Origin of the sequence: Chryseobacterium sp. GP-SGM7 (assembly GCF_049166575.1) — a bacterium.
Lineage (GTDB): Bacteria > Bacteroidota > Bacteroidia > Flavobacteriales > Weeksellaceae > Chryseobacterium.
In genome coordinates this window covers 576,715-634,385 of the sequence record NZ_JBMHFF010000001.1, presented here as the reverse complement: position 1 = coordinate 634,385, position 57,671 = coordinate 576,715, and the positions used below count along the sequence as shown (strand labels likewise).

Annotated in this window: 39 protein-coding genes (2 of these 39 only partly in view); 21 read left to right on the top strand and 18 right to left on the bottom strand. The window is 34.7% G+C overall.

Annotation, left to right across the window (positions count from 1 at the left end; translation table 11 throughout):
• A protein-coding gene (locus tag ACOOWA_RS02885; protein WP_421373095.1) for a peptide chain release factor 3 crosses the window boundary here: on the top strand, nucleotides 1-1,552 show its 3' portion. Its footprint begins 44 nt before the window's first position; the window shows 1,552 of its 1,596 coding nt (coding positions 45-1,596); its start codon lies off the left edge, out of view; its stop codon occupies nucleotides 1,550-1,552.
• A 99-nt stretch (nucleotides 1,553-1,651) separates the two neighbouring features.
• Here ACOOWA_RS02885 and ACOOWA_RS02880 read toward each other — a convergent pair whose 3' ends face one another.
• Nucleotides 1,652-3,430 carry an AMP-dependent synthetase/ligase gene (locus ACOOWA_RS02880; RefSeq protein WP_421373094.1) on the bottom strand — a complete coding sequence of 593 codons (1,779 nt, stop codon included), beginning with the start codon at nucleotides 3,428-3,430 and terminating at the stop codon, nucleotides 1,652-1,654.
• Between the two features lie 240 nt (nucleotides 3,431-3,670).
• Between ACOOWA_RS02880 and ACOOWA_RS02875 the strand changes: the two genes are divergently transcribed.
• Both ACOOWA_RS02875 and ACOOWA_RS02870 read left to right on the top strand, forming a co-directional pair.
• The gene (locus ACOOWA_RS02875; protein WP_421373093.1) at nucleotides 3,671-4,810 is read left to right on the top strand and encodes an acyl-CoA dehydrogenase family protein; all 1,140 of its coding nucleotides are present in this window, start codon (nucleotides 3,671-3,673) and stop codon (nucleotides 4,808-4,810) included.
• A gap of 24 nt (nucleotides 4,811-4,834) precedes the next feature.
• Nucleotides 4,835-5,200, top strand: a complete 366-nt coding sequence (locus ACOOWA_RS02870; protein WP_421373092.1) for a hypothetical protein — start codon at nucleotides 4,835-4,837, stop codon at nucleotides 5,198-5,200.
• Between the two features lie 140 nt (nucleotides 5,201-5,340).
• Here ACOOWA_RS02870 and ACOOWA_RS02865 read toward each other — a convergent pair whose 3' ends face one another.
• Nucleotides 5,341-6,267 (bottom strand): DUF4349 domain-containing protein, encoded by a 927-nt coding sequence (locus ACOOWA_RS02865; protein ID WP_421373091.1) that lies wholly within the window; start codon nucleotides 6,265-6,267, stop codon nucleotides 5,341-5,343.
• A 403-nt stretch (nucleotides 6,268-6,670) separates the two neighbouring features.
• On the opposite strand from ACOOWA_RS02865, the gene ACOOWA_RS02860 reads away from it, so the two are divergent.
• Nucleotides 6,671-9,010, top strand: coding sequence for a reprolysin-like metallopeptidase (locus ACOOWA_RS02860; protein ID WP_421373090.1), 2,340 nt, complete (start codon nucleotides 6,671-6,673; stop codon nucleotides 9,008-9,010).
• 437 nt (nucleotides 9,011-9,447) lie between these two features.
• Here the strand turns inward: ACOOWA_RS02860 and ACOOWA_RS02855 are convergent, their stop codons facing one another.
• Nucleotides 9,448-10,224, bottom strand: coding sequence for a zinc ribbon domain-containing protein (locus ACOOWA_RS02855; RefSeq protein ID WP_421373089.1), 777 nt, complete (start codon nucleotides 10,222-10,224; stop codon nucleotides 9,448-9,450).
• A 2-nt stretch (nucleotides 10,225-10,226) separates the two neighbouring features.
• Complete coding sequence (locus ACOOWA_RS02850; protein ID WP_421373088.1) at nucleotides 10,227-11,324, bottom strand: Nif3-like dinuclear metal center hexameric protein; 1,098 nt, start codon at nucleotides 11,322-11,324, stop codon at nucleotides 10,227-10,229.
• Nucleotides 11,325-11,380: 56 nt separating this feature from the next.
• On the opposite strand from ACOOWA_RS02850, the gene ACOOWA_RS02845 reads away from it, so the two are divergent.
• Nucleotides 11,381-12,208, top strand: coding sequence for an ion transporter (locus ACOOWA_RS02845; RefSeq protein WP_421373087.1), 828 nt, complete (start codon nucleotides 11,381-11,383; stop codon nucleotides 12,206-12,208).
• Between the two features lie 43 nt (nucleotides 12,209-12,251).
• Entirely contained in the window at nucleotides 12,252-12,410 is a 159-nt protein-coding gene (locus tag ACOOWA_RS02840; protein WP_421373086.1) for a hypothetical protein, read from the top strand.
• A gap of 278 nt (nucleotides 12,411-12,688) precedes the next feature.
• On the opposite strand, the gene ACOOWA_RS02835 is transcribed toward ACOOWA_RS02840, so the two are convergent.
• The 3 genes from ACOOWA_RS02835 to dnaE form a co-directional block, all read right to left on the bottom strand.
• On the bottom strand, nucleotides 12,689-15,355 hold the full coding sequence (locus ACOOWA_RS02835; protein WP_421373085.1) for a fibronectin type III domain-containing protein: 2,667 nt from the start codon (nucleotides 15,353-15,355) through the stop codon (nucleotides 12,689-12,691).
• 296 nt (nucleotides 15,356-15,651) lie between these two features.
• Nucleotides 15,652-20,817: a T9SS type A sorting domain-containing protein gene (locus tag ACOOWA_RS02830; RefSeq protein WP_421373084.1), complete on the bottom strand. Its 5,166-nt coding sequence runs from the start codon at nucleotides 20,815-20,817 to the stop codon at nucleotides 15,652-15,654.
• A gap of 275 nt (nucleotides 20,818-21,092) precedes the next feature.
• The gene (gene dnaE / locus ACOOWA_RS02825) at nucleotides 21,093-25,763 is read right to left on the bottom strand and encodes a DNA polymerase III subunit alpha (protein WP_421373083.1); all 4,671 of its coding nucleotides are present in this window, start codon (nucleotides 25,761-25,763) and stop codon (nucleotides 21,093-21,095) included.
• A gap of 247 nt (nucleotides 25,764-26,010) precedes the next feature.
• Between dnaE and ACOOWA_RS02820 the strand changes: the two genes are divergently transcribed.
• The 3 genes from ACOOWA_RS02820 to ACOOWA_RS02810 all read left to right on the top strand — a co-directional run bounded on the left by ACOOWA_RS02820 (nucleotide 26,011) and on the right by ACOOWA_RS02810 (nucleotide 31,397).
• A complete protein-coding gene (locus ACOOWA_RS02820; protein WP_421373082.1) occupies nucleotides 26,011-28,125 on the top strand; it encodes a S8 family peptidase in 2,115 nt (704 codons plus the stop codon).
• Between the two features lie 75 nt (nucleotides 28,126-28,200).
• Nucleotides 28,201-30,273, top strand: coding sequence for an alpha-ketoacid dehydrogenase subunit alpha/beta (locus ACOOWA_RS02815; protein ID WP_421373080.1), 2,073 nt, complete (start codon nucleotides 28,201-28,203; stop codon nucleotides 30,271-30,273).
• Between the two features lie 92 nt (nucleotides 30,274-30,365).
• Nucleotides 30,366-31,397, top strand: coding sequence for a bestrophin family protein (locus ACOOWA_RS02810; RefSeq protein WP_421373079.1), 1,032 nt, complete (start codon nucleotides 30,366-30,368; stop codon nucleotides 31,395-31,397).
• A gap of 48 nt (nucleotides 31,398-31,445) precedes the next feature.
• Here ACOOWA_RS02810 and ACOOWA_RS02805 read toward each other — a convergent pair whose 3' ends face one another.
• Nucleotides 31,446-31,904, bottom strand: coding sequence for an Lrp/AsnC family transcriptional regulator (locus ACOOWA_RS02805; RefSeq protein ID WP_421373078.1), 459 nt, complete (start codon nucleotides 31,902-31,904; stop codon nucleotides 31,446-31,448).
• Nucleotides 31,905-32,049: 145 nt separating this feature from the next.
• Here ACOOWA_RS02805 and ACOOWA_RS02800 point away from each other — a divergent pair, with 145 nt between their 5' ends.
• A complete protein-coding gene (locus tag ACOOWA_RS02800) occupies nucleotides 32,050-33,279 on the top strand; it encodes an aminotransferase class I/II-fold pyridoxal phosphate-dependent enzyme (RefSeq protein WP_421373077.1) in 1,230 nt (409 codons plus the stop codon).
• A 217-nt stretch (nucleotides 33,280-33,496) separates the two neighbouring features.
• On the opposite strand, the gene ACOOWA_RS02795 is transcribed toward ACOOWA_RS02800, so the two are convergent.
• Nucleotides 33,497-34,501 carry a glycosyltransferase gene (locus ACOOWA_RS02795; RefSeq protein ID WP_421373076.1) on the bottom strand — a complete coding sequence of 335 codons (1,005 nt, stop codon included), beginning with the start codon at nucleotides 34,499-34,501 and terminating at the stop codon, nucleotides 33,497-33,499.
• A gap of 297 nt (nucleotides 34,502-34,798) precedes the next feature.
• Here ACOOWA_RS02795 and ACOOWA_RS02790 point away from each other — a divergent pair, with 297 nt between their 5' ends.
• Nucleotides 34,799-35,134 (top strand): DUF1622 domain-containing protein, encoded by a 336-nt coding sequence (locus ACOOWA_RS02790; RefSeq protein ID WP_421373074.1) that lies wholly within the window; start codon nucleotides 34,799-34,801, stop codon nucleotides 35,132-35,134.
• Nucleotides 35,135-35,571: 437 nt separating this feature from the next.
• On the opposite strand, the gene ACOOWA_RS02785 is transcribed toward ACOOWA_RS02790, so the two are convergent.
• Nucleotides 35,572-36,741, bottom strand: coding sequence for a THUMP domain-containing class I SAM-dependent RNA methyltransferase (locus ACOOWA_RS02785; RefSeq protein ID WP_421373073.1), 1,170 nt, complete (start codon nucleotides 36,739-36,741; stop codon nucleotides 35,572-35,574).
• Between the two features lie 122 nt (nucleotides 36,742-36,863).
• Here ACOOWA_RS02785 and ACOOWA_RS02780 point away from each other — a divergent pair, with 122 nt between their 5' ends.
• Together ACOOWA_RS02780 and ACOOWA_RS02775 are read left to right on the top strand one after the other, a co-directional pair.
• The gene (locus tag ACOOWA_RS02780; protein ID WP_421373072.1) at nucleotides 36,864-37,589 is read left to right on the top strand and encodes a class I SAM-dependent methyltransferase; all 726 of its coding nucleotides are present in this window, start codon (nucleotides 36,864-36,866) and stop codon (nucleotides 37,587-37,589) included.
• Entirely contained in the window at nucleotides 37,589-38,305 is a 717-nt protein-coding gene (locus ACOOWA_RS02775; RefSeq protein ID WP_421373071.1) for a ZIP family metal transporter, read from the top strand. The genes ACOOWA_RS02780 and ACOOWA_RS02775 overlap by 1 nt, the downstream gene beginning before the upstream one ends.
• 188 nt (nucleotides 38,306-38,493) lie before the next feature.
• Here ACOOWA_RS02775 and ACOOWA_RS02770 read toward each other — a convergent pair whose 3' ends face one another.
• Nucleotides 38,494-39,921: an OmpP1/FadL family transporter gene (locus ACOOWA_RS02770; RefSeq protein ID WP_421373070.1), complete on the bottom strand. Its 1,428-nt coding sequence runs from the start codon at nucleotides 39,919-39,921 to the stop codon at nucleotides 38,494-38,496.
• 28 nt (nucleotides 39,922-39,949) lie between these two features.
• Nucleotides 39,950-41,032: a prolyl-tRNA synthetase gene (locus ACOOWA_RS02765; RefSeq protein ID WP_421373069.1), complete on the bottom strand. Its 1,083-nt coding sequence runs from the start codon at nucleotides 41,030-41,032 to the stop codon at nucleotides 39,950-39,952.
• A gap of 146 nt (nucleotides 41,033-41,178) precedes the next feature.
• On the opposite strand from ACOOWA_RS02765, the gene proS reads away from it, so the two are divergent.
• From proS to ACOOWA_RS02735, 6 genes are all read left to right on the top strand, one after another.
• Nucleotides 41,179-42,654 carry a proline--tRNA ligase gene (gene proS, locus ACOOWA_RS02760; protein WP_421373068.1) on the top strand — a complete coding sequence of 492 codons (1,476 nt, stop codon included), beginning with the start codon at nucleotides 41,179-41,181 and terminating at the stop codon, nucleotides 42,652-42,654.
• 125 nt (nucleotides 42,655-42,779) lie between these two features.
• Entirely contained in the window at nucleotides 42,780-44,078 is a 1,299-nt protein-coding gene (locus ACOOWA_RS02755) for a DUF937 domain-containing protein (protein ID WP_421373067.1), read from the top strand.
• Nucleotides 44,079-44,202: 124 nt separating this feature from the next.
• Nucleotides 44,203-45,525: an Nramp family divalent metal transporter gene (locus tag ACOOWA_RS02750; protein WP_421373066.1), complete on the top strand. Its 1,323-nt coding sequence runs from the start codon at nucleotides 44,203-44,205 to the stop codon at nucleotides 45,523-45,525.
• Nucleotides 45,526-45,989: 464 nt separating this feature from the next.
• Complete coding sequence (locus ACOOWA_RS02745; RefSeq protein WP_421373064.1) at nucleotides 45,990-46,526, top strand: nucleotide exchange factor GrpE; 537 nt, start codon at nucleotides 45,990-45,992, stop codon at nucleotides 46,524-46,526.
• Between the two features lie 77 nt (nucleotides 46,527-46,603).
• Complete coding sequence (gene dnaJ / locus ACOOWA_RS02740) at nucleotides 46,604-47,722, top strand: molecular chaperone DnaJ (protein ID WP_421373062.1); 1,119 nt, start codon at nucleotides 46,604-46,606, stop codon at nucleotides 47,720-47,722.
• A gap of 104 nt (nucleotides 47,723-47,826) precedes the next feature.
• Nucleotides 47,827-48,177 carry a prevent-host-death protein gene (locus tag ACOOWA_RS02735; RefSeq protein WP_421373061.1) on the top strand — a complete coding sequence of 117 codons (351 nt, stop codon included), beginning with the start codon at nucleotides 47,827-47,829 and terminating at the stop codon, nucleotides 48,175-48,177.
• Between the two features lie 226 nt (nucleotides 48,178-48,403).
• Here ACOOWA_RS02735 and ACOOWA_RS02730 read toward each other — a convergent pair whose 3' ends face one another.
• Both ACOOWA_RS02730 and ACOOWA_RS02725 read right to left on the bottom strand, forming a co-directional pair.
• Nucleotides 48,404-49,324 carry an acyltransferase family protein gene (locus ACOOWA_RS02730; RefSeq protein WP_421373060.1) on the bottom strand — a complete coding sequence of 307 codons (921 nt, stop codon included), beginning with the start codon at nucleotides 49,322-49,324 and terminating at the stop codon, nucleotides 48,404-48,406.
• Between the two features lie 109 nt (nucleotides 49,325-49,433).
• Nucleotides 49,434-50,339, bottom strand: coding sequence for a DUF808 family protein (locus ACOOWA_RS02725; RefSeq protein WP_421373059.1), 906 nt, complete (start codon nucleotides 50,337-50,339; stop codon nucleotides 49,434-49,436).
• A 373-nt stretch (nucleotides 50,340-50,712) separates the two neighbouring features.
• Between ACOOWA_RS02725 and ACOOWA_RS02720 the strand changes: the two genes are divergently transcribed.
• The gene (locus ACOOWA_RS02720; protein WP_421373057.1) at nucleotides 50,713-51,486 is read left to right on the top strand and encodes an alpha/beta hydrolase; all 774 of its coding nucleotides are present in this window, start codon (nucleotides 50,713-50,715) and stop codon (nucleotides 51,484-51,486) included.
• A 237-nt stretch (nucleotides 51,487-51,723) separates the two neighbouring features.
• Here ACOOWA_RS02720 and ACOOWA_RS02715 read toward each other — a convergent pair whose 3' ends face one another.
• The 4 genes from ACOOWA_RS02715 to ACOOWA_RS02700 form a co-directional block, all read right to left on the bottom strand.
• Nucleotides 51,724-52,440 (bottom strand): DedA family protein, encoded by a 717-nt coding sequence (locus ACOOWA_RS02715; protein WP_421373056.1) that lies wholly within the window; start codon nucleotides 52,438-52,440, stop codon nucleotides 51,724-51,726.
• Nucleotides 52,441-52,525: 85 nt separating this feature from the next.
• Entirely contained in the window at nucleotides 52,526-53,638 is a 1,113-nt protein-coding gene (gene prfB, locus ACOOWA_RS02710; RefSeq protein ID WP_421373055.1) for a peptide chain release factor 2, read from the bottom strand.
• A 233-nt stretch (nucleotides 53,639-53,871) separates the two neighbouring features.
• On the bottom strand, nucleotides 53,872-54,831 hold the full coding sequence (locus ACOOWA_RS02705; protein ID WP_421373054.1) for a T9SS type A sorting domain-containing protein: 960 nt from the start codon (nucleotides 54,829-54,831) through the stop codon (nucleotides 53,872-53,874).
• Nucleotides 54,832-55,392: 561 nt separating this feature from the next.
• The gene (locus ACOOWA_RS02700; RefSeq protein ID WP_421373053.1) at nucleotides 55,393-56,748 is read right to left on the bottom strand and encodes an ATP-binding protein; all 1,356 of its coding nucleotides are present in this window, start codon (nucleotides 56,746-56,748) and stop codon (nucleotides 55,393-55,395) included.
• A gap of 192 nt (nucleotides 56,749-56,940) precedes the next feature.
• Here ACOOWA_RS02700 and ACOOWA_RS02695 point away from each other — a divergent pair, with 192 nt between their 5' ends.
• On the top strand, nucleotides 56,941-57,671 hold the 5' portion of the coding sequence (locus tag ACOOWA_RS02695) for an ABC transporter ATP-binding protein (RefSeq protein WP_421373051.1). The gene runs 172 nt beyond the window's last position; the window shows 731 of its 903 coding nt (coding positions 1-731); it begins with the start codon at nucleotides 56,941-56,943; its stop codon lies off the right edge, out of view.

Genomic DNA, 57,671 nt, shown 5'->3' with positions numbered 1-57,671 from the left:
AATTATCTCTCACCCGGATGCCGGAAAAACGACTCTTACTGAAAAGTTGCTGCTTTTTGGAGGCGCAATTCAGGAAGCGGGTGCAGTAAAATCAAACAAAATAAAAAAAGGAGCCACCTCCGATTTTATGGAAATTGAAAGACAGAGAGGAATCTCTGTGGCAACTTCTGTATTGGCTTTTGAGTACAGAGACCACAAAATTAATATTCTGGATACTCCGGGTCACAAAGATTTTGCTGAAGATACGTACCGAACTTTGACAGCCGTTGATTCTGTAATCGTTGTGATTGATGTTGCAAAAGGAGTTGAGGAACAGACAGAAAAATTGGTGAAAGTCTGCAGAATGAGAAACATCCCAATGTTGGTTTTTATTAATAAACTTGACCGTGAAGGTAAAGATGCTTTCGATTTGCTGGATGAAGTTGAGCAGAAATTAGGCTTAAGAGTTTGCCCGCTTTCATTGCCGATTGGTATGGGTAGCGATTTCCAGGGAATTTATAATATTTGGGAAGACAATATTCAGTTATTTTTAGAAGAGAAAAAACAAAAGGTTGGTGAATCTATCAGGTTTGATGACATTAATGATTCTAAAATTGATGAAGTAATTGGTGAAAAAGCGGCAAAAAATTTAAGAGACGAATTAGAACTAATTCAGTCTGTATATCCGGAATTTAACCGTGAAGATTATATGAATGGTGAATTGCAGCCTGTTTTCTTCGGCTCAGCGTTGAATAATTTTGGTGTTAGAGAATTGCTGAATGCATTTATTGATATTGCTCCAATGCCACAACCCAAAGAAAGTGATACCCGTTTGGTAAAGCCTGAAGAAAGCAATTTTACAGGATTTGTATTTAAAATCCATGCCAATATGGATCCTAAACACAGAGACCGTTTAGCTTTCGTAAAAATTGTTTCAGGAACATTTAAAAGAAACGAAAATTATCTGTTGGTAAGAGAAGGCAAAAAAATGAAATTTTCTTCCCCGAATGCATTTTTTGCAGATAAAAAAGAAGTGGTTGACGAAAGTTTCCCGGGAGACATTGTAGGACTTCACGATACCGGAAGTTTCAGAATCGGTGATACCTTGACTGGTGGTGAAAAGCTGAGTTTTAAAGGAATTCCTAGTTTCTCTCCTGAACATTTCAGATATATCAATAACAACGATCCGTTGAAGGCAAAACAACTGGCTAAAGGTATTGATCAGTTAATGGATGAAGGTGTTGCGCAGTTGTTTACGCTCGAAATGAATAATAGAAAAATTATAGGAACTGTGGGCGCACTTCAGTATGAAGTTATCCAATATCGTCTGGAGCACGAATATGGAGCAAAATGTACTTATGAACCTCTTTCTATGCACAAAGCGTGTTGGGTTGAAGCAGACGAAAAGTCTGAAGAATTCAGAGAATTTGCAAGATTGAAGCAGCGATTTTTAGCAAGAGATAAATACAACCAATTGGTTTTCCTGGCAGATTCTTCTTTCACGATACATATGACGCAGGAAAAATTCCCGAATGTGAAACTGCATTTTATCAGTGAATTCCAAAATGCTTAAAGTAAATTTTTAGCACATCTTGAAAATCTGGTTACAGATGATCCTGATTAGCCGACATCAAAAAAAGCCGTCTCACAATAAAATGTGAGACGGCTTTTTTTAATTGTGATGTTCATACATCTTATCATAAAGATCAATAAATTTTTCTTTTATTGCTTTTCTTTTCAGCTTTAAAGTCGGTGTTAAAAGTCCTGCTTCAATTCCCCAGACTTCAGGTGTCAATTCAATTTTTTTAATTTTTTCCCAATTTCCGAGATGTTCGTTGATGTTGTCTATTTCTTTTTCAATTCTTTCTTTCAACTCAGGGCTTTTTGCAATTTCAGCGGGAGTTTTTCCGATATTCAGATTGTTTCTCATTGCCCAGCTTTTAGCAAATTCAAAATCAGGCTGTACCAAAGCGGTCGGCATTTTTTCACCATCACCAACAACCATAATCTGTTCGATAAATTTCGAAGCTTTTGCCAAATTTTCAATCGTTTGCGGTGCAATATATTTTCCTCCTGAAGTTTTAAACATTTCCTTTTTACGGTCGGTAATCTGTAGGAAGCCTTCGTTGTCGATGTGACCAATGTCTCCGGTTTTGAAAAACCCGTCTTCGGTAAATGTTTCTTTGGTTTGTTCCTCATTCTTAAAATAACTTTTAAAAACAGAAGGTCCTTTTACAGTAATCTCACCATCTTGCTGAATTTTTACCGTTAAATTATCCAAAGGATGACCGACAGTTCCCACTTTCATTTTTCCGAATGAATTTACCGAAATTACAGGTGAAGTTTCCGTTAAACCATACCCTTCAAGAATAGGAATTCCTGCATTTTGAAACATTAAATTTAATCTTGTAGATAAAGCTGCAGAGCCGGAAACCAAAGTAATAATCTCGCCTCCCAAACCTTCTCTCCATTTTTTGAAAACCAATCTGTCTGCAATAATTTCCATTAAACCTGATGGTTTTGAAACTTCCTTCTTTTTCTGAATTAAATTTAAAGCCCAGAAGAATATTTTTTGTTTAATTCCACCTGCTGAAGAACCGGTTGCATAAATTTTATCATAAACTTTTTCCACCAAACGAGGAACAACGCTCATATAATGAGGTTTTACTTCTTTCACGTTTTCACCCATTTTTTCAATGCTTTCAGCAAAATAAATTGAAAAACCATTGTACTGGAAAAGATAAAACAGCATTCTTTCAAAAATATGGCAGATCGGCAAGAAGCTCAAAACTCGTGTATCTTTATAGTCTAAACTTTTTTTCTTTGGAATTCTCGGAATTGACCCCAAAACATTGGAAACAATATTTTCATGAGTCAGCATGACACCTTTCGGTTTTCCTGTCGTTCCTGAAGTATAAATTAATGTTGCCAGATCCTCTGTATTAATCGATTTTGAAAGATCCTCCACTTCAATCTGAGTTGAATCGTCTTCACCCAAATCAAGAATTTCTTTCCAGTTTGCCGCTCCGCTGACGTTGTCAAAAGTGAAAACTCCCTGTAAGCTTGCTACATTATGTTTAATCTGCATGACTTTAGCCAAAAGATCTTTATCTGAAACAAAACAGTATTTAATTTCAGCATTGTTGAAGATAAATTCGTAATCTTCAGGAGAAATACTTGGATAAACCGGAACAGAAACCACACCAATTTGTGAAAGCCCAAGATCCATCACTGCCCATTCTGTACGTGAATTGGTAGTAATTAAGGCAATTTTATCACCAGGTTTTATACCCAATTTTAAAAGCCCTCTTGATATCTTATTTCCCTGATTAATAAACTCCTGCGTCGACGTTTTTTGCCATTCGCCCTGATATTTTGTGACAAACATATCGTTTTTAGGTAAATGCTGTAAAGCGTAGTGAGGTATATCGAATAACCTTTTGATTGACATAATTTTCAAATATATAGTTAGGATTTTAAATATAAGAATTTTTTTTAACTGTGAAAATTACTTCTTATTGATTAAGAATTAATAAAATGTATGTCATAATATATTTAATAATTCAAAGTATATTTATTTCTGATGAATATTTAAAAAAGCCCATAAAACCTTGAGTAAGCCCTAATTAATGAATCTGTTTTCAGATTTGCTCAAAAAGTGTAAATTAGCCTCCATATAATAGAAAAATTTATGGACTTTAATTTATCAGAAGAACAGCTGATGATTCAGCAGGCAGCGAGAGATTTTGCTCAGACAGAACTATTACCTGAAGTTATTGAGAGAGACCGTGATCAGAAATTCCCGACTGAACAAGTAAAAAAAATGGGGGAAATGGGACTTTTAGGAATGATGGTTGATCCAAAATACGGCGGCGCAGGGATGGATAGTGTTTCTTACGTTCTGGCAATGGAAGAAATTGCAAAAATTGACGCTTCTGCAGCTGTGGTAATGTCTGTAAACAACTCTTTGGTTTGTGCAGGTCTTGAAAAATTTGCTTCTGAAGAACAAAAAGTAAAATATCTTACCCCTCTTGCAAGCGGAAAAGTAATCGGAGCTTTTGCTTTGTCTGAGCCCGAAGCAGGGTCTGATGCAACGTCTCAGCAAACTACTGCGGAAGATAAAGGAGATTATTATTTATTAAACGGAATCAAAAACTGGATTACAAATGGTGGGACTGCTTCTTATTATATTGTAATTGCACAAACTAATCCTGAAAAAAAACATAAAGGAATCAATGCTTTCATCGTTGAAAGAGGTTGGGAAGGTTTCGAAATAGGGCTTAAAGAAGATAAATTGGGAATCAGAGGGAGCGATACACATTCTTTACTCTTTAATAATGTAAAAGTACCGAAAGAAAACAGAATAGGTGAAGACGGTTTTGGCTTCAATTTTGCAATGGCTGTTTTGAACGGTGGTAGAATTGGTATTGCTTCTCAGGCTTTAGGTATTGCTTCCGGAGCTTATGAACTGGCTTTAAAATATGCAAAAACAAGAAAGGCTTTCAGAACTGAAATTATCAATCACCAGGCGATTGCTTTCAAATTAGCAGATATGGCAACTCAGATTACGGCCGCAAGAATGCTTTGCTTTAAGGCGGCTGTAGAAAAAGATGCCGGAAAAGATATTTCTGAAAGTGGAGCAATGGCAAAACTATACGCTTCTCAGGTTGCAATGGATACGACGATTGAAGCGGTACAAATTCACGGCGGATATGGATATGTAAAAGAATATCATGTAGAAAGAATGATGAGAGATGCAAAAATTACTCAGATATATGAAGGAACTTCCGAAATTCAGAAAATTGTGATTTCGAGAAGTATTTCAAAATAATAAAAACAAAAAAAATCACTATTTATGAAAAAACCTTTGTGGATTACCGGTGGAGTTCTTTTACTTCTGGTTGGAGTTTTTATCTGGTATAAATTTTTCTTCGTTTTCGGAGAAGGAGTAAAATCAGGATACCTTAATTATGCTATTAATAAAGGATATATTTTTAAAACATATGAAGGTAAATTAATTCAGGAAGGTTTTGGAAAAGGAAAAACCGGAACCATTACAAGCTATGAGTTTGAGTTTTCTGTTTCAGATCCTGAAGTTTTCAAACAATTGGAACTTAATAGTGGAAAAACTTTTGATCTTCATTACAAAGAATACAACGGAACGCTTCCCTGGAGAGGAAATACAAAGTATATTGTAGATAAAGTAGTAAGTATGAAATAACAAGAAAGGCTCTCGATTGAGAGCCTTTTCTTTTACACTAAAACCACAAATATTAATGAAATTATGAATTGATAAAGTTACATGTAAAAACAATTGTTTTTTAATTTGCGGCTTAAAATTTACTTAAAATTCGTTAATCATTAATTTGAACTATTTTCAGACTGCTTATTGGCCTTCTTTTTATAGAAATAGTAAGCAATTCCTATAATAACAAACAAAGGCCAAAGCGGAAGAATAAACAGAAAAACAGATGTAATCACATTCCAGCCTGAAGAAATTGCGGCTAAAGATTTTCCGCCAAAACTTTCCGGCTCACTTTTTACGAAAGCTTTTTCTGAAGTTCCGTACAGCGTGATTTCTAAATCGCACATCGTATTGTTGATTAAATCCTTTCCGTTCACATCAATGGTCTTATTTTCTACGTTTCCGATCGTAAAGCTCAAATCATCCATCAGATAATCAAATTTCTGAATCGGAACTTTTAGTTTAATAAAAGCCATTTTTCCGTCGTTGTTATTTGAAGTAATGTTTTCACTTTTTACAAATCCGTCGTATTTTTTCACTAATTCCTTTACCGTTTCTTTAGAAGTTTCCGCATCGTTTACCTTGAGTTCTAAAAAGCCGGTTTTAGACATTCTGTCTTTATAAACAGGTTCTTCGTTTTTAGTTTTATCTTTATAAATGATTTTAGTTTCTTTGATAATTTTCGGAGCAGGAACATTCACTACGATTTTTTCCGCATTTTTTTTCAGAGAATCTTTCTCTTCCAACTTTGATTCCAGCTTCATATTGGTAATTTTTTCGGAAAGAGAATCAATACTTTTGGAAGTTGCCTCCATTTTTTGCACTGCTTCACTTTTTGTTTTTTCAAAATCTTTAATTCTGATACTGGCAGAATCAAAAACAGCATCAACGTTATTATCTATAGAATTAATTTTCTCACCGACATTCGCCAAAGTACTGTCTGCGCCATTGATCGCATTCTCTAGCTGAGATGTTGATGTTTCGCCTTTTTTACACATTACGAAAGTGCCTGATACAGCAACTAATAAAATGAACTTTTTCATAAAATTATTTTTTTGTTGAAGTAAAATTAGAGGTGATATTTTGACAAAGATTGTAAAAGAAATGTATGATTTTGGTAAAATTTTATTTAATTGAAAACCAGGTATTTGTAAAATTCGTTAAATCATTTTACAAAGATTTTAGTTAAATGTTAAAAATGTTAAAAGAAAATTATCATTGGAAATATAATAATATTTACCTTTGCTTTTTGAGACATTCATAATGAAACGTCGTTGTTGATTATTATTGAAGTTATTTTTAATTACAAAATGAAAATATTAATACTCATAAATTAAAAATTTTGATTTATTTTAATGAAACAAGACAACACTACAGTACCAGAACGCTGAATAAATAACCTCGAAAAGTACATTTAATTATTATAAAAAATAAAGAAAAGATTATATGAAAAAACAACTACTAGTGATGGGTATGTTTTTTATTTCCACTATTTTTTTGGCTCAAACCAAACAGCTATGGAAAGAAACATCCCCAAATAACCCTTCAGATGTATTTGAAAACAAAACAAATATTTTAAACCCCAAAGTTTACACCCTTGATTTTGCGGGTCTGAAAAATGCTCTTACAAAAGCACCGCAAAAGTTTGGCAAATCTGATGTTATTGTTTCGTTTCCGAATTCTAATGGTAGATTTGAAGATTTTAAAGTAAGAGAAAACTCAAATTTTGATCCTGAATTGGCTGCAAAATTTCCGGACATCAAATCTTACGTCGGTATAGGTTTAGATGATGCGAGTTCTACAGTTTACTTCAGTATTTCTCCATTAGGATTATCTTCGATGGAAATTTATGGGAATAAATCTGCTGTTTTTATAGAGCCTTATACAAAAGATCTTTCAAGGTATGTTATCTATAAAAAATCTGATAAAAAAGAGAATTTAGATAAATTTGAGTGTACTGTAATTGATGTTGCTCAAAAAGGTCTAAATAATTCTAATCTTACAGCAAGACCTAATGCTGATGATGGTAAATTAAGAACCTTCAGATTAGCTTTATCTTGCACCGGAGAATATACCACCTATTTCGGAGGAACAGTTGCAAATGCTTTGGCAGCTATGAACAATACAATGACTCGTGTAAACGGAGTTTTTGAAAAAGATTTTGCCGCTAGAATGGTTTTGATCGCTAATAATACCAGTGTGATTTATACCAATGCATCAACTGACCCTTATTCCCCATCAGCTCAGATGAACAACTGGAACTCTCAATTGCAAAGTACCCTGACCTCGGTAATTGGAGAAGCAAATTATGATATTGGGCATTTATTCGGAGCTACAGGAGGCGGTGGTAACGCAGGTTGTATAGGCTGTGTATGTACAAACGGTACCAAAGGTCGTGGATACACTTCTCCTGCAGATGGTGTTCCGTCGGGAGATTCATTTGACATCGATTATGTAGCTCATGAAATGGGTCATCAGTTTGGAGGAAACCACACATTTTCGAATGCTAACGAAGGGACAGGAGTAAATGTTGAGCCAGGTGGTGGTTCTACGATTATGGCATATGCGGGTATCACAAATTATAATGTTCAGATGAACTCAGATCCGTTTTTCCATGCAATAAGCATTCAGCAGATTACTAATAATATTAAAGCAAAGACGTGTCCTGTAGTTACAGATACTGGAAATGCAATTCCTACAGCAAATGCAGGTTTAGATTATATTATTCCCCAAGGAACTCCGTTTGTACTTACGGGGAGCGGTACTGATGGAAACTCAGATCCTTTAACTTATATCTGGGAACAGATGGATAATGCCTCTAGTTCTCAAACCAATGCTAACTCTGTTGCTTCTGCGACAAAAGCTACCGGCCCAACCTTTAGATCTTACACGCCGCAAACAGTTCCGTTTAGATATTTCCCACCATTGGCAAGAATACTTGTAGGTGCAACTACAACCTCAAGTCCTCTCGGTACTGCTTCACCCATTGTTGTAGAAGCTTTATCGAGTGTTGCAAGAACCTACAACTTCAGATTCACCACCCGTGATAACAGAGCAGGAGGTTCCGGAAACAATTCTGATGATATGATCGTTACAGTGAATGCGTCTGCGGGACCATTCGTGGTAACATCTCAAAATACTGCCGGAATTATATGGAATGAAGGACAGACTCAGACTATTACCTGGAATGTAGCCAATACAACAGCCGCACCAGTAAGTACACCAAATGTAACTATTCTTTTATCGAAAGACGGAGGTCTTACCTGGCCAACAGTCTTAGTTGCAAGTGCACCAAACAGCGGTACATATAGCTATGTTGTTCCGGGAGGTTTAGGAACTATTCCCAATGCCAGAATCATGGTAAAGGGTTTAAATAATATATTTTTGAATGTAAATTCTCAAAATTTCACCATAAACTCATCTGCAGTTGTAGTTCCGCCAGTTCCTACACCGGGAACACCAGGAACGCCGGGAAGCCCTGGAAATCCGGGAACTTCACCATCATCTATATTTGATGGTTTAATGATTTATCCTGTACCTTCTAATGACGGATATGTTTACATTAAGTTAGATTTCCCGAGGTTAACGCCTCTTGCGCCTTACTCATTCTCTTACACCATTTTTTCAATGGATGGGAAATTGGTTGTTCCTAAAAGAAATCGTCTTTTCTTTTCTGAACATTTAGAGAAAATTGATCTGAGAAGCTTACCAACTGAAGCTTACATGATTGAGCTTGAATTGCAAGGTCAAAAAATCGTGAAAAAATTATTAATGTTACGTAAGTAATTTATTGATAAAGCTGTCGGAAAAATCTGATAGGTTGACAGGATAAAATAGATAACAAAAACCAAAGCACAATGTTGCTTTGGTTTTTGCTTTTAAATCAGCAGTCATGTTATCATTCCGGAGAAATCTAATCATTCTGAAAATAAAGCAGTTTAGATTTCTATGGAAAGGCAAACAAACTCTTAAAAATTAAGCATTATCAATTACGGATATCATGATAAATTGTTGGAATTTATTTGATTCAAAATAGTATATCACATTGGTTCTGCGTATTAAATTTTTTCGCTGTGATTCAACGGAAGATTGTTTTATCATAAAAGCTATTGACAGGTCAGAATAAAGCATATAAAAATATCTTTAAACTTTTTAGTATCACCACAACACAAAAAAGCTGTCTCAAAATATGAGACAGCTTTTGTATTGTAAGAAACGGGTAATTAAAATTTAATTACAGATTTCATTTTTTCAGTTTCTTCCATTACCAATTCGTCATCAACAAGGATTTTCCCTGAATGTTCATCAATAATGATTTTCTTTCTCTGAGCAATTTCCATTTGCTTTTGTGGTGGAATGGTGAAGAATGATCCTTTAGGAGCACCTCTTTCAAGACCTACAACCGCTAAACCTGTAGAAGAACTTGTTCTGATCCTGTTGTAAGAAGCTAATAATCTTGCATCAATTTTAGAAGCAAATTCTTTAGACTTTTCGATTAAATATTCTTCTTCTTTTTGAGTTTCGGAAATAAGACCTTCCAATTCTTCTTTTTTGAATTTAAGGTGATTCTTCAAATCGTCGATTTTTGTAGTCAACTCATTCAAAGTTTCTTCTTTATGAGCTATTTTAGCCCCAAATTCTTTGATTCTCTTTTCAGAAAGCTGAATTTCAAGTTCCTGATATTCCATCTCCTTTCCCAGCGCTTCAAATTCTTTATTGTTTCTTACGCTGTCTTGCTGAGATTTGTATTTTTCGATCAATGTTTTTGCGTGGTTGATTACCTCGTTTTTTGTATTGATCTGATCGTTTTGCTCTTTAATATCTGTATGAAATTTTTCAGCTCTTGTTTCAAGACCTTCGATCTCAATTTCCAGATCTTCAACTTCGATTGGCAATTCTCCTCTTGTGTTACGGATCTCGTCTAGTCTTGAATCTATGATCTGTAAATCATATAAAGCTCTTAATTTTTCTTCAACTGAAATTTCGGTTATATTCGCCATATCTAAAGGAAATAATTTACTGGGTTTGTTTTTTCACTAGATTTTAAGATTGCAAATGTACTAATTTTTTGCGACAAAATTTCAAATAATTGTTGCGCAACCCATTGTTCTGATTCATAATGACCTACATCACAAATCAGCATTTTAGATTCCGCCAGAAAATAATCGTGATATTTGAGATCTCCGGTGATATATGCATCACATTTTTTAGCCAAAGCAGATTTTATTCCGCTTGCTCCGGAACCACCTAAAACTCCTACTCTTTTGATTTTTTTATGGGTAAAATCTGAATGTTTAATCATTTCAATATTAAACTTATCTTTTATAAACCTTAAGAAGTCTCTTTCATCTATTTCTTGATCAAATTCACCGTACATTCCTAAACCTGAATACTGATTTTCGTTTTCTAAAGAATAAATCTGATGCGCCACTTCTTCGTAAGGATGTGCTTGTTTCATTGCAGCAATAATCTGATTTTGTTTAAATGATTCAAAAATTACAGAAATCATGCTTTCACCGGCATTTTCTCTCACATTTTGCTGTCCTGAAAAAGGATTTGAGCCTTCAGTTGGTTTAAAAGTTCCATTCCCTTCGATTGTAAAACTGCATTCATCATAAAAACCGATATTTCCTGCTCCAGCTGAGAAAAGTGCTTCTTTTAACTGCTCGGAATAATCGTTTGGAACATAAACCGTTAATTGTTTTACATTATTTTTTTTAGGCTGAAGTATTTTTAGATTTTTTAACCCTAATTGATTACAAATTCCAGCATTTACTCCAAAATAATCATTGTCAAAAGCTGTATGAATGGCATAAATCCCTACTTTATTTTCGATAGCTTTTAAAACCGCTCTTTCGACATAATTTTTTCCGGTCAGAGATTTTAAACCCGAAAAAATAATCGGATGAAAACAAACAACCAGATTACAGTTTCGGGTAACTGCTTCGTCGATAACGTTTTCCAAAGCATCATGACAAAACAAAACACCACTTACGTTACGATCCGGAAATCCACACAAAAGCCCGACATTATCAAAATCTTCAGCTTGAGGCATTGCGATCTGATTTTCTATGATAGAAATTACTTCTTTTATTGTCATTTTATTCTGTAAGTTTGTTACGAAATTAGTTATAATTTTACTAAAATAAACCACTTATGGAAAGAGAGCACAATCTTGTTGCAGGAGATAAACTCTGGAAAAGATTTTTGTACCGCATCATTTACCGCTCGGATACCAAACTCGGAAAACTGTTTGATGTTATTCTTTTATCGCTCATTTTGGTAAGTACTTTTATCATTATGATGGAAAGTGTTCCCATGCTTGATAAGAAATTTCACGTTTATTTTATTATTACTGAATGGGTGATTTCTATTTTTTTTACTGCAGAATACTGGTCTAGAATTGCCGTTTTAAAAAATAAAAAAAATTACATATTCAGCTTTTTCGGAATTATTGATTTTCTTGCATTGGTTCCTTTTTATTTAAGTTTCTTTTTTCCTGTCACCAAATATTTTCTGATTTTCAGAATGCTGAGGATGCTGAGAGTTTTCAGGGTTTTTAATCTTTTGGATTTTATGAATGACGGAACGGTGATTGTGAGAGCGTTGAAAAACAGCTCGAGAAAAATTTATATTTTCCTTTTGTTTTTAATTATTTTTTCGGTGATCGTGGGTTCTTTAATGTTTATGGTGGAAGGTGGAAGACCTGGTTTTGAAACCATTCCGCAATCTATTTATTGGGCGGTAGTTACAGTTACAACAGTCGGATACGGAGATGTATCACCTATAACTCCAATGGGGAAATTTTTTGCTGTCATTTTAATGTTGGCTGGTTATTCAATTATTGCTGTTCCTACAGGAATTGTAACTGCCGAAATGAGAAATAAAAGACAGAATCTTGAACTTGTCTGTGAACGTTGCGGAAACGAAGATATTGATGATGATGCGCGCTATTGCAAACAGTGTGGCAAGAAATTGGCTTAGTAGATTTATACAATTTAATCTATTAACCTAAATCGACAAAATCATGGAACCAGAAAAGAAAAATACTCCTAATAAGGCAATTGTAATTTTATTCTCTCTTATTGTACTCACCGTTATTGTGTATTTTATTTTGCAACTTGTGCTTCCTGAACTTTTCCAAAGTATGCCAACCGGGGAAGTGCAACCTGTAAAACCAAATTGATAAAAAATTTCAACCAAAAATTTAAGGCTTTCTGTAATTACAACGGAAAGCTTTTTTATTTTTATGAATGTCAGTTTTTTAATCATAATGCTAAAATTGACAGTCTTTTTGTTTACAAAGAAATCTAAATCATTTTATTTCAGTGTGTTGAAATTCTTTCAGAATAACAAAAATGGAGCTAAAAATTAAATTATTACAAATACGGACATCCATTTTTATTTTAAACTAAAAGAGACTGATCAGTTGACCAGTCTCTTTATTTAAAAATATGAAATAAATTATTTTTTAATTGCTTTGATAGTTTGCTTAGAACCGTCTTTCATATTAAGAACAACCAAATACATTCCTGAATTTAATTCTCTTAATTGAAGAGCAGATTCCGGCTTATCAAAAGTTTTAATCAATTTACCTGAAACATCCATCACATAGATAGATTTCACATTTGAAACATCTGAAATATTCAATACATCAGCAAATGGATTTGGGTAAGCTTTGATATTATTTTTCACTGTACCCGTAGCTTCAGAAGTCGATAAACTAGCGTCGTAAGCAGAAAGTCTGAAAGCTCCATCTACAACAGAGCTATTACTCCATCTCCACACACTAACTAATAAGGTAGAACCAGGTGTTTGACCAGTAACAGAAACTAATGAGAAAGCATCATCACCACTATCATCATCACAAGCAACATTTACTAACGAACCACAAGTTCCGGAAAATACATTAATTACAGAATCAGTATATGGAGAACCTGTTGCTGCCTTTGTCTCTATTGTTAGATTTCCTGAAGGAGGAACAACTACAGAATACCAAATATTATTATTTGCATTTGTCTGACAAGACTGTGGTGTACCATCACTTGTGGCACCAGCGTTTGTTGTAGTTATTGCATTTTGTGCAAAATTACTTCCCGGCGTTAATACGATTGCGCCAGAGCAATTATCATTTGCAGGCGGTGTTGCAAGTGTAGTGAATGAGCCAGTAACCCATACACTCTTAGAACTGGATGAACAAGCTGCTCTTACCCAATAGTAATAAGTGGTAGCCGGAGCTAAAGGAGAAAGTGGTACTGACAAAGCAGAAGTAGCTGTACCTGTTGTAGGAGTAGCGTTTGTTGTTGAATAAACATATTCATATCCGCTACCTGGTGCAGGTGTTGGTGCTACCCACGATAAAGAAGCAGAATTACTGGTTACTGATCCTACAGCCACACTTTGTGGAGCATCACAAGTTGGTATTGTTTCAACCACAAAATTATCTACATAAAAATTATAATCTTCCGCATCATTAACAGTACCATCGCTTCCAAATAATGCAAATTTCACATTTGAACCTGTCGTTGAAGTAAGGTTATAAATATAACTATTAGACGTATTAGATGGAGCATTTGCCGCATTCCAAGTTTGAAGAACAGTCCATGTAGTACCACCATCAGACGATACGGCAAACTGCACTACATCATCAGAACCCATTGCACTTGCTGTAGTTACATTATAACCTGTAACACCATAATCAAATTTAACCCTATAACCACCCGCAGATAAATTGAAGGCAGGAGAAATAAGCCAACCTGCTCTATTCACATCATACAAATTGATAGTAGCTGCACCTGTAAATCCTGAATATAAAAATCCTGTTTCGTACCAGTAATTTGTAGTTCCAGTTCCTACTCCCGTAGCAGGGCTTCCTCCATTTGCAAGCGCCCAACATACACCAGGAAAGATTGAAAAATTATTAGTATAAGCAGGAGTTATAGCGCTGCATACAGTTGAAAAATTCCTAACAGAACAAGATGTTGAACTAAGTCCTCCATTGTAAGAATTAACAGTATAATAATACATTGTAGAATGGTTCAAAGAGGTAGGCAATGTATAAGTAACCACATTTCCAACATCTACATTATTCATTATATTAGTTCCACCAGAAGATGTCCCCATTGAAATTCTATACCCTGTAGCACCAGGAGTAGCCGCCCAAGTAATTGTTGGTGTCAAAGATACCCCCGAAGCAGATGCAACAGGTGCCGAAACTACAGGGCAAGTAATGCTACCTGTTGTAAAAGTTCTTTCAGTACATCCTGTAGATGATACTGAACCATTATAAGACGTTAAAGTATAATAATATTGGGTATTAAATTGCAAAGCAGTTGGAACTGTGTAAGTTGTTACATTTCCTACATTTACATTGTTTAAAACATCAGTTCCTCCTGGTGTTGTACCCATTGATAATCTGTAACCTGTCGCAATACCGACACTATTCCAAGTTATTGTAGGAGTAACTGAAACAGCAGTTGCAGCAGCTGCAGGAGCTGTAACAGTTGGGCAACCAGGAATAGCACTTGGTGTAAGCCCCACTAAAGTAACCACAGATTGAGTTGAAGACCTACTGCCCGATTGAGTGAGTGCAGCAGGGTCAGGATTCACAGTATCACTCCTGTAGTACAAGGTATTATTTGCAGAATTGGTATATGCATAAAAATGTTCTCCACCATCATCTCCCGCTTTATTTTCATCCACTGCAATCACCAAATTATTTACGTTATCGTAAGGAAATGGAGTAGACAGAGTTATTTCCACAACACCTGAAGCGTTTGTGATAACTCCGCTATAAACTTGCGTAAGTGAAGTAACAGGAATCCAATCTGTTGAAGAAGAAAATGCTGTTTTATTTGTATGTCCTAAATAAACAACTACCTGATTTGAATTACTTAAAGATTGTGCAGATGCCAAATAAAATTTTAACCCTGTAATGTTACCTGCTGCATTTGCATTGATGTTCGCCTTGGTTAAAATCTGCTGAGTATAACTATAACCATAATACGTACTCCACGGAACGGTAGCTACCGATGTAGAGACACCCCCGCTTGTCGTTCCAGACCCAAGAGTAATCTGAGCTGAAATAAAAGTACCTATTAAGAAGAGGTACATTAATAAAACTTTTTTCATATTTAATTGATTAAAAATTAGAATAATAAATTTAATACTTTTTAACAATTATTTAATAATATTTTTAATAAATATTTATTTAAAATTTAATAAAAACACCCAATACAGTGAAAAATATTAATTCTTAAGATTATACATCAGAATCATTTACAAATGTTAAAGATTTATAATTAAAAGCATATTGATAATTATTTATTAAAGCATTTAATTTTTCAAGACTTTAATAAATAACTTACTATGTATCAAAAAAAATAGCGACCAATTGGCCGCTATCTTATAAATGAAATTTTAAAGAATTATTTTTTAATTACTTTAATCGTTTGCTTAGAACCATCATTCATATTAAGAATAACTAAATACATTCCTGAATTAAGATCTCCTAAACGAATTGCAGATTCCGGTTTTGCAAATGTTCTAACAACTTTACCAGACATATCTGAAATCAAAATAGATTTAACCTCTTTTACGTCTGAGATATTTAATACATCTGCAAATGGGTTTGGATAAACTTTTATACCTTTTGCATTAGAAACCATCTCACTTGTACCAAGTGCAGCTGCTAATTCTGCATAAGATAGAAAACCTGTATAATCAGCAGTTGCTAATGCAGTAGTAGATTGTGTAGTATTTGGTGTACCAGCCGCATAAGTACCGGTAGTGCCAAACAAACTATCATATACTCCATTTGCTGTTGGTGCTATTACAGGGAAATTAGCATTCGTAATTGCATTCTCTCCTAATCTTACATTAATTGTTGAGAAAGTACCAGAAACTAAAGGTGCTTCCCATCTTTTTGTAGATAAATTTTGAATTGTAGCAATAGATGCTGTTCCTGAGTTAGTGTCGAATGCTTCCGCTTTCATATTAACGACAGAAGTCGTAACCGGAGCTAACCAAACTGGTGCATAGGCAGTCTTACCAACAGGATAATGAATATAAGTTGAAGCCGTATTTGCATTAGCAATAGTTCTTGCAAACGGTCCAGCTATGTATGCAGTACTTGATCCACCAGATAAAGTACCTGCTGCTGCTGCAGTACCTAGTGTCAATAAGTTAGCAGAAGTTGTATTTACTTTACCTGATGTAAGTGTTAAAGTTCCACTTATTGATAAAGGCACATTTAAGGATACGCCACTTATACTTGTATTGTTTACTGTGAAGCTAGTTAAATTAGCGGTAGGCGAAGCTGCTAAATTTCTGAACACACCTGTACCAGATATAGTTTGTGCATTTGTAGAGGCAACGCTAGAAGTAGAAGACGTTAAATCTGCTCCCCATAATGCTAATTCTAAAGTACCTGTAGAAGTAAGTGTACCATTATTTACAATATTACCATTAATTTTTGAACCAGATAGTCTTAACTCACCAGAAGTAACTGTTAAATCTTTTTCAACGCCTACTGCATAAGGAGGTACAACAAATCTATTTGTACCCGTAGATAAATTAATAACTAAATTACCAGCAATAAAATATCCAGTACCTGGCCAAGTATTATACTGAAGACCACTTGTATTTCCACCTGCATCAGTAGAAACTCCGTCTCCCAATTGAATTGTATGATTTACTCCTGCACGGTAACCATTACCCCAATAAACGAAAGCGTGTCCATTTGAAGTACCTCCTGCTGCTGAAGTTGCGGCATGCGGATCTACAATAACGATTTTACCACCTGTTAAATTTAATGTAGCACCTGTTCCTGAAGTACCAAAACCAAATATATTAGTACCAGAAGCAACAGAATTAGCTACTACACCTGCATCATTACCATCAACAATAATATCTCCACCTGATTGATTAAATGTTGATCCATTTGCATTATTTACATTACCATTAACATTTAGTATACCACCTGAAACTGTTAATGTTCCATTATTTACTAAAAAATTATTTTTAAGAGTACAACCCACTGTCAAATCTCCTGAAGCATTTACTAATGTTCCTCCAGCATTGATCGTAACATTTTTAGAGCTATTACCTGCAGAATTTGCAGTCACCGTTGTACCAGTTGCAATTTGCACTATATCCGTACAAGTTGGTATCGTACCTTTATTCCAGGTAGAAGCAGCATTCCAGTTACCATTTGCTATAGATATAAAAGGAATATCCGAAGTGGCAATACCTAAATAATAGGTATCAGCCAAGCTAGATAGTGGAACAACCGTTCTTTGTGCATTCACATAATTTGTTCCTGTTTGGTGTGTACCCAAAGCCGGAGCAGATGCTAAAGTGATTCTGCTGTTTCCAGTAGCAGCAGTATAAATATTTTGTCCGTTTATTGCCATACTATATGTAGGCGTTCCTGTAATTCCTGATTGAGAAACCGTCCAGTTAGATTTTGCTTGTGTATCTACGGTGTAAGCTCCGTCTACAATACTTACAGTATTTACACCCGCAACATCAGTGTATTTTACTGCAATTTTTCCACCGGTTGTAGCTGCAGCTGTCTGATTTAAATATAGGTTACGCGCTGCAAAAGAAGAAGATCCACCCGTAGCAAAAGGATATACACCGACACCTGTTCCTGAAGGAGTTGCACTTGCTGCAATAGTTGCTCCACCAGTTGTTGTAGGCCACCATCTTGCAAAGGTACTACCTGTACTAAATCCGCCTGCTGCATAAGATAAAGTTCCGTTTGAAGTTGCTGAAGTTCCTAAAACAAGGGTATTAGCACCTGTGTTTACATATCCTGTTGTTAAGGTTAAGGTTCCTGATACGGTACCTGCATTTGCTCCGTTCAACAAAGAATTTGCGTCTGCAAACGTGACACCCGTTGCAGAACTATTATTAATCGTAATTGAATTAAAATTAGCAGTAGAACTTGCTGTAACAATATTATTTCTGTAAACACCAGTTCCTGAAATAGTTTGAGGTATCGTAGAAGCTGAAGAAGTTGAATTTTGGAAATTTTGGAAGCTCAAAGTAGAAGCAGTATGAGTAAATGTACCGTTATTCGTAAAGTTACCTGCAATACTTATTCCAGATGTTGGTATTCTAAGCTCTCCATTTGCATTAATTATTAATGTATTAATACCAATAGTTGAGGAATTTGACACATATCTATTTGTTCCTGATGCTCCGTCTATTATTACATTATTAAAATATATTTTACTTCCTGCATTGTTCCAAATAAATCCTCCAACAGCTGAAGCTGTTGCAGTAGTTCCTCCCGCATCGGTAGAAGATCCATCACCAAACTTTAAAGTCCAGCCTGCAGTGTTGTCAATAGCAGTTCCACCAGAATATGAGAATGCATACGAACTTGTACTATTAGCCGCATGAGGATCTACCACAGTCATATTTCCTCCAGTAAGTGTAACATTGCCGGTAGCAATATTCACAATATTTGTACCAGAAGCAACACTTGTGGCTGTAGCACCTGCATCATTTCCATCCACATTTATATTTCCACCCGTTTGAGCGAAGGTAGAACCTGAAGCACTATTAATGTTTCCATTTACAACTAAGCTTCCTCCTGATACTGATAAAGTACCATTGTTGTTTACATAATTATTTTTATTAACACAACCTACTGTAGCAGACCCTCCAGTTAAAGATAAAGCACCTCCGGTATTAATAATAATATTACTTGGTGTTGCTGTAGTTGAAGAACTTACAGTTACAGTATGACCTGATAAAATTGCTGCATTTGCACAATTTGGCACTACACCTCCTACCCATGTGCTTGTACTTGCCCAAGGACCTGATTGCGCAGACTCTATCGGAAATTCTGCCGCAATAGCTCCTAAAGTATAAGTAGCTGCAACATTGGTCGCGGGAATGCTTATCCTTTGCCCCATTGGCAAACTGCTACCAGCTTGCGCTGTACCAACCAAAGCACCATTATTTAAAACAACAACGTTAGGAGATGCTGCCGTATAAGTACCCTGTCCCTGAATAGCAAAATTATGTGTAGCAGAAGAAGCATATCCTGCCAAAGTAGTAACTACCCAATTGGCATTTGTCTGCCTGTCATAATTTAAAGACCCCTCACTGATTGGAGTAATAGCGGATGTTCCTGTTGCTCCGTTAAATTTAACAGCCATTTGACCCGCAGTAGTTAAAGCTGCTGTAGCTCTGTGGAAATGATCAGCAGCAAGTCCACTTACTGGATTTCCCATTACAAAAGGATAAGTACCTGCTCCTGCTGTTGGCACAGTTGATGCAGCTATTGTAGTTCCTGATCCTGTTGTTCCAAACCATCTGCTAAATGTAGAACCTGTCCCAAAACCACCTGCCGTATAGCTAAGTGATCCTAATGTAGTTCCACTTACACCTAATACAAAAGCGTTAGAACCCGTATTTACAACCCCGTTAGTGAATGTTAAAGTTCCAGATGCTGTACCCGTATTACTTCCACTTAATAATGAATTAGCATTAGAAAAATTCACTCCTCCAGCACTAGTGTTATTAACTGTTAGACTCGCGAAGTTAGCTGTAGGTGAAGTTGTTGCATTTCTAAAAACACCACTTCCTGAAATAGTTTGAGAATTCGTTGATGCAGAAACAGTTAAACTAGTAGATGTAGCTGATGTGGCATCCGCCAAATATACTGCTCCTGAACTTGTAAAGGTTCCGTTATTTATAATATTTCCTGCAAAATAACTAGCTCCAGTTGTAGTACTTGATCCCGAATTTCTAAATTCAGCACCGGCGTTAATAGTTAAATCTCCAGTTATTACAGTATTAAAAAATGTACTACTAACGTAAAAAAATCTATTCGATCCTCCAGTAACTGTATCTAAAATAACATTCCTAAACTTAAAAATACCTGTTCCGGCCCAACTGTAAAAATTAAAACCATTAGTACTTCCATTATCCGCAGAAACACCATCACCAAATTTAAATGTATGGGTTCCTGTGGCAGCAATTGCACCGGCTGTAGGTGCAGTTACTTGAAAAGTATAAGTAGTTGTATAATGCGGATCAACAATAACAAAGTTCCCGCCTGTAAGATTAATATCTGTATTAGCAGTTGGAGCAAAATTTACAATGTATGTACCAGAAGCCACACTACCTGTTGCAGAACCAGCATTGTTTCCATCTACTGAAATTGTTCCTCCGCTTTGGTTTAGTTTACCTCCTGCTCCTAGATTAAAGTTACCATTTACGACAACATTTCCTCCTGAAACTGTCAAAGTCCCACCAACAGCGCTCAAAGTTGAATCAAATGCTCCCGCTTTACTCACCGTAAGGGTATTTGCAGCTACAGTTAAACTTCCGGAATTAATAGTAAGTTGTCTTACAGAGGCGCTATTAGGGAGCGTCATTGCAGAAGCATTTTGTATAACAAAATTGTCTGCATTACTAATGCTTGTTGGAGATGCACCTGTACCATCGGTAGCGGTACCCCAACTACTCACAGCTGTAAAATCTGTGGCAGAGGCTTTTGAATAGTACGTGGTTTGTGCTGACATTGTAGCAAAACCGCCGACCAACGAGAGCCAAAGATAAGTTTTTTTCATACTCAGTTAAATTAAAATTAGAGGGCTAAATTAATAAATATTAATATTCAAATTCAAAAAAATTGTTAATTTTTTGAAAACATGCTAAAAATGACGCTGAATTAATAAAAATTCACTAAACAATCATTTAATTATTTTTTAAACCAATAAATATAAACACCACATTATCAAAACATTATAACAAATTAAATTTATCTATTTAACAATAAATTAAATAAAAAAAATCGCAACCCATAGATGAATTGCGATTTTATATTTTAATGTTTTTATTAAAATTAATTCAAATAAAATTCATATTTATTAAGAATCTGTATATTTTTTATTAAATCTCCATTCAAATTAACTGAATGCTTCATCGACTGAACTTCAATATGAGTATCATCATCAATATTTTTGATATAAAATTTGAATTTCTGATTTCCTTGATTTTGCTCCAAAACATTCCTGAAAAAACTTAAATCCTCCGGTCGAAAATCCATCACATCCATTATTAATGAAATGCTTTTTGCAAATTTCTCAAATGCTTCCTGAAGTTCAATAACATCTACAACATTCACAAAAACACGACCATCTTTTACCTGAGCAAATTTTATTTTTAAAATCACAAAACGCTGCACTTCAAGCCTGTCTTTCAATTTCATATAATCACGATCACCTAATCTGAAGGAGTATGAACCTGAATAATCTTCCAAAGTCAAGAAAGCTACTTTTTCACCACTTCTGAAACCATCTTTTACAACATATTCTGTTATTAAACCGGCAACAGTATATTCTTTTCCGCCACCGCCGTTTTCTCTTTCTTTCTGTAAAGTTTTCCAGTCTTTTTTCTTTTCCTCGAATAATTCTTCCTGCTTATTTGCAAAAGCCTGTTCTTTATAAGCATCAACCTCATCAAGATTTAAAAATCCAAAAACACCTTTTGGCTCAGCTTTTTTAATTACTTCTTCAATTACCTCCTCTTCTTCGCCTGCTACAATATCATCGGAAACAATTTCAATTAAATCTGCCACCTCATCCACAGAATCTTTTTCCAGAATCGGTACTTCATCGGTAACTATTTTCGCTTCTTCATCTTTTTCTAAAACTGCTTTTTTAGACAAACTTCCCTGCATAAATTGATACTGAAACTTAAATTCATCTAGCGGATGCGCCGAAAGATAAAATCCAATCGTTTCTTTTTCTTTATTTAATTTATGCATATTCGGCCATTCCGGACAAGATGCCAGTTTTGGTTGCTCAATCTGAACTTCCTCCGCAAAATCTGCAAATAGAGAATGTTCCATTTCGTTTTTACTTTCCTGAAAGCTTTGTCCGTAACGAATCAATCTTTCCAGATTTGTTCTTCCCGCCATGTCAATATCAAAATACTGACCTCTATGATAAGAATCCAGCTCATCAAAACCACCAGCTAAAACCAAACTTTCTGCCACCCTTTTGTTCATTTGCGAAGGCAAAATTCTTTCGAAAAAATCATAAATATTTTTAAATCTTCCGTTGGCTCTTTCTTTCGTAATTGCTTCACTCGGACCTTCACCAATTCCTTTAATAGCGCCCAATCCAAAACGGATTTGCCCTTTTTCATTTACCGAGAATTTATATTGAGATTCATTTACATCAGGACCCAAAACATCAACACCCATATTTTTACAATCTTCCATAAACATGGTGATCGATTCAGTGTTGTTAATATTATTACTCATCACACTCGCCATATATTCTGCAGGATAATTGGCTTTTAAGTATGCGGTTTGATAAGCAATTAATGCATAACAGGTCGAGTGAGATTTATTAAATGCGTATTCAGCAAAGGCTTTCCAGTCATTCCAGATTTTCTCTAATCTTTCCTCATTGAGATTATTTTTTCTTCCGCCTTCAATAAATTTCGGATACATTTTATTCAGAACCTCAATCTGTTTTTTACCCATCGCTTTTCTGAGCGTATCGGCCTCACCTTTGGTAAAATTGGCTAATTTCTGAGACAGAAGCATTACCTGCTCCTGATAAACGGTAATTCCGTAGGTTTCTTTTAAATATTCTTCGGTTTCATCTAAATCGTAAACAATTTCTTCAATTCCGTGTTTTCTATTGATAAAGTTTGGAATATATTTAATCGGACCCGGTCTGTAAAGCGCATTCATCGCAATCAAATCAGCAAAAACTGTCGGCTTCAGTTCACGCATATATTTTTGCATACCCGGACTTTCATACTGGAAAATCCCCACCGTTCTTCCTTCTTTAAATAACTGATACGTTTTGACATCATCCAAAGGAATCACATCTGGGTCAATATCAATTCCGTGTCTTTGTTTTACCAGTTTTAAAGCGTCTTTGATAATCGTTAAAGTTCGAAGACCCAGGAAATCCATTTTCAGAAGACCCGCACTTTCCGCCACCGAGTTATCAAATTGCGATACTAAAATATCAGCATCTTTGGCCGCAATTGTCACCGGAATAATATTACTTACATCTTCTGGCGTAATAATCACCCCACAAGCGTGAATTCCCGTATTTCTGATACAACCTTCCATCTTTTTCGCACTCGACAAAACGTCGTGACGGGCATCATCGGGTGTATTCAGAACATACTTCATCTCATCGACAAGCATTTGTTCTTCAGGTTTGAGCTTATCGTATTTCGATAAAGCTTTTGCAATATTCATCCCCGGACTTGGAGGAATCAGTTTTGTAATATTAATCGTATCAGGAATCGGTAAATCTAAAACCCTTCCGGCATCTTTTATCGCTGATTTCCCGCCTAAAACCGAGTAGGTAATAATCTGCGCAACCTGATTTTTACCATATTTTTCTACTACCCATTTTATAATTTTATCACGGCCTTCATCATCAAAGTCGATATCAATATCGGGCATCGAAACCCTTTCCGGATTTAAGAATCTCTCAAACAGTAAATCGTATTTAATTGGATCTACATTAGTAATTCCTGTACAATAAGCAACAGCAGAACCTGCTGCAGAACCACGTCCTGGACCGACCCAAACGCCCATTTTACGGGCTTCGTTACAAAAATCCTGTACAATTAAAAAGTAACCGGGATAACCTGTATTCGCTACAACTTCGAGTTCAAAATCAAGACGTTCTTTGATTTCAGGAGTAATTCCGGTTGCTTCGTATCTTTTTCTCGCACCTTCATAAGTCAGATGTGTTAAATAAGCCATTTCACCACGTTTACCGCCATCGATTTCATCTTCAGCATGAATAAATTCTTCAGGAATATCAAATTTTGGAAGTAAAACGTCTCTTTTTAAAGTATAAGATTTAAATTTTGCCGTAAATTCTTCATATGCATCGAATGCATCAGGATAATTCAGAAAAGCCTCTTTAATTTCGTGAGAATTTTTGATATAATATTCTCCTGTTGCCAAGCCTCTTCTCTTTCCAAAGCCTTTTCCGACAGGCGTTGTCAGTTTTTCACCATCTTTAATACAGCTTACAATATCCTGAATATTAGAATCATCTTTACTGGTGTAAAAAGTTTGATTTTGTGCTAAAAGCTTGACATTATATTTATCTGCAAAATGCAATAACACATCATTCAGATGCTCTTCTTCAGGCAGTTTATGATTTTGAATCTGAACATAAAAATCGTCTTCAAAAGTATCTTTCCACCATTTAAAAAGCTCCTCACCTTTTTGCTCACCGGTATTAAGAATCGCATCCGGAATATCTCCGTGAATCCCCGATGTTAAAGCGATAATCCCTTCTTTATATTCTGCAATCACTTCACGACTGATTCTCGGAACTCCAAAGTAGAACCCTTTAAGAAAACCTATACTTGAAAGCTTTGCTAAATTTTTATAGCCATTAAAATCTTTCGCCAACAAAACAACCTGCGTTCTTCGGTCAGGATCATCTTTGGTAAACTGTTTTTGCTCGTATCTATCTGAAATATAAAATTCGCAACCTACCACAGGAATCAAAGGTTCAGAAACAGGTTCTTCTTCATTGAATTCCGTCCCGTTTTCTTCGGCTTCCTGTTTTTTAGTTAAATAGTCTTTATGTTTTTTAGCTCGGTCACCATTCGCGCCTTCAACTGCAGAAACAAATTTGAAAGCACCCATCATATTCCCTAAATCCACCATTCCAACGGCTGGGAAATTTTCGTCTGTCGCTTTTTTAATTAAATCATTAATGCTGGAAGTCGCCGTTAAGGTTGAGAAAACACTTTTATTATCGAAATTAAAATATTTTCCTAAATCGATATCGTCAATACTCCCGACATCAGATTGTTTTTTCTTGTTGTTGAAATCTGCAACCTGCCTTCTGATAATAATATTAAAAGGCTTTACGGGATTTGGATGAAGCGTTTTGAAATACGCCAGCTGATCTTCCGAAGTTTTCAAAACCTCAGCAGGAATAATTCCGATACGCATCATTTCGAAGAAAACCTGAGCCGTTGCATTTACATCGGCAGCTGCGTTGTGGGCTTCATCAAATTTATGTCCGTACAGTTTTTCGTATAATTCTTCAAGTTTCGGAGATTTGTATTTTCCTCCTCTTCCACCACCGAGTTGACAATAATCTGTTCCCAGAATCATAGTATCGGCTTTTGGTTTTGCCTGAAGATTATCCTGTATATTTTTTCTGTAAAATTCGGCTCCGACGATGTTGTAATCAAACTCTACATTATGTCCGGAAACAACTCTTACTTTTTCTAAAACTTTTGTAAATTCATTTAAAATCTCTTCTAAATCACGACCTTCTTCATTGGCAATTTTAGTGGTAATCCCGTGAATTCTTGCCGCATTAAAGGGGATATCGTACCCTTCAGGTTTTATAATATAATCCTGATTTTCTAATAAAGTTCCGTCATCATCGTGCAATTGCCACGCAATCTGAACCATTCTCGGCCAGTTATCTGAGTCTGAAAGCGGTGCGTTGAAATTCTTTGGTAAACCCGTGGTTTCTGTGTCAAAAACTAAATACATGTAACTTTTTTTCGAGTTTTTAGATTAAAAAAGAATGTAAAGTTAGTTCAATTTTTAATAAATAATAAAATTTTCCGACCACATTAAGCAAGCATTTTTTCTCAACCTTTCATTAATTATCATCAAATATAAATACTTCAGCATAAATTGTGTACTTTTTTTTGTTATTTTCTTATTATTATATCATAGAAAAGTATTAATTCATATATTTGCTAATTAAATCGTGTAATAATTTTTATATTCTATCATGAAAAAACATTTACTTTTAATAGGTACATTGGCGATTTCTCTGATAAATGCCCAAAGCAACAATGATACTTTGATGAGAGAATTTGCAAAACAAAATAAAGAGAATAATACAAAATTTGATTCCTATGTTGCAAAAGTGTACGGATCAAATCTTGATGCAGCAAAACAAAAAGAAGTTGAATCTTTAAGAAGCAGATTAGCTGGCTTTAATCTCGATGTTCCTTATTTTTTACAGGAAGAGGATACAAAGCAATTGCTAAATGCAAATTCAGATTTTTTAAATACTGCCGGTAATATTAGCGGGTTGACTGGTGCTTTTAACGGTGAAAACATAAAATATACTGTTTTTGATGGTGGTAGAATTTATGAATCACATGCTGCCTTTAACAACGCTACCGGAAGGATTACCAATAAAGAGGCTTCAACTCAAAGTTATTCTGATCATTCTACAGGCGTTGGAAGTTTTATTGGAGGTAAAGATACTCCTCTTTACTCAGGAACAGCTCCGAATCAAGTATTGGTAGGCAACGCAAAAGGAGTTGCGATAAATTCTACGATGGACAGTTACATGTTCAGCACAACGACTTTACCCGGCAATACCACAACAAGTTCAGTCTTTCAAAAAATTCTGATCGCACAGCCTAACATCTCTAATCACTCTTATGGGGTAAACTCAGGATGGACAGAAGCTTATAATTCTACTGGCTATGCTTCTTTCACATATAATGGGTTCAAGTCGGGAAATACATTTTATGATTATCAGGGTACTTATAATACAAATGATTATAATTACGATATAATAGCTTACAACAATCCATCATATATTATTGTAAAATCTTCCGGAAATTATTTTAATATGGGACCTACAGGTACAGGTTCAACTGCACCTACATACTATAATTCGTCATCTGGAGCTGTTGCTTTTAACGCAACAGATACATTGCCTCCGAACAATTGCTCTTTAGGTTATGATTGTATTGGTACAGGATCACTTGCAAAAAACATTATTGTAGTAGGTGCTACGGATATTATTGCAACAAATAACAACCGTTATGTAACTTCTACGGACGTTGTACATTCTAGTTATAGCAGTGCAGGACCCAGAGATGATGGTGGTATTAAGCCTGATATTTCAACTGTTGGAACAGACGTTTATTATGCTGCTACTTCTGCTGCAGGAAGCACAACTTGGGCAGGAGGTAGCGGAACATCATTTTCTGCACCAGTTGTTACAGGAATTATTGGTCTTTGGACTCAAATTAACAAACAACTTTTCAATAATGCTTTGCTTAATGCTTCTTCTGCGAAAGTTCTTACTATTCACTCCGCATCCGAGGCAGGTAATGTTGGTCCAGATCCGTGGTTTGGTTGGGGATTCATAAATGCTAAGAAAGGAGCAGAACTATTAGTTGGGAAATCTAATGGATCAGTAGTTTTTACTGATGAAACATTAACTAGCGGAACAACAAATTCTAAAACAGTGAGAGCTTCAGGTACTGAACCTTTAAAAGTTACAATCAGTTGGTTAGACCCAAAATATACTCCAAACTATCAATTTGTATCAGATGTATTTAATAACAGATCATCAAAATTAATTAATGATATTGATTTAAGAATTATTGATACAACAACTAATACTGTTTATTATCCTTGGAAATTAGACGCCAACAGTCCAATGACTCCAGCTACAAAAGCAGATAATACAGTTGATAACGTTGAACAAGTTGTGATTGACGCTCCTGTTGCAAACAGAAATTATCGTATTGAAATTACCAATAAGGGTACTTTAGTAAATGATGCAGGAACTGCTGCTCCACAAAACTATTCAATAATGGTTACCGGCTATAATCAAGTTGTATTAGGTACAAAAGATGTTATAGCTACTGATGGGATTATTGTAGCTCCAACGATTACCAAAGATATCGTAAAAGTTTTAAAAGCTCCGCAAAAATCAACTTACAACGTATATGATTTTTCAGGTAAAAAACTTCAAAGCGGAACAATCAACGGTAGTGAAGCTTCTGTAGATCTTTCTTCTTATACAAACGGTGTTTATATGATTGAAATAAACACAGGTAAAGACATTATTTCTAAAAAAGTTATTAAAGAATAAGTACTTTAATCCATACTATTACGCAAAACACTAACGCTTGTTAGTGTTTTGTTTTTTTATGTATATTTGCTTTCTATGGAAAATACACTTCACGAAAAAGTTTCTCAGGACATTTTACTTAAAGCTTACAACCACATGATGCTTGCCAAAGCGATGGCAGATATTTACGAAGAAAACAGAAATGTTTGTAAATATGTTCATAGCACATCAAGAGGTCACGAAGCAATACAGTTGGCAACGGCTTATCAGTTGAAAAAAGAAGACTGGGTTTCGCCTTATTACAGAGACGAAAGTATTCTTTTGGGAATTGGTTTTGAGCCTTACCAATTGATGTTGCAGCTGTTGGCAAAAGCTGATGATCCATTTTCTGGAGGAAGATCGTATTATTCTCACCCTTCGAGCAGAGATGAAGACAAACCGAAAATTATTCATCAGAGTTCAGCTACAGGAATGCAGACGATTCCGACTGCAGGCGTTGCTCAGGGAATTAAATATATTGAAGATTTTAAGTTACAGCAGTTTGAAAACAATCCGGTTGTGATTTGTAGCCTTGGAGATAATTCAGTAACGGAAGGTGAAGTGAGTGAAGCACTTCAGTTTTCTGCATTGCATCAACTTCCGATTATTTTCCTTGTTCAGGATAACGAGTGGGGAATTTCTGTAACCAAAGAGGAAGCTAGAACTGTAGATGCTTACGATTTTGTAGCGGGTTTTGAAGGCTTAGGCAGAATGAGAGTTGACGGAACTGATTTCGTAGAAAGCTTTGAAGCGATGAAAAAAGCTGTTGATTTTGTTCGAACTGAAAGAAAACCTTTAGTTGTCTGCGCAAAAACAGTATTAATAGGTCATCACACTTCAGGAGTAAGAAGAGAATTTTACAGAGACGAAGAAGATTTAACCAAACACAGAGCAAAAGATCCGGGAAATATTCTCAGAAATTATTTGCTTGAATCTGGAGTGGATGAAGAATTATTAAAACAAATCACAAAAAAGGCAAGATTAGAAACTGAAGAAGCGTTCGAAAGAGCTCAAAAAGCCGAAGATCCGAAGCCTGAAACTGTGATGCAACACATTTTCGCACCTACTCCGATTACGGAAGAAGTTGGAACCCGCGAACCGGAAGGTGGCGAAAAAATCGTAATGGTAGATGCCGCAATCCACGCTGTTCAGGAGATCATGTGGAAACATCCTGAAGCTTTGTTGTACGGACAGGACGTTGGAGAAAGAATTGGTGGCGTTTTTCGTGAAACGGTGACTTTAGGAAAAAAATTCGGTAGCAAAAGAGTGTTCAACACAGCCATTCAGGAAGCCTATATTATCGGTTCTACGACGGGGATGAGCGCAGTTGGTTTAAAACCAATCGTTGAAGTTCAGTTTGCAGATTATATTTATCCGGGAATCAATCAGTTGATTACGGAAATTTCGAAATCGAATTATTTAAGTCAGGGAAAATTTCCTGTGAGTAATATTATCCGTGTTCCGATTGGAGCTTACGGCGGTGGTGGACCATATCACAGTGGAAGTGTTGAAAGTATTTTAGCAAATATTAAAGGAATTAAAATTGCTTATCCAAGTAATGCTGCAGATTTTAAAGGTTTGCTAAAAGCAGCTTATTATGATCCGAACCCTGTAGTGATGCTGGAACACAAAGGACTTTACTGGAGCAAAGTTCCGGGAACAGAAGATGCAAAAACCATCGAACCTGCAGAAGATTATATTTTACCTTTCGGAAAAGGAAAAGTAATCATTGAAGCTGATAAAAACGAAACCGACAAAGGCAGAACTTTATTGGTTGTAACCTACGGAATGGGTGTTTACTGGGCAAAAGAAGCGGTAAAAAACTTTAACGGAAGAGTTGAAGTTATCGACTTGAGAACCATTATTCCTCTGGATGAAGAACTGGTTTTTGAAAGAGTAAAAGCACATGGAAAATGTATAGTTTTAACGGAGGAACAGTTGAATAATTCATTTGCTGAAGCATTCGCACACAGAATTTCTAAAAACTGCTTTAAATATCTTGATGCTCCGGTAGAAACGATGGGATCTTTGGATACTCCTGCAGTTCCAATCAATTTGGTTTTGGAAAAAGAAATGCTTCCCAATGCAGAAAAATTGGCTTCAAAAATTGAAGAAATGCTGAAATATTAATTCAGACAAAAAATAAATTAAGCCTCTAAATACTTTTAGAGGTTTTTTTGTACACTTTTTGCTAACTTGGTTCTACAAATTTTATTTCTAAAATGATCACGACAAAATACGTCAATTACAAAAAAGTTCTAAATTTATCCGGATTTCATTTAATTATCATTTCTTGCTGGTGTACTCTTATTGCAGTTCTCTTTCATGTTTTTCATTGGGATTGGATGATTATTCCCTGGGTTCCGGTCGCATTAATCGGTACTGCAGAAGCTTTTTTGGTTGGTTTTAAAAATAATCAGGCCTACGACAGATTATGGGAAGCAAGAAAAATCTGGGGCGGAATCGTAAATTCCAGCAGAATGCTTGGCTCAATGGTTTACTCTTTTGATACTTCAAACGAAAATTTAGGAAAATTTGATTTAGAAGACCGAAGAAAAAAAATCGTTTTCCGTCATATCGCATGGTTGTACCAATTTCGGGAGCAGCTTTTAATTCCGACAGAGTGGGAACATATTAAAGTAGAAGAAGAACACAAGAAAAATATTGATCATAAACGTAATAGATTAATTAAAGCGGGATTTCCGGATTACGGAAGAGCTCCTATTTTTCTTAATAAATATTTATCTGAAGAAGAAGTAGAATTACAGTCTCACTACAAAAATTTTGCTACTTATCTTATTGCTCAACAATCAAAGGATGTGAATGAATTGAAAAATATGAATGCAATTTCAGATTTTAATCAAATTCAGCTGCAGGATTGCCTGAATGAATTTTATACTTTACAGGGACAAGCAGAAAGAATTAAGAAATTCCCATTGCCAAGACAGTTTGCAAGCACGGCTTTTGTATTTAATATCATTTTTATTATGTTGCTTCCGCTGGGTTTGGTGAGTGAATTTGCAAAACTGGGTGATTGGGGAATTTGGGCCTCAATTCCGTTTTGTATTACAATTGGCTGGATTTATATTATCATGGAATTGGTAGGAGATTATTCTGAAAACCCTTTTGAAGGATTAATGTTTGATATTCCGATGCTTTCCATTTGCCGAACCATTGAAATTGATCTTCTTCAAATGGCACAAGAAACAGAATTACCAGACCCGATCATGTCCAAAAATGGTGTTCTAGTATAATTTTGACGATTACAGCTAATAATAAAATACATTTAAAGCCTCTGGAAATTAAAAAATTATCTCAGTCGTATTTTTTACTTCAGAAATAGTGAAAGAACTATGCGTACTCGCAATATGCTGCAAAGTCGTTAATTTGGTGACCATAAAGTTCCTGTAATCATCCATATCTTTCAGGCAGATTTTTAGAATATAATCGTAATCTCCGCTTACATGGAAACATTCTGTGACTTCTTTTAAGTTTAAAACTTCTTTTTCAAACTGCACCAGATATTCTTTTTTATGCTGAATGAGTTTCACATGGCATAAAATAAGGAACTTTTTGTCAATCTTTGTTTTGTCGATCAACGCAACATATTTTGAAATTACCCCTGAGTTTTCAAGTTTTTTTATGCGTTCATAAACTGCTGTTACGGAAAGTCCAAGCTTATAAGACAGTTCCTTGGTGGTTTGCTTGCAATCTTCCTGTAGATATTGCAGGAGTTTTTTATCGGTTTCATCGAATTGCATAGATAATATTTTAGAAAAATTTAGTTTAAAACAAATATAACCAACTTTTATTCTATTAAAATTAATTTATACAGTTTTATTTTCTAAATAATTAAATTTTATTTGTAATAAATATCAGAAAGATTCATTTTTAAAAGAAAAAAATATGGATCAATTCAACGCGGCAAATGAGATACAGGATCTTCAATATTTCGGAGAATTCGGAGGAGTAAATCCTTCAATTTCTGATAGTTCCACCTATACTTTTCTTTCAGCAAAAACGATGTTTGATACCTTTGAAGGCAATGCAGAAGGTTGTTATCTGTACTCAAGACATTCGTCGCCAATGAATCTTTATCTTTCCGAAGCTTTGGCAAAAATGGAAAACACCGAAGCTGCAAACGTCACCGCTTCCGGAATGGGCGCAATTACGTCTGTTTTAATGCAGGTTTGTAAATCTGGTGACCATATTATTTCAAGCAGAACAATTTACGGCGGAACGTATGCTTTCCTGAAAAATTTTCTTCCTCCATTTCAAATTGAAACTTCATTTGTAGACATCAATAATTTTGAGTCTATTGAAAATGCAATTACTGAAAACACAAAAATTATCTATTGTGAAAGCGTAAGCAATCCGCTTCTGGAAGTTGCAGACCTTAGAAAACTTTCAGAAATCTGTAAAAGACATAATTTAAAACTGATTGTTGACAATACTTTTTCGCCGCTTTCTATATCACCGACTCTTTTGGGAGCAGACATTGTGATTCAAAGTTTAACTAAGTTTATCAATGGAAGCAGCGATACAGTAGGCGGAGTTTATTGCGGAACTCAGGAATTTATTAACGATACCAAAAACGTCAATAATGGAGCCTGTATGCTTTTGGGTCCTACAATGGACAGTTTCCGTTCGGCAAGTATCCTTAAAAACTTAAGAACGCTTCACATCAGAATGAAACAGCACAGCCACAATGCTTTATATCTCGCCAAAAGATTTGAAAAAGACGGTTTAAAAATTTCTTATCCGGGTTTAAAATCTCACAAAAATCATGATTTGATGAAAAGCATGATGCATGAGGAATACGGATTTGGCGGATTGCTTACTTTAGACGCAGGAACAACCGATAAAGCTAATGAACTGATGGAAATGATGCAGCAGGAAAATCTGGGTTATTTAGCGGTAAGTTTAGGCTTTTACAAAACATTATTCTCATGCTCCGGAAGTTCTACCTCATCAGAAATCCCTGAAGAAGAACGTGAAGCAATGGGAATTTCAGACGGACTTATAAGATTCTCAATCGGTCTTGATCACGACATCGAACGAACCTACGAAAAGATGAAAGAATGTATGCTCAAAACAGGCGTTCTAAACCATGAAACCATTTCATCCATATTCTAATTATTGTTATAAAAGCTGTTGATTTCGACAGCTTTTATTGTTTTATTTTAATCGTAAAAGTCACAAAAGATATTTTTACGTAATATTTTAGAGCTCTTCACAAACTTACAAAATGTAAAATTATTTAGTTTGAAAAACTTCGCTCCTATGGAGTTCAATATATTGAGGAATCATTGTCTACAAAGGCTTTTCTCCTACCGAGCAATATTTACCGCAATCAAATCTTATGAAAATGTTTCGGAAAAGCATTCTCCGGTTTCATTTTTAAAACATTAAGTAAAATCCAGGATTTTAAAAATCCATACCCGTAAGAAAACATTTGAATGTAAGTTGAAATAACCGCCATTCCGGCGATTGCAATATTTTTAGTAACAATTAAAGCATGAATTAAAACAATAAAAGTATACAATCCGAAAAGTGAAAGCACAAAGCCTTTTCCTAAGATAAAATATTCGATAAATCCTAAAACATAACCCAACAGAAATAAAGTCGGGAATGCAAAAGAAATTTTAACATAATCAGGATGTCTTTGATTGAGTATGGGCCTTGCACAACCGAATTGATAGACCTGTTTTGAGAATTTACCAAAATCTACCCTTCTTTTGTGATAAACCGCAATCGTATCAAAAAAAGCTGTTGTAAAACCATTTTCCCAAAGTGTCATCGACAGATCCGGATCTTCGCCTATTCTCATTTCCGAAAAACCTCCCACTTTCTCAAAAACTTCTTTTTTCACGCCCATATTAAAACTTCTCGGCTGAAATTTTGAAACCGCATTTTTGTTTCCTCTGATTCCGCCCGTTGTAAAAACGGAAGTCATAGAATACGAAATTGCTTTCTGCATCAGATTAAAGCCTCTGTGCGCTTTATCGGCTCCGCCAAAAGCATCACAAGGAATTGTAAGAATACTTTTTTTAATATTTTCGATATAATCGTTCTCAACGATCACATCGCTGTCTACAAAAACCAACCAGTCATTTGTTGCTCTTTTTGCGCCGTAATTTCTTGATAAACCAGGACCTGAATTGGTTTTTTTGAAATATTTTATGTTTAAAATTTCTTCAAAATTATGGATTGTAGGTTTTAAATCAATCAGAGAACCATCATCAACAATAATTACTTCGAAATCTTTATCGGTTTGGAAGTTGAGTGAATTTAGAAGTTCGAAAAGTTCGTCTCTTCGGTTAAATATAGCAACGACAATAGAAATTGTTGGGTTCAAATGGAAATTTTTTCAAAATTACTTATTCAGAAAAGAATGCGCAAACAGTTTAAACAAATTCGATTCATTACAGATAATTATTTTTTTAAATCTTCAGAACCTTAAATATATTCCTGCAACATTTTATAATTCAAAAATATATTTGATTTTTATATTTTCATGAGCATTCTTAATTTAATTCATAAAAAAGGATGAATTTTAGTATTTTAAAACCTTGAAAATTAATTTGAATATAATTTTCATTCATTAAATTAACTAAATTGCTTATCTAATTTCTCATAAAAGTTTATAACGATCATGGAAAACATTAAAATTTATATAGATTATGTTGCAAGAATCATTGAAGTAATCGGAGTTCTTACCATCTTCGCCGGAGCGGTAATTGCTTTGGTAAAATATATATTTTCTAATCTCAGATCTTATAAAATACTGAAGCAGGAACTGGGAAAAGCAATTCTGTTAGGTCTCGAAATTCTTGTCGCAGGAGATATTATCGCAACGGTGGTGACTGAACCTACGATTGATCGGCTTTTAGCTTTAGGATTAATTGTGCTTATCCGTACTTTTCTGAGTATCTCTATTCAGGTTGAAGTTGAAGGTAAATTTCCTTGGCAGAAAAAAGAAGAAATTTAATTGTTGGCAAAAAATTAATCACAGTAAACAGATTCTTTTCTAAAAGAAAATTCCCGATTTGTAATAGACAAAAAGTACAAAAGAAATCGCCAGCAAAATTACCGAACTACCGAAGAACAAAAATTTAAAAAGACTTTTAAAATAAAAAAGTCTGAGATGATAAAGTATAAAAAATCCCACAAAAGAAATAACAATACCGATGAAACTACAAATAACTAAAGTCTGTATATAATTTTCTTCGGGCAAAGGATTCTTGAAAACCAAGAAATAAAGAGTGGAAGCTATCACAAGAAAGCTTCCACTCCATAATTCTGTTTTATATTTTGATTTTTTGAAATATCTATTTTTATCGGAATTTTTCGACGAATTTTTAGAAAAGTCCAAACGTAGAAAATCTACCAATAAATTTAAACCGTCAAAAAAATCAAAAGGCATATTTATTCTTCTTTATTCTCTAATTTATGCACCTTTTTCGTTCCTTCATACATTTCATACTGCAAAAATCTTGTCTCCAGTTTTCCGTTGAAAAGTTTTATTTTTCTTGAAGGCCGAAGTCCGATTTTCTTTACCGCTTCCAGATCCGAAGAAATTAACCAGGCTAAAGTATTCGGGTAACTTGTTTTAAAAGTATCACCTATTTTTTTGTAAAAATCATCATCATTGATAGAAATTCTCTCGTCATAAGGCGGATTAAAAACCATTAGCAATGGGAATAAATCTTTCTTGGTATCGAAGAAATTTTCTCTTCTTACTTCAATGATATCTTCCATTTCTGCAGATTCTATATTTGCTGCTGCTGCATTCAGCATTCTTCCATCAATGTCGTAACCTACAATTTTACCTGTAAATTCTTTCACACGATTTAGTCTTACTTCTTTTATTTTTGAAAATAAATCAGAATCGTAATTGTTCCAGTTTTGGAAACCAAATCTTCTTCTGAAAGTCTGAGCCGGAAGATCTAAAGCAATCATCGCTGCTTCAATCAATAACGTTCCCGAACCACACATTGGATCAAGAAAATTTCCTTTTCCGTCCCAACCTGCCAATTGCAGCATTCCGCTTGCCAAAACTTCATTGATTGGTGCTTCTCCCTGCTCTCTTCTATAACCTCTTTTGAACAGTGCGTCACCTGAAGAATCTAAGGAAATTGTCACCAATTCTCTGTCGATGTGCAAGTGAAATTTAATATCGGGAGATTTCGTTTCTATACTTGGTCTTTTTCCGTATTTATTCTGAAAATAATCTACAATGGCATCTTTCATTTTGAAAGTCATAAACTGAGAATGACTGAATCTTTCAGAATTCACCGTTGAATCAATCGCAAAAGTCTGATCAACATCCATAAACTGATCCCACTCAAATTTGAAAAGCTTATCGTAATATTTACTTTCATTATATGCTTTAAATTCCTCAATCGGAACCAAAACTTTCAAAGCCGTTCTTGCCGAATAATTTACTTTATAAAGAAATCCCAAATCACCTTCACAGTTTACTGCACGGTTTTTAAGCTCGACATTTCTTCCTCCTAACTTTTTAACTTCCTCAGCAAGAATGGGTTCTAAACCGAAGAATGTTTTTATCTGAATTTTAAGATTTTCTGTATCCATTTTGCAAAAATAGTCATTTTAGTTGTTGGTTGTCAGTTTATAGTTGATAGAAATCGTCGGATGTGACAAAAACCATCAATCAAGATCGACGTACCATCAATCAAAAACACTATTTTTGCAGGATGGAATGGTTTGAATCTTGGTTTGATACCCCTTATTATCATTTGTTGTACAGCAACAGAGACTATACAGAAGCTGAAAATTTTATTACAAAACTTACTTCAGAGTTACAGCTTCCTCAATCGGCAAAAATCATTGATCTGGCTTGCGGAAAAGGAAGACATTCGGTTTTTCTTAATAAATTAGGCTACGATGTTCTTGGCTTGGATCTTTCCAGACAAAGTATTGAACATAATAAACAGTTTGAAAATCAGACTTTGATTTTTAATGTTCATGACATGAGAAATCCGATTGATTATGAGCCTGTAGATGCCGTTTTTAACCTTTTTACAAGTTTCGGATATTTTGATAATGAAGATGATGACAGAAAAGTTTTCCAATCTGTTTGTGATGCTTTAAAAAAAGATGGCTATTTTGTTTTGGATTATCTGAATGAAGAGTTTGTAAGGAAGACACTGGTTCCTGAAACTACCATTACAAGAGGAGAAATTGATTTTAAAATTTCAAAAAAAATCGAAGGCAGACATATTGTAAAAGACATTACGTTTGAAGCCGACGGGAAATCTCATCACTATTTTGAAAAAGTAAAACTTCATACGTTGGATGCTATTCAAAATTATGCTGAAGAAAGTGGTTTTGAAAGAATTAAAATTTGGGGAGATTATCAACTGAATGATTTTAATAAAGATACTTCGCTGCGTTGTATCAATTTATTTAAAAAGAAATAATGATTTTTATTTTACTTATACTAAGCGTTGTTGCCGGAGTTTTGCTTGGAAAATATTTTGGTCAGAAAGAAAAATTTTCTAAAAACTTATTGATTTTAAGTGCCGGATTTTTAATTACCATTTGCCTGAATGAAGTTTTTCCGCAGGTTTATACTTCAGAGATTGGAAATCTAGGAATTTTCGTGATTGGCGGGGTTTTATTGCAGATGATTCTGGAAGCTTTGACGAAAGGTTTCGAGCACGGACATTTTCATCATCATGGAGAAAGCAATATTCTTCCGATGGCTTTGATGGTCGGACTTTTTATACACGCTTTTATTGAAGGAATTCCTTTGGCTAATGAAACAAATCCGTTTTCACCCTATTTGCTGGGAATTTTATTTCACAATCTTCCGATTTCTTTTATTTTGGGAGCATTTTTATTCAATAGAACAAATTCAAAAGTATCTTATCCATCGATTTTAATTGTGGCATTATTTGCTTTGGCTTCACCTTTCGGAATGCTTTTAGGAAATTATTTCAATCCGGATTGGCAACCTTATTTCTTAGCAATCGTGGGCGGAATTTTCCTTCATATCTCATCCGTAATTATTTTTGAAAGTAATAAAAATCATAATATCGACTGGTCGAAAATAGGGTTGGTTATTTTGGGAGTTTCACTGGCTTTGATAATGCATTTATTTCACGATCATTCTCATGCGGGACATCATCATTAAATGAAATACAATCAATTTCAACGCAAAGTCCACAAAGATTTTTTTAATAATTTACTTTTTTTTAAGATGTACAAAGCCGTTTCATTTATAAAAAGCGAATAGATTTTGAACTACTACAATTTAAACATAAACAAAAGACTTCGAGAAAATTTCCCGAAGCCTTTTGTATATGTTTTAAAGATATTAATTTAGAATTTCCATCCAACTGTTAAGAAGAAATTATTTCTCACATTTTTAACATCAGAAACCACTGAAGATGGAGTCGCTACATCAAAATCTCCTGAATAATAACCGGTTCCGAAGCTTTCGTTTCCGCTCAGGAAAGGATTTTTGTATTCTGAAGTAATATTTTGATAAGCTGCATCGACATAAAATTTACCAAAATCATAGCCGATACCTGCACCAATCGTATTTCTGTCTCCTAAAATTAAATTACTGTAGTTAACATCTCCGGTTTGACCGCTGTTTGAATAAGCATTGATCGTCATTGCATCAAACGGACTTGAAGCATAAGAATAACCTCCTCTCAATCTGACAGCTTTAATTCTGTATTCTGCACCAACTTTAACTTCAGATAAGTTTTTGTAAGAATCGCTGAAGAAAGAATTTAACTCGCTTTCTGCATCTCCCTGAACTTTATATCTCGGTTTAGTTAATCCCAAAGTATAATCAACGTTGATTGCAAAGTTTTTAGAAGGAACAAATGCTCCACTTAGCGTCGCTTTCATCGGAGACTGGAATCTTCTGTCTTCAACAAAATTATCAGCATAAATATAACCGTCGGTTCCTGTATAATAATCAGTATAAATTCTGTCTAAAGACCACCAGGTTGGCGATTCTATTGAAGCCCCCAATCTAAACTGGTTCGTAATTTTTCCAATCACACCCACACTCGCAGAAAAACCATTTGATTTTTCAGAATAAGGAGTGTATTGTTTGTCGAAAGAATACGCTGTATTGTCTAAGTTTAAACCAAATTTAGCACTGTCATACTGCTCCAGATCAACATAATGCATATTAACACTTGCCCCAACATACAAAGCATTGTTGTAATTGGCACCAACTCCCAAATTAAATTTAGTCTGAGTTCCATATCTATTGTAAGCGTGACCTAAATAAGAAAGGTTTCCGACCACCGGATTGCCACCATTATCTATAAGATTTTTTGTAATAGAAACATTTCCGTTTCCTGGAGACTCTACATAGTTTTCTATCGACTGAGTTGATAAATTAGCACCAAGAGTTACAAATTTCCATGGACTTTCTGACATTAATTGGAAAGTTGCCACACCGCCTAAATTCCCAATATTCACTTTATTGATATTATAATTAACAGACGAGCCGGTTAATGAACTTGTATTTTTATTTCCACTCACAGCCAAGGTTATAGAAGCATCACCTGCAATTGCAACTCCCAAACCTGCAGGGTTACTGAGTAGCGCCGTTGCATCTCCACCTAAAGCTCCGTTTGAACCGGCCATCGCATTAAATTTAGATGAACCTGTCATTGGGGTATTAGAATATACATCAATTGAATTTCTTATAACCGAAATATCCTGAGCCTGCAGATAAAATGCCGCAGTCATACCCATTATTACTAGAGATTTTTTTAACATTATTTTTTAAATAGTTATTAAGTTTAAATTATCTACCACCAGATCTGAAACCGCCGCCTCCGCCGCCGGATCTCATTCCACCGCCACCAGAAGAACCACCTCTGAAACCGCCACCGCTGCTTCCTGAATTGAATCCGCCTGACCTGAAACCACCATTATCTCTTGGTGTATAGCTCTCATTTCTTCTAGGCTGAGATTGTTGCTGCTGATTGTAATTATAATTTGGTCTTGAAGGTCTTACTCCATTGTTATTCATATTAGGATTACGGAATCCGCCTTGCCCGCCTCTGAAACCTCCATTAGTATTTCCTTGTCTGAAACCACCATTGCTTGATCCATTTCGGAATCCGTTATTGTTTGACGATCCGTTTCTAAAGCCAGATCCATTATTATTTCTGAATCCTGAATTTATTTCGGCTCTTCTGTATGCAGATGCATTATTAGATCTGAAAGCTCCTACTCTTCCATTAGCTCCACTTCTTGCGTAAGGTACTCGGTTATATCCTCCCCAGTAACCAGATCCACCCCATCCCCAATAAGGATTTCCGTAGTAACCACCCCAGTAAGGATTATACCAGTTGTTCCAACCCATGCCCCAGTAAGGATTTCCCCATCCCCAACCGTTGCTCCAACCCCAAGGTGAACCCCAGCCAAAAGACATTCCCATACCCCAACCAGATCCCCAGTAAGAACCAAAACCGCCCCACCCCCAAGGTGAGCCCATTCCCCAACCCCATGAATTATCATAGTAATTGGTTTGGCTTCCTGCAAAATTTCCCCAGTCAGAATCAGTTGCATTACTGTTCCAGTCATTATTTGACCAGCTGTTATAACGATTATCTTGCTCTGCGGCGTTGATTTGTGAATTTTGTATTAAGTTTGAATCATCCTGATAGTAATCATAATATTCTCCAACTCTGTTTCCTTCATTACCATTAATGATTACACCTTCTGGTAAAGTATCTCTGTTTGGGTCATAATACACCCCATCTGTCTCACTGTATCCACCCATCTGTGCACCACAAGACATTAACAATAACCCACCTGAAATTGCCAAAATACCTTTCGATTTCAGCATTCCTAGTAAATTTTTATGTATATTTCTTTTCATGATAATGTATAAATTTTTAAATTAAATTATATTTGCATCTTGTACCAAAAATATACCAATTTATTGGCAGCAAAAATCTATCAAAAATAGATTTTTATTTTTAGATTACATAATTTTAGAAAAGTTAAAATATTAAAAAAAAATTAATGGCAAAATTAACTTCAAGAAGCGAAGATTACAGCAAATGGTATAACGAATTGGTTGTAAAAGCAGATTTAGCTGAAAACTCCGGCGTACGAGGTTCTATGGTAATTAAACCATACGGATATGCAATTTGGGAGAAAATGCGTGACGAAATGGACAGAAAGTTCAAAGAAACGGGTCACGTCAATGCATACTTTCCGCTTTTTGTGCCCAAAAGCTTGTTTGAAGCAGAAGAAAAAAACGCTGAAGGTTTTGCTAAAGAATGTGCTGTAGTAACACATTACAGACTAAAAAACGATCCGGACAATCCAGGAAAATTAATTGTAGATCCTGAGGCTAAGTTAGAGGAAGAGCTTATCGTTCGTCCCACTTCCGAAGCGATTATCTGGAACACCTATAAAGGATGGATTCAATCATACAGAGATTTACCTATTCTTATTAATCAGTGGGCTAATGTTGTTCGTTGGGAAATGAGAACGCGTCTTTTCTTAAGAACTTCCGAATTTTTATGGCAGGAAGGTCACACCGCTCATGCAACAAAAGATGAAGCTATTGAAGAATCTGAAAAAATGAATAAAGTGTATGCAGATTTTGCTGAAAACTTTATGGCAATGCCGGTTGTACAAGGTTTAAAAACTCCATCAGAAAGATTTGCAGGTGCAGACGAAACGTATTGTATTGAAGCTTTAATGCAAGACGGAAAAGCACTTCAGGCAGGAACTTCTCACTTCCTTGGACAGAATTTCGCAAAAGCATTTGATGTAAAATTCACCAACAAGGAAGGAAAAATCGAGTACGCTTGGGCAACTTCCTGGGGAACTTCTACCCGTTTGATGGGAGCTTTGATTATGACACATTCTGATGACCTTGGTTTGGTACTTCCTCCGACTTTGGCGCCTATTCAGGTGGTTATTGTTCCTATTTTTAAAGGAGAAGAGCAATTAGAACAAATCAGTGAGGTAGCTTTAGACATTCAGAATAAATTAAAACTGAAAGGAATTTCGGTAAAATTTGATAATGATACCCAAAACAAACCAGGCTGGAAATTCGCTGAATATGAGTTGAAAGGTGTACCGTTGAGAATTGCAATGGGCCCAAGAGATTTAGAAAATAAATCTGTGGAAATCGCAAGAAGAGATAACCTTACGAAAGAAACCCGCCCTTTGGAAGGTTTAGATTCCTACATCGAAGAGTTATTGAAAACGATTCAAAAGGATTTATATACTAAAGCATTAGATTTTAGAAAAGACAACTTTACAAAAGTAGATTCTTATGAAGAATTTAAAAAAGTTTTGGAAGAAAAAGGAGGATTTATCTACGCTCACTGGGATGGAACTGCAGAAGAAGAAGAGCAAATAAAGGATGAAACCAAAGCAACAATCAGATGTATTCCTCTAGATGATGATGTTGAAGAAGGAGTTTCTTTAATCTCAGGAAAACCATCAAAAAGAAGAGTATTGTTTGCGAAAGCTTATTAATATTTAACAGAATAATTATTAAATCTGCAAAAATTATTAAAATTTTTGCAGATTTTTTTTATAAAATGATATTTGGAGAGATTTTTGTTTAAATTTATGTAACATTAATTTCAAAATAATATAGTATGTCATTAAACATTATTGATCTCATTAAAGGGCAGCTTGGTTCTGCATTTGTTTCTCAGGCTGCATCGCAACTTGGAGAAAGTGAAGCCGGAGTTTCTAAAGCCATTTCTGGTTTACTTCCGGTAATTGTGGGTGGATTAGCCAACAATTCTGACAATCCTTCGGTATTAGATTCTGTTTCAAATGCATCTTCGCAGGGTATTTTGGGGAATTTATTCGATTCTACTTCTAATAATTCTTTTATTTCAGGATTATTAACTTCTGTTTTTGGCGATAAGCTGAGCGGAATTATCAACTCGATTGCTACTTATGCAGGAATCAGCAACAATTCTTCATCTTCATTATTAAATTTAGTTACCGGAGCAACAGTTGGATCTGTCGGGCAATATGCCGCAGATCATAATTTAGACAAAAGTGGAATTTCATCATTATTAAATGATCAAAAAGGAATTGTTTCTACCCTTTTACCTGCCGGTCTTTCTTTAGCATCTTTAAATGTTGGAGACTGGGCAAAAGGTTACAAATTTGATAATGACCAGGATGAAATAAAACCTGTGACACATGAAGAACCAAAAGTCGAAGTAACCAGAAGCGTTGCAGATAGCGGAACTTTTCCTGACCGATCGACTTCTTCAGAAGGTGGTTCGATCTGGAAATGGCTTCTTCCTCTACTACTATTAATTGCAGCATCATACTTTTTATGGAAGCAATGCAATAAAAAAGAAACTACAACCACTACCACAGTAATGGGCGATTCTTTAAATGTTTCTAATGATTCTTCATCAATGCCCACAGATTCAAACACAACGGCAACTGTAACAAAAATTGACGAGAATATCGATTTAAACGGTACTCCACTGAAAGGATACAAAGGCGGAATGGAAGACCAAATGATTACTTTTCTGAAAACTGATGGTTATAAAAATGCAGCAAACGACGATGCTTTAAAAACCAAATGGTACGATTTTGATCATGTAAATTTTAAAATTGGAAGCGCAGATGTTTTGGAAGCCGGTTCTGAAGGACAATTACAAAACTTGGTAGCAATTTTAAAGGCTTTTCCTGATGCGAAAATTAAAATCGGTGGTTACACAGATAAAACCGGTGACGAAGCCAAAAACAAAAAACTTTCTGCAGACAGAGCTAATTACATCAAAGATTGGTTAGGAAAACAAGGTGTAGGAGCGCAAGTTATTGCAGCTGACGGATACGGAAGTGAATTTGCAAAAGTAGATGCTTCTGCATCAAATGACGAAAGAGCAGTTGACAGAAAAATGTCTGTACGATTTGCAAAATAATCTCATTTAAAGACAAATAATTAAAATCCCGGAAATATTTCCGGGATTTTTTTGGTAAAATAGATTTCCATTTCATTTATTTAATTAAATTTGTTAGTCATTTCTAACAATGATAAGTTTTAATATGAAAAACGCTTGGCGAAAAGATAAAACATCCCATTCATTACCGGAGGTATTCTCCTCTATTTCGATTCCAAAAAAATCTGGTTTTTGGAGGAAATATTTAGCATTTGCAGGTCCTGGTTTGATGATCGCAGTCGGATATATGGATCCCGGAAACTGGGCGACAGATATTGCGGGAGGATCACAATTTGGATATACTCTACTTTCTGTGATTCTTATTTCTAATATTTTCGCAATGGTGTTGCAGCATCTTTCTGTAAAATTAGGTGTAGTTGCGGAGAGAGATTTAGCGCAGGCTTGCAGAGATCATTTTAAACCGACAACCAATTTTATTCTTTGGATTTTTTGTGAAATTGCCATCGCCGCCTGTGATTTGGCGGAAGTGATCGGTTCTGCCATTGCATTAAATTTACTTTTCGGAATTCCTTTAACGTGGGGAATTGTGATTACAACAATTGATGTTTTAATCATTTTATTGCTTCAGGCAAAAGGTTTCCGGTGGATTGAAAGTATTGTCGCCGGATTGATGTTTATTATTCTTGTGTGTTTTGGGTATGAAGTGATTATTTCAAAACCTGAAATCAATGCTGTTTTGGGAGGTCTGATTCCTCAAAAAGAAATTATTACCAATCCTGCAATGCTCTACATCGGAATTGGTATTCTCGGAGCCACTGTAATGCCACACAATCTTTATCTTCACAGCAGTATTGTACAAACCAGAGATTATACCAGAGATCAGGAAGGAAAAAAAGAAGCAATAAAGTTTGCGACTTTAGACAGTACAGTTTCCCTACTGCTCGCATTTTTCATTAATGCTGCTATCTTGATTTTAGCTGCCGCAACTTTTCACACAACAGGTAATCAGCATATTGCAGATATTCATGATGCATACAAAATGTTGACTCCCATTTTGGGAGCTTCTATGGCAAGTATTGCTTTTGCGATTGCACTTTTGGCTTCCGGACAAAATTCAACTTTAACAGGAACTCTTGCCGGACAAATTGTAATGGAAGGATTTTTAAATATTCGCTTAAAACCGTGGCTCAGAAGATTGATTACGAGACTGATTGCGGTAATTCCTGCTTTGATTGTAACTGTTATTTATGGCGAACAGGGAACAACAGATCTTTTGGTTTTAAGCCAGGTAATCTTATCGATGCAGCTAAGTTTTGCGGTCGTTCCTTTGGTAATGTTTACCAATGATAAAGTTAAAATGGGCGAATTTGCCAACAAATCATTCTTAAAAATCTGTGTTTGGATTATTACGGTTGTCATTATTGTTTTGAATCTTTATTTGTTGTATCAGACATTTTTCGGAGAATAAAAATGTGTTTTTTTTAACACAAATGGCACTAATTTTTTCACAAATAACACAAGATTTTTAAGCTCTAAATACTAATTTTAAATTCTTTTATGAATATCCGTTATTAATCACAGTACTTAATCAGCAGGCATTTTGTCATCCTGAAAGAATTTAAATTGCTTTATTTTCAACATGTTGAGATTCTTTCAGAATAACAAACAAATCGTTAAAAACTGAGTTACTACTAATCACGGACATTCATAACTTCTTTCATGGAAGAAATACTTTTTGGGTATATTTCTACTATTTTGAAGAGATGACATCAAACATAGCCCCGATTGAAATGAAAATCCTTTTTTGCAAAAAAAGATTGTAATGGAAAGCGGGAAAAGGCTTCTGATAAAAAATATTAAATCTGCCTAAATGTCATTATTTTTTCTTTGGCAGAATGTTTGACAAACAACTTTGTAAAAAGTTATTGAAATATGGAAAATCAGGATATCAACGAAGAAAATATCAATAAACAAGAAGAAAATACAACTCAGACTCAAGATACAGTACAGGAAATTGTGACAGAAATACCTACTCCGGAAGAACTTTTGGCAGTAGAAAAAGACCGTTATGTAAGATTGTATGCCGAGTTTGAAAACTATAAAAAAAGAACTTCAAAAGAGAAAATGGAGTTCTTTACATATGCCAATCAGGATATGATGGTTTCTATGTTGGGAGTTTTGGATGATTTTGAAAGAGCTATCAAAGAAATTGCTAAAAACGGTAATGAATCTGATCTTCAGGGCGTTGAATTGATTTACAACAAATTCAAAAGCAAATTAACTGAAAAAGGTTTAAAAGTGATGGAAGTAAGAGCGGGAGATAGCTTTAATGTTGATTTCCACGAGGCAATTACTCAAATCCCTGCTCCGTCTGAAGATTTAAAGGGTAAAATAGTAGACGTTATTGAAACAGGATATACTTTAGGCGATAAAGTAATTCGTTTTGCAAAAGTTGTAACAGGAAACTAAAAATATAAGCAATGAGCAATTGGTAATCAGCAATTTTAAAATTACCAATTACAACATTACTAATTACATATAAAAAGATGTCAAAAAGAGATTATTACGAGGTTCTTGAGGTAAGCAAATCTGCGAGTGCCGACGAAATAAAGAAAGCATACCGTAAAATGGCGATTAAATATCATCCAGATAAAAATCCGGGAGATAAAGATGCCGAAGAGAAATTTAAAGAAGCTGCAGAAGCGTACGAAGTTTTAAGTGACGACAACAAAAAGGCCCGTTACGATCAATATGGTCATGCTGGAGTTGGCGGAAACGGTGGCTTTGGTGGCGGTGGTTTCGGAGGCGGTATGAACATGGAAGATATTTTCAGCCAGTTTGGTGATATTTTCGGTGGTGGCGGTTTCGGAGGATTTGGCGGCGGCGGCGGTCGTCAACAGGTGAAAGGTTCTAATTTAAGAATCAGAATCAAGCTGAATCTTGAAGAGATGGTAAACGGAACCCAAAAAACTCTTAAAGTAAAAAAAATGAAGATGGCTGAAGGAGCCACTTCAAAAACCTGCCCTACCTGTAACGGAGCCGGAGTTCAGATGAAAGTGATGAACACGATGTTCGGACAGATGCAGACTCAAACTACTTGTGGAACTTGCCAGGGAATCGGAAAAGTTGCCGATAAAATTCCTGCAGGAGCCAATGCACAAGGTTTAATAAAGGATGAAGAAGAAATCTCTATTAATATTCCAGCAGGAGCAAGAGACGGAATCCAGCTTAATGTAAGAGGAAAAGGTAATGATGCGCCATTTGGTGGAATTCCGGGAGATCTTTTAGTGATCGTAGAAGAGGAAGTTGATAAAACGATAAAGAGAGAAGGTGATAATCTCCATCAGGAATTGTATATTTCGTTTGCTGAAGCAGCTTTAGGAACGAAAAAAGAAATTCCTACTGTTGGCGGAAAAGTAAAAATCACGGTTGATCCGGGAACTCAGTCCGGAAAAATCCTGAGATTAGCCGGAAAAGGTCTACCAAGCATCGACAGTTACGGAAAGGGCGATATGTTTATTCACATCAATGTATGGACGCCGCAGAAACTTACTAAAGATCAAAAAGATTTCTTTGAAAAACAGATGAGCAGCGGTGAAATGGTTGCAGAGCCTTCTGGAAAAGAGAAAACCTTCTTTGATAAAGTAAAAGATTTATTTAATTAAAAAAATACTTAAAAAGAGGCTTCCAAAAGTCTCTTTTTATTTTTAAATTTACATCAATTTTAAATTTGACATTTTCCTGAAAAGGATATTGTAAATATACAGCTATGAATTACAAGCTTGAACTGCGTACCCCAGACTCACAACCAAAACTGATTTTCCATGCCATTACTTTTGATGCATTCAAGGTAAATATAGTAGAAAGATACTGTGGTGTGAAACCATTGTTATGTGATGTTTTATTTAGAGTAAGAACTCTGGATAATCAAATTATCAACAGAAAAGATGGTCACGTAAAAATCAGAATTAAAGATGAAGATCTGGAAATCTACCAGAGATTACTGAAAGTTTTCAAGTCTTACGACTACAAAAACAAATTGATCAGCAGAAGAGATGCAGAACAGGATTTTGTTCATTTTTTCTTACGATTAGTGATCATGAATTACAACCTAAACTAAAAATTTTCTCGATTTACTATTGCATTTTTCGAGATGTGATGATTATTCTTTGTAAGTTTTTCGAAGCAAGTGATTTTTTTAAATCACTTATTTTTTCTTTCATTTATAGTGAGAAAATTTTGGTTGTAGAAAGTATTAAACAATAATAAAACCGCAAATCAAACTAATTTTAAGTTGTCTTTTAGCTCTCTTCAAAGAACTATTTTATTTTAAATCTCACCTAGTTTTATAATAAATATTTAAGTTTTCTGTTCAGAAAAACCAGCAATATGCTTACAGGAATTAAAATTAATAAGAAAATAAGAATTTTAAATTCTGAAGTTATTTCTTTATAAAAATCAGATTTCATAATCAAAGGATGCACAACATAAATAGCAGTTGAAAGGCTAGCCAATACTTTTGACTGCGTTTTAATATAGATTTTCTGACAGTATAAAAATAAAACCGGACTTACAAAAATTAATGAAAACAGAATATCAGTACTTTCTGAACTTATCATTTTATAATTAAAATAAGCTTCCGCAAAGACCACTAACACTGAAAAAATAACGAGTAGGTAGGGAAATTTAAACTTCTCAAAATCAATTTTCAGCTTATTAATCAGAAATCCCATCGTTAAAAATGGGAAACATACAAAAATAAAATTTCTATAAAGTAAATAATCATTTAGAATTGAATCTGATTCAGTTTTTAAATGGTGTAAATTTCCCAAAACCTGAATTGTATACCCTATTCCAAATAAAATAATAGTCAAGACAAAAAGTACAAGAGGCTTCTGATTTCTTAAAAAGAATAAAATAATTCCGGAGAAAAAAGTTCCGATTAAGTACCACAAATGATGATACCCGAAAATTATGGTGAGCCAGACCTGATCATTATCTTTCCAAAATGATATATAGATCAGCATCCAGATTGCATATAATAAAAATGTTCTGAAGAGCCATTTTTGAAGTTTTTTAACTGTATCAATATGAAAAAAATAGAAGCCCGTAATCACTAGAAAAACAGGCACTGCAATCCTGAAAATTCCGTTAACTAGTAAGAAACTCATCATTGGGTAAGTTTCTTTAAGAAAATTCATGTGCAGAAATACAACAAATAACGCCAGTATGATTTTTAAAATATCAATTGATAAATTTCTGCCCATAATAAAAATAATTTCCCACAGACTGTTTCATCTCAAAATAAGATTAGCCAATTTAAAATAAATCCCGCCTCAAAAATCTGAAGCGGGATTTTATTGGTTAATATAACAATTATTTCTTTGTAGCCAATGAATAAACTTTCTTTCCGCCGGTAATTACAAATAAAGCGATTAATCCACCTGATAACCCAAACAAAACTTGTTTTAATGTTTCATGCCAAGTTGGTAAAGCATGATGAAGCTGATCGATATTATGATCAAAAATTCCTCCGGCCACAAGAATCAAAGCGATTGTTCCGATTACTCCTAAAGATTTGATTACCCAAGGAAGTGCTTTTACAAGTAAGTGACCAAGTTTTCCAAAGAAACCTTTATCATTACTTTTTCTGATCAGTTTAAAACCCGCATCGTCCATTCTTACTATTAATGCCACAATTCCGTAAACGCCGACTGTTGCAATAATTGAAACGACTGAAACGGTAAAAATTTCTACAAGAAACGGATCAAATTGAGATTTTAATGCTTCATAACCATCTTTTGCTGCAGCTAAAGCGATGATAACTATTTCAAGAGATAAAATAAAATCGGTGGTTACAGCAGATTTTACTTTAGTTTTTTCTGCCACTTCACCATCTTCAACCCCATTATCAGATTCTTCAATGACTTCATGCCCTTTTTTCTCTCTGTGAAATAAAAATTCTACAATTTTTTCTACACCTTCATAAGCCAGATAAAATCCGCCAATGATTAAGATAATCTTTATTGCAGGTGAATACAGCCATTCCAACAGAAAAACAAACGGTACAATAATGAGTTTATTAATAAAAGAACCTTTCATGATTTTCAGCAAAACCGGAATTTCTCTTGAAGAAAGAAAACCTGTTGCTTTTTCAGCATTTACGGCAAGGTCGTCACCCAAAATTCCTGCTGTTTTCTGAGTCGCAATTTTACTCGTTACTGCCACATCATCCATCAAAGCAGCGATATCATCCAAAATCGCAAAAAAACCAGAAGCCATAGTATTTTAATATTTTTTTAATAAATGTTAAGTCTTACAAAAATATAGATTTAATTTGGTTTAAATGATTCTAATACTTATTTGCATTAATAAATAATCAAATTAAAAATTAAACAGCAGAAAATTTTCTTCAATTTTCAAGTGATTTTTCTCCTATGGTTTCTCCGTCATGTCTCCGTCTGGAATATTATTTTAAAATTCAGACAGAAAAAATTAAACAGATTGTAAAAATCATGTTTTTCCATAATCAATAAAACCATTTTCTCCCTACCTTTACTCTATGAAAAAGCTGATTCGCAATTACCATTTCTTTGTTATAGGTTTAATTGGCTTGATTTTAAACTCTTGCAACACCCGAAAATTTAAAATTTGGGTGGGAACAAATAACGAACAGAAAATTTATAATCTGAAATATGGTGAAGACAAGCGTCAGAAAATGGATGTATTTCTTCCTTCAGATTATCCGCAAGATTCTCCCGTAGTTTTGATTGTTCACGGTGGTGCCTGGAAATACGGTCGTAAAGAACATATGATCCAGATTCAGAAAATGCTTTTTAAAAATCAGATTCCGAGTATTAGTATGAATTACAGACTGGTTTCAAAACATTTGACGTATAAAGAACAGCTTGAAGACATCAATTCTGCGATTGAAAAATTTAATTCTCTCTCAGAAAAATCTGAACTGCTTCCTAATAATTACATTTTACTCGGTGAAAGTGCAGGAGGACATTTAGCATTACTTTACGGCTATCAAAATCCTGATAAAATAAAAAAAATCATTTCTCTGAGCGGTCCGACAGATTTTTATTCTAAAGAATATTTAAATTCATTTTATTCAAAATATACTTCGGGAACGATTCAGAAAATGGTTGGAGTGAAATTTCACCGTAAAAATTTATCTGAAGATTTTCAGAAGGCGAGCCCGATTGCAAACGTAACAAATGTTCCGACGCTATTATTTCAGGGAAATCAGGATTTTATGGTAAATCAAAAACAAGGTTTGGCTTTGGATTCCGTTTTAACAAAAATGAATATTCCTCATAAACTGGTTTTCATGGATAAAACCGGTCATGCTCCGAGATTTTTCAACAAGAAAAAAAGAGACAGCATTATTTATCCTAACATTTTAGAATGGATAAGAAATTGACGGGGTTGAGTCTGTTCATTAATAGTATTCATATTAGCGCCGTTTAATTATAATACTAATACTCTGCGGTCACTTTATCATTCCGTAGGAATCTAAATTACTTTATTTTAGTATGTTGAGATTCCTATGGAATGACAAAATAGACTTAAAAAAACTAACTTCCAAATTATAGTGTTTATTTTTGATGCAAAAAAATAACCCGCAAAAATGCAGGTTATTTCTATATTTTAAAATTGATTATTTTTCTTTGTCTATCAAGTCATCCAAAACTTCATCTTCCAATTTAGGATCTCCTTTTGGCGCCCCGAAAACAAACTTGAGTATTACAGGAACTGTTGTAACCAACACGATAATGATAATAATAAATTCCAGCTTTTCTTTTAAATTGATCCCGAACTGATCCATGAATAATTTATCAAGATAATGTCCCGCAAAAATTAAGATAAATGACCAAAGGATACCTCCAATAATATTATCTCTCATAAACTGCTTTTTATCCATCTTCACAATCCCCGCGACAATCGGCATAAAAGTTCTTACCACGGGTAAAAATCTCGCCATAATAATTGCCAAAGCTCCGTTTTTTTCAAAGAATTCATGCGCCTGATACAAGTATTTTTTCTTGAAAAGCATGGTATCTTTTTTATTATATAAAGCCGGACCCGTTTTTCTACCAAACCAATACCCTACCTGATTACCAATAATTGCAGCAATAGCAACGGCAGTAGCTAAAATAGTGGTATCTAAAAAGTCCCTTCCTGTAGATCCAAAAGTTTCTTTAATGATGTCTACAGCATAAATTCCAGATACAAAAAGCAGTGAATCTCCCGGTAGGAAAAACCCAACAAATAAACCGGTTTCGGCAAAAATGATGAATAAAATCAGCCAAAACCCACCCATCTTAATATAAAGTTCAGGGTTTAATAAATCTTTCCAACTATTAATATCTTCCATATATATTGTATGACGCAAAAGTAAGCTTAATACCTTTTAAAAGGAAATATATTAGCATATTTTAACGTAAATGTAAACATGATTTTTATAAGTCTAAATCGTCATCTGAAACCGCTGTTCCGTCTGCCATAAGAAACGCTTTTAAGAATGGGGTAAGATTTCCGTTCATTACTGCATCAACATCTGAAGTCTCGTAAGCCGAGCGCACATCTTTTACCAATTTGTAAGGATGCATCACGTAATTACGGATCTGGCTTCCCCACTCGATTTTCATTTTTCCGGCTTCAATCTCGTTTCGGGCTTTTAAGCGTTCTTCCAGTTCCATTTCGTATAATCGGGATTTCAAAAGCTGCATCGCTTTTTCTTTATTCTGGAGCTGAGAACGGGATTCTGAGTTTTCAATGATAATTCCTGTCGGAGCGTGACGAAGACGTACTGCCGTTTCTACTTTGTTTACATTTTGCCCACCCGCTCCGGAACTTCGCATGGTTTCAAATGAAATATCGGCAGGATTGATGTTGATTTCAATCGTGTCATCCACCAAAGGATAAACATATACCGAAACAAAGCTCGTGTGACGTTTTGCATTAGAATCGAAAGGAGAGATCCTTACCAATCTGTGAACTCCGTTTTCGCCTTTAAGATAACCAAAAGCATATTCACCGTCAATTTCTAAAGTCACCGTTTTTACTCCGGCAACCTCACCTTCCTGGTAATTGAGTTCTTTAATTTTGTAGCCTTGTTTTTCGGCCCACATCGTATACATTCTCATCAGCATTGCAGCCCAGTCACAACTTTCTGTTCCTCCTGCTCCTGCTGTAATTTGAAGAACTGCCGAAAGCTCATCACCTTCGTTGGAAAGCATGTTTTTAAACTCAAGATTTTCGATTTTCTCTACCAATTGCGGGAAAGTTTCTTCTAATTCTTTTTCAGAATCGGGATCTTCTTTGGCAAATTCTAATAAAACCTGCAAATCTTCAAATTGAGTATTAATTTCCTCATATTCTTCAACCCATTTTTTCTTGGAACGAAGTTGCTTCAGAAAAACTTCTGCAGTTTTAGGATTATCCCAAAATTCGGGTGACGCAGTTTTTTCGTCATCATTTGAAATCTCTATCTTTTTTTTATCAATCTGAAGGTATCGGTGTAAATCTTCAATCCTGGACTGAACTTCTTTTATATGGTCGTTGTTAATCAAAACTAAAAAATTTGAAAGGCAAATTTACGGATAAAATCATGAGTAATGAATAATGTGCAATGAGTAATCAAAATTGCCGGAAATAAGTTTTAAGATAAGCAATGAAGTTTCAAATTCAAATCTAACTAAAAATGTAAAATACTAAACAGAAACAAGCCGATTAATTAAAACCGGCTTATTGCACAATGATTGTCTGTAAATTATATAATAATCATAGTGAAAAAAACTCTATCTTATTTCTTAACAACTTTTTGAGAAGTTAATGTTCCGTTTTTATTTTTTAGAACCAAAATATAACTGCCTTTATCTAAAAATGAAAGGTCTAATTTTGATTCAGGCTGAATATTAGCTTTAATCGTTTTTCCTGAAAAATCTAAAATTTCAATTGCAGAAACCTCTGAAACATTCACCAGATTAAGTTCGTTTAAAAAAGGATTAGGATATACCGATTGATTTTTTGTTTTTTTAACGTCAGAAACAGAAAGCTGAGCAATCTGTGCAGAAACTCCAAAAACATTAATTACTGTTGTAGCTGTAGATGTTTTTTTTACGGTAACCGAAGTAATTAATTTACTTTGATTTGCTGTACTTATCGCCAGTGTGATCTGATAAATTCTGGGATTTGTTCCACCGGCTGCATCTAAAGCATTAGTAGCTCTGTTGATTCTTCCAATCCCCTGAATTGCCGCATTTGTACCACCATACCAATCCTGAAAATTTGTGCTGGCAAAAACCTGAGTGGTTCCGTCCTGAAAATTAACTGTAATATCACCTGTAGAATCCCCACTTCCGCTTACCGCTAAAACATAAAGATTATTGGCTGCTTTTGGCGTTGCCAGAGTCAGCGTACCTGTATCGTTTGTATTCGGAAGCCTCAGAGAATTATTTCCCGAATAGGATGCCATTTGATAAGTTAGTCCACTTGTTGCTGAAACAGCAGAAGTAATCAAACCATTTTCTGGCAAACCATAAGTTAATGCAGTCGCAGAAGAATTTACTTTAAAATCTTTCGACATATAGGCAAAATTATCGGTGTCTTTATCTAAGCTCATGGTTGTAGAATTCAGAGACGGGCCCACTCCGTTTGCAATAACATCGGCATTAAATCCCGTAACCGTTAATGACTGATAAGTTTGTGCATTCAACTGGGCCAAAGTTAAAATCACACCTAAAGAGAGTAGTTTTCTTTTCATAATTTTTATTTTAATGTAAATTAGTTTTTAGATTAAGGTAGGTTTTCCTAAGAATCAAAATCTCAACAAATATATTATATGAGCACTGGAAAGTTTTCTCCTGAGAACAGAAAGTAGCTACTCAATACATACTCACTGCCCGTAGAATTGATTTAAAAGCAATTTTTAAACCCATTAATATTATTTATGATAACAAAAATTTTAAATAAAAACAGAAATTTTAAATAAATCAGAGATACTATGAAAACATTATAATAAATAAAATGCAGGAATTATAAAATATTTATGGCTTAAATCGAACGTTTATATAATAATTTTTTAGATTTAAGCACAAAAAAACCATCACTATTTATTTTAATTAATCAGTGATGGAATATGAATATCCGGTTTTAATATAATTCTAAAATCAGCAGTCATTTTATCATTCCGGAGGAATCTACACATTCTTAAATAAAGCAGCTTAGATTCCTCCGGAATGACAAACAAACTTTTAAAACTAAATTATTACCAATTACAGACATTCATAGCGATGGAATCTTTATTTTATAGATTAATAATGATCTATTTATTTTTTTTGTCCTCATCATTATGTTGGAAACCAATCTCTCTCCGAGGTGTTTCAACTGCCTGATAAGTTTCTAATTCCGATTTTAAAGCATGAATTCTCATCTGGAAGTCATCCAGGTTATTAATGATAACATCGTTTAAAAATTGGGCAATCTGAGTAAGATATTCTTCCGTTAGCTTTGCAGCGGCATCTCTTAAAGCTCCGTTTAAAAGAACCTCATCGATGGCCATTTTTTCATTTTTGACTCTCTGATAGCGGTTTTTTATCCGTTTTTTTAAACTTTGAGTAAAATCAATCAACATTGTGTTGCTGAAAACTTTCATTTTCGACGCAATATTATTCCAGAAAGGAATTTTATCAGCTTTATTGTTTTTAAGAATTTTGAAAAGAAGTGAATCTTTGTCCAAGTTTTTCGTCATCGAATACAAAATAATCTCAGATCTTTCCGCAGCATTTGGAGGAAAAACAGGCACTAAAACATCGAATCTTCCGGGAGCTAAAATTTCTTCATCAATTTCAGACACAGAATTTGCAGAACCCACCATCAGCAGATCTTCACTTTGAAATTTGCTGATGTAATGAAGAATAATCTCCTGAGTTTCGAGATTGCAAGAAGGGACATCGGTTTCCGCTTTTCTTTCCATCATAATTTCGTCAAAATCATCCAGAAAAAGCAGAACTTTATCTTCTTTCATCATTGTCACCAGATAATCATTGAAATTGGTTTGATTTCCGTCCACAAAAGAAGTTCCGAGATAATGTTTCTTCACTTCTTTAAACTGATAACTGATAATTTCAGCAATTTTATTCGCCCAGAAAATCTTTCCGCTTCCGGGAGGTCCGTACAAAACAATTCCTGCAGGTTTATTGATTCCCCAATCTTTAATTTGCTGAGGATTTAAAAACGGTTCTAAAATTCCTGAAATATAAAAGAAAAGGTCTCTGTAACCTATAAAATCCCGTTGCTGAAGACTTGTTTTATTTCCGAAATAATTGTAAACAAATTTGTAGTTTCCACCCAATTTCTGATCGATTCCGTAACTTGAAATCGATGAACGGAAAAATCCGTTATCGAAAATATTAGAATTATTTTCCTGAATTGCTTTTTCTACATTTTCTTTAGGTTGATTAATGGTTTCAGCAATTTGCTCAACGGTTTTATTTTTATCTAAATCATCTTCATATTTTTTAAGAAAATCTATATTTTCACGGGCAAATTTTTCAAAATCTTCTTTTACTTCAAAATTAGTCGAAATACAGTCTATTAAATCAAGGTCAAAATCCTGAATAAACTGTTTGATGGCTTCTGCCGAAACGTTCAGTTCTTTCGCAAGCTGGATTAACTTCATATAAACATCTTTAACTCAAATATAATTAAAATTTTGGGAAGATGGTTGTTGGATTTTGGATGATTAAAATTACATTTTGCTTTTTTTCTCTTTGTTTTTTACACTTTTCTTTTTACGATTCAATAATAATTTTAAACAATTTGTAACATTTCACAAAAAAGAGAAACCAATTAGGGTATATAACAAATCTACATGGAAAAAGTTTTATCAGTAAAAAATCTGACGAAAAAATTCAAGAGAGTCGTAGTGAATAATATTTCTTTCGATGTAGAGAGAGGTAATGTTTACGGACTTCTCGGTCCGAACGGAAGCGGAAAATCGACTACTTTCGGGATGCTTCTTTCAACAATAAATCCTACAAGTGGAGATTGGTTTTGGTTTGGTAAAAAAGGAACCGATCCTGAAACGCTGAAAAAAATCGGAGCCATCATCGAGCAGCCCAATTTTTATCCTTATCTGAGTGCAGAAACCAATTTGAAAATTGTTGCGGAAATAAAGGGATCTCCATTTTCGAGAATTGATGAAGTTTTGAACACGGTAAAACTTTTAGAAAGGAAAAAAGATACTTTTAAAACCTTTTCTTTGGGTATGAAACAACGTTTGGCAATAGCTTCGGCTCTGCTGAATAATCCTGAAGTTCTGATTTTGGATGAGCCGACGAATGGTTTGGATCCTGAAGGAATAATTCAGATCAGAGAAATTATCAGTTCGATTGCAAAACAGGGAATTACCATCATCATTGCAAGTCACCTTTTAGATGAAATCGAAAAAATCTGCAGTCACGTTATTGTTTTAAAAGAAGGAAACGCTATTTATTCCGGAAGAGTGGATGAAATGACAAATAATCAAGGTTTTTTTGAATTGAAAGCAGATAATAATGTTACCCTTTTGAGTACTTTGGAAGAGCTGCAATGGTTTACTTC

Excerpts from the sequence above, each read along its gene's own strand:
- ACOOWA_RS02880 (WP_421373094.1), bottom strand. The coding sequence starts at position 3,430 with ATGTCAATCAAAAGGTTATTCGATATACCTCACTACGCTTTACAGCAT.
- ACOOWA_RS02875 (WP_421373093.1), top strand. The coding sequence starts at position 3,671 with ATGGACTTTAATTTATCAGAAGAACAGCTGATGATTCAGCAGGCAGCG.
- ACOOWA_RS02870 (WP_421373092.1), top strand. The coding sequence starts at position 4,835 with ATGAAAAAACCTTTGTGGATTACCGGTGGAGTTCTTTTACTTCTGGTT.
- ACOOWA_RS02865 (WP_421373091.1), bottom strand. The coding sequence starts at position 6,267 with ATGAAAAAGTTCATTTTATTAGTTGCTGTATCAGGCACTTTCGTAATG.
- ACOOWA_RS02860 (WP_421373090.1), top strand. The coding sequence starts at position 6,671 with ATGAAAAAACAACTACTAGTGATGGGTATGTTTTTTATTTCCACTATT.
- ACOOWA_RS02855 (WP_421373089.1), bottom strand. The coding sequence starts at position 10,224 with ATGGCGAATATAACCGAAATTTCAGTTGAAGAAAAATTAAGAGCTTTA.
- ACOOWA_RS02850 (WP_421373088.1), bottom strand. The coding sequence starts at position 11,324 with ATGACAATAAAAGAAGTAATTTCTATCATAGAAAATCAGATCGCAATG.
- ACOOWA_RS02845 (WP_421373087.1), top strand. The coding sequence starts at position 11,381 with ATGGAAAGAGAGCACAATCTTGTTGCAGGAGATAAACTCTGGAAAAGA.
- ACOOWA_RS02840 (WP_421373086.1), top strand. The coding sequence starts at position 12,252 with ATGGAACCAGAAAAGAAAAATACTCCTAATAAGGCAATTGTAATTTTA.
- ACOOWA_RS02835 (WP_421373085.1), bottom strand. The coding sequence starts at position 15,355 with ATGAAAAAAGTTTTATTAATGTACCTCTTCTTAATAGGTACTTTTATT.
- ACOOWA_RS02830 (WP_421373084.1), bottom strand. The coding sequence starts at position 20,817 with ATGAAAAAAACTTATCTTTGGCTCTCGTTGGTCGGCGGTTTTGCTACA.
- dnaE (WP_421373083.1), bottom strand. The coding sequence starts at position 25,763 with ATGTATTTAGTTTTTGACACAGAAACCACGGGTTTACCAAAGAATTTC.
- ACOOWA_RS02820 (WP_421373082.1), top strand. The coding sequence starts at position 26,011 with ATGAAAAAACATTTACTTTTAATAGGTACATTGGCGATTTCTCTGATA.
- ACOOWA_RS02815 (WP_421373080.1), top strand. The coding sequence starts at position 28,201 with ATGGAAAATACACTTCACGAAAAAGTTTCTCAGGACATTTTACTTAAA.
- ACOOWA_RS02810 (WP_421373079.1), top strand. The coding sequence starts at position 30,366 with ATGATCACGACAAAATACGTCAATTACAAAAAAGTTCTAAATTTATCC.
- ACOOWA_RS02805 (WP_421373078.1), bottom strand. The coding sequence starts at position 31,904 with ATGCAATTCGATGAAACCGATAAAAAACTCCTGCAATATCTACAGGAA.
- ACOOWA_RS02800 (WP_421373077.1), top strand. The coding sequence starts at position 32,050 with ATGGATCAATTCAACGCGGCAAATGAGATACAGGATCTTCAATATTTC.
- ACOOWA_RS02790 (WP_421373074.1), top strand. The coding sequence starts at position 34,799 with ATGGAAAACATTAAAATTTATATAGATTATGTTGCAAGAATCATTGAA.
- ACOOWA_RS02785 (WP_421373073.1), bottom strand. The coding sequence starts at position 36,741 with ATGGATACAGAAAATCTTAAAATTCAGATAAAAACATTCTTCGGTTTA.
- ACOOWA_RS02780 (WP_421373072.1), top strand. The coding sequence starts at position 36,864 with ATGGAATGGTTTGAATCTTGGTTTGATACCCCTTATTATCATTTGTTG.
- ACOOWA_RS02775 (WP_421373071.1), top strand. The coding sequence starts at position 37,589 with ATGATTTTTATTTTACTTATACTAAGCGTTGTTGCCGGAGTTTTGCTT.
- ACOOWA_RS02770 (WP_421373070.1), bottom strand. The coding sequence starts at position 39,921 with ATGTTAAAAAAATCTCTAGTAATAATGGGTATGACTGCGGCATTTTAT.
- ACOOWA_RS02765 (WP_421373069.1), bottom strand. The coding sequence starts at position 41,032 with ATGAAAAGAAATATACATAAAAATTTACTAGGAATGCTGAAATCGAAA.
- proS (WP_421373068.1), top strand. The coding sequence starts at position 41,179 with ATGGCAAAATTAACTTCAAGAAGCGAAGATTACAGCAAATGGTATAAC.
- ACOOWA_RS02755 (WP_421373067.1), top strand. The coding sequence starts at position 42,780 with ATGTCATTAAACATTATTGATCTCATTAAAGGGCAGCTTGGTTCTGCA.
- ACOOWA_RS02750 (WP_421373066.1), top strand. The coding sequence starts at position 44,203 with ATGAAAAACGCTTGGCGAAAAGATAAAACATCCCATTCATTACCGGAG.
- ACOOWA_RS02745 (WP_421373064.1), top strand. The coding sequence starts at position 45,990 with ATGGAAAATCAGGATATCAACGAAGAAAATATCAATAAACAAGAAGAA.
- dnaJ (WP_421373062.1), top strand. The coding sequence starts at position 46,604 with ATGTCAAAAAGAGATTATTACGAGGTTCTTGAGGTAAGCAAATCTGCG.
- ACOOWA_RS02735 (WP_421373061.1), top strand. The coding sequence starts at position 47,827 with ATGAATTACAAGCTTGAACTGCGTACCCCAGACTCACAACCAAAACTG.
- ACOOWA_RS02730 (WP_421373060.1), bottom strand. The coding sequence starts at position 49,324 with ATGGGCAGAAATTTATCAATTGATATTTTAAAAATCATACTGGCGTTA.
- ACOOWA_RS02725 (WP_421373059.1), bottom strand. The coding sequence starts at position 50,339 with ATGGCTTCTGGTTTTTTTGCGATTTTGGATGATATCGCTGCTTTGATG.
- ACOOWA_RS02715 (WP_421373056.1), bottom strand. The coding sequence starts at position 52,440 with ATGGAAGATATTAATAGTTGGAAAGATTTATTAAACCCTGAACTTTAT.
- ACOOWA_RS02705 (WP_421373054.1), bottom strand. The coding sequence starts at position 54,831 with ATGAAAAGAAAACTACTCTCTTTAGGTGTGATTTTAACTTTGGCCCAG.
- ACOOWA_RS02700 (WP_421373053.1), bottom strand. The coding sequence starts at position 56,748 with ATGAAGTTAATCCAGCTTGCGAAAGAACTGAACGTTTCGGCAGAAGCC.